General features: G+C 65.3%; 47 protein-coding genes (1 of these 47 running past the window's edge). 30 read left to right on the top strand and 17 right to left on the bottom strand.

The genetic code is table 11. The features are described from left to right. A partial coding sequence (locus DUGA2_RS29255) for an ATP-binding protein (protein ID WP_229214794.1) occupies positions 1 to 1,928 on the bottom strand: 1,928 nt, incomplete at its 3' end. A 1-nt stretch (position 1,929) separates the two neighbouring features. Then, the gene (locus DUGA2_RS29260) at positions 1,930 to 2,763 is read right to left on the bottom strand and encodes a phosphate/phosphite/phosphonate ABC transporter substrate-binding protein (protein ID WP_070272874.1); all 834 of its coding nucleotides are present in this window, start codon (positions 2,761 to 2,763) and stop codon (positions 1,930 to 1,932) included. Between the two features lie 231 nt (positions 2,764 to 2,994). On the opposite strand from DUGA2_RS29260, the gene DUGA2_RS29265 reads away from it, so the two are divergent. The 9 genes from DUGA2_RS29265 to DUGA2_RS29305 all read left to right on the top strand — a co-directional run bounded on the left by DUGA2_RS29265 (position 2,995) and on the right by DUGA2_RS29305 (position 14,803). Continuing rightward, on the top strand, positions 2,995 to 4,620 hold the full coding sequence (locus tag DUGA2_RS29265; RefSeq protein ID WP_286162329.1) for a methyl-accepting chemotaxis protein: 1,626 nt from the start codon (positions 2,995 to 2,997) through the stop codon (positions 4,618 to 4,620). 23 nt (positions 4,621 to 4,643) lie between these two features. Further along, complete coding sequence (locus tag DUGA2_RS29270; RefSeq protein WP_070272875.1) at positions 4,644 to 5,198, top strand: GNAT family N-acetyltransferase; 555 nt, start codon at positions 4,644 to 4,646, stop codon at positions 5,196 to 5,198. 76 nt (positions 5,199 to 5,274) lie between these two features. Beyond that, positions 5,275 to 7,467, top strand: a complete 2,193-nt coding sequence (locus DUGA2_RS29275; RefSeq protein WP_070272876.1) for a TonB-dependent siderophore receptor — start codon at positions 5,275 to 5,277, stop codon at positions 7,465 to 7,467. A 176-nt stretch (positions 7,468 to 7,643) separates the two neighbouring features. Then, positions 7,644 to 8,891, top strand: coding sequence for an efflux RND transporter periplasmic adaptor subunit (locus tag DUGA2_RS29280; protein ID WP_070272877.1), 1,248 nt, complete (start codon positions 7,644 to 7,646; stop codon positions 8,889 to 8,891). A gap of 20 nt (positions 8,892 to 8,911) precedes the next feature. Beyond that, the gene (locus DUGA2_RS29285) at positions 8,912 to 9,574 is read left to right on the top strand and encodes an ABC transporter ATP-binding protein (RefSeq protein ID WP_070272878.1); all 663 of its coding nucleotides are present in this window, start codon (positions 8,912 to 8,914) and stop codon (positions 9,572 to 9,574) included. Positions 9,575 to 9,583: 9 nt separating this feature from the next. Beyond that, complete coding sequence (locus DUGA2_RS29290) at positions 9,584 to 10,822, top strand: ABC transporter permease (RefSeq protein ID WP_070272879.1); 1,239 nt, start codon at positions 9,584 to 9,586, stop codon at positions 10,820 to 10,822. Next, a complete protein-coding gene (locus DUGA2_RS29295; protein ID WP_229212363.1) occupies positions 10,819 to 12,027 on the top strand; it encodes an ABC transporter permease in 1,209 nt (402 codons plus the stop codon). The genes DUGA2_RS29290 and DUGA2_RS29295 overlap by 4 nt, the downstream gene beginning before the upstream one ends. Before the next feature lie 14 nt (positions 12,028 to 12,041). Next, positions 12,042 to 13,448: a sigma-54 dependent transcriptional regulator gene (locus DUGA2_RS29300; RefSeq protein WP_070272880.1), complete on the top strand. Its 1,407-nt coding sequence runs from the start codon at positions 12,042 to 12,044 to the stop codon at positions 13,446 to 13,448. After that, complete coding sequence (locus DUGA2_RS29305; protein ID WP_070272881.1) at positions 13,445 to 14,803, top strand: PAS domain-containing sensor histidine kinase; 1,359 nt, start codon at positions 13,445 to 13,447, stop codon at positions 14,801 to 14,803. Before DUGA2_RS29300 ends, DUGA2_RS29305 begins: the two co-directional genes overlap by 4 nt. Here DUGA2_RS29305 and DUGA2_RS29310 read toward each other — a convergent pair. Further along, positions 14,796 to 15,266: a hypothetical protein gene (locus tag DUGA2_RS29310; protein ID WP_070272882.1), complete on the bottom strand. Its 471-nt coding sequence runs from the start codon at positions 15,264 to 15,266 to the stop codon at positions 14,796 to 14,798. The genes DUGA2_RS29305 and DUGA2_RS29310 overlap by 8 nt on opposite strands. A gap of 66 nt (positions 15,267 to 15,332) precedes the next feature. Then, positions 15,333 to 17,021, bottom strand: coding sequence for a methyl-accepting chemotaxis protein (locus DUGA2_RS29315; protein WP_070272883.1), 1,689 nt, complete (start codon positions 17,019 to 17,021; stop codon positions 15,333 to 15,335). 279 nt (positions 17,022 to 17,300) lie between these two features. Here DUGA2_RS29315 and DUGA2_RS29320 point away from each other — a divergent pair, with 279 nt between their 5' ends. Then, positions 17,301 to 18,701 carry an L-cystine transporter gene (locus DUGA2_RS29320; protein ID WP_070272884.1) on the top strand — a complete coding sequence of 467 codons (1,401 nt, stop codon included), beginning with the start codon at positions 17,301 to 17,303 and terminating at the stop codon, positions 18,699 to 18,701. A gap of 7 nt (positions 18,702 to 18,708) precedes the next feature. On the opposite strand, the gene DUGA2_RS29325 is transcribed toward DUGA2_RS29320, so the two are convergent. Then, complete coding sequence (locus tag DUGA2_RS29325; protein WP_070272885.1) at positions 18,709 to 19,458, bottom strand: hypothetical protein; 750 nt, start codon at positions 19,456 to 19,458, stop codon at positions 18,709 to 18,711. Positions 19,459 to 19,597: 139 nt separating this feature from the next. On the opposite strand from DUGA2_RS29325, the gene DUGA2_RS29330 reads away from it, so the two are divergent. Next, entirely contained in the window at positions 19,598 to 19,807 is a 210-nt protein-coding gene (locus tag DUGA2_RS29330) for a hypothetical protein (RefSeq protein WP_070272928.1), read from the top strand. Between the two features lie 46 nt (positions 19,808 to 19,853). On the opposite strand, the gene DUGA2_RS29335 is transcribed toward DUGA2_RS29330, so the two are convergent. Continuing rightward, on the bottom strand, positions 19,854 to 21,266 hold the full coding sequence (locus tag DUGA2_RS29335) for an OmpP1/FadL family transporter (RefSeq protein ID WP_070272886.1): 1,413 nt from the start codon (positions 21,264 to 21,266) through the stop codon (positions 19,854 to 19,856). 361 nt (positions 21,267 to 21,627) lie between these two features. Between DUGA2_RS29335 and DUGA2_RS29340 the strand changes: the two genes are divergently transcribed. Next, positions 21,628 to 22,716, top strand: a complete 1,089-nt coding sequence (locus tag DUGA2_RS29340) for an FxDxF family PEP-CTERM protein (RefSeq protein WP_070272887.1) — start codon at positions 21,628 to 21,630, stop codon at positions 22,714 to 22,716. A gap of 55 nt (positions 22,717 to 22,771) precedes the next feature. On the opposite strand, the gene DUGA2_RS29345 is transcribed toward DUGA2_RS29340, so the two are convergent. The 3 genes from DUGA2_RS29345 to DUGA2_RS29355 form a co-directional block, all read right to left on the bottom strand. Beyond that, positions 22,772 to 25,993 carry an efflux RND transporter permease subunit gene (locus DUGA2_RS29345; RefSeq protein WP_070272888.1) on the bottom strand — a complete coding sequence of 1,074 codons (3,222 nt, stop codon included), beginning with the start codon at positions 25,991 to 25,993 and terminating at the stop codon, positions 22,772 to 22,774. Between the two features lie 3 nt (positions 25,994 to 25,996). Continuing rightward, positions 25,997 to 27,208, bottom strand: a complete 1,212-nt coding sequence (locus DUGA2_RS29350) for an efflux RND transporter periplasmic adaptor subunit (protein WP_070272889.1) — start codon at positions 27,206 to 27,208, stop codon at positions 25,997 to 25,999. 256 nt (positions 27,209 to 27,464) lie between these two features. Beyond that, on the bottom strand, positions 27,465 to 27,899 hold the full coding sequence (locus DUGA2_RS29355) for a divergent PAP2 family protein (RefSeq protein ID WP_070272890.1): 435 nt from the start codon (positions 27,897 to 27,899) through the stop codon (positions 27,465 to 27,467). A 108-nt stretch (positions 27,900 to 28,007) separates the two neighbouring features. On the opposite strand from DUGA2_RS29355, the gene DUGA2_RS29360 reads away from it, so the two are divergent. From DUGA2_RS29360 to DUGA2_RS29370, 3 genes are all read left to right on the top strand, one after another. Beyond that, on the top strand, positions 28,008 to 29,066 hold the full coding sequence (locus tag DUGA2_RS29360; RefSeq protein ID WP_070272891.1) for a DUF475 domain-containing protein: 1,059 nt from the start codon (positions 28,008 to 28,010) through the stop codon (positions 29,064 to 29,066). A 36-nt stretch (positions 29,067 to 29,102) separates the two neighbouring features. After that, positions 29,103 to 29,474 (top strand): hypothetical protein, encoded by a 372-nt coding sequence (locus DUGA2_RS29365; RefSeq protein WP_008446623.1) that lies wholly within the window; start codon positions 29,103 to 29,105, stop codon positions 29,472 to 29,474. Between the two features lie 85 nt (positions 29,475 to 29,559). Continuing rightward, the gene (locus DUGA2_RS29370) at positions 29,560 to 30,522 is read left to right on the top strand and encodes a hypothetical protein (RefSeq protein WP_070272892.1); all 963 of its coding nucleotides are present in this window, start codon (positions 29,560 to 29,562) and stop codon (positions 30,520 to 30,522) included. A 90-nt stretch (positions 30,523 to 30,612) separates the two neighbouring features. On the opposite strand, the gene DUGA2_RS29375 is transcribed toward DUGA2_RS29370, so the two are convergent. Both DUGA2_RS29375 and DUGA2_RS29380 read right to left on the bottom strand, forming a co-directional pair. Further along, positions 30,613 to 32,925, bottom strand: a complete 2,313-nt coding sequence (locus DUGA2_RS29375) for a hypothetical protein (protein WP_070272893.1) — start codon at positions 32,923 to 32,925, stop codon at positions 30,613 to 30,615. A gap of 115 nt (positions 32,926 to 33,040) precedes the next feature. Further along, on the bottom strand, positions 33,041 to 34,129 hold the full coding sequence (locus DUGA2_RS29380) for a serine/threonine protein kinase (RefSeq protein WP_070272894.1): 1,089 nt from the start codon (positions 34,127 to 34,129) through the stop codon (positions 33,041 to 33,043). A gap of 63 nt (positions 34,130 to 34,192) precedes the next feature. Here DUGA2_RS29380 and DUGA2_RS29385 point away from each other — a divergent pair, with 63 nt between their 5' ends. Beyond that, positions 34,193 to 34,888, top strand: coding sequence for a UPF0149 family protein (locus DUGA2_RS29385; protein ID WP_070272895.1), 696 nt, complete (start codon positions 34,193 to 34,195; stop codon positions 34,886 to 34,888). A 4-nt stretch (positions 34,889 to 34,892) separates the two neighbouring features. Continuing rightward, positions 34,893 to 35,741 carry a dienelactone hydrolase family protein gene (locus DUGA2_RS29390; RefSeq protein WP_070272896.1) on the top strand — a complete coding sequence of 283 codons (849 nt, stop codon included), beginning with the start codon at positions 34,893 to 34,895 and terminating at the stop codon, positions 35,739 to 35,741. A 23-nt stretch (positions 35,742 to 35,764) separates the two neighbouring features. On the opposite strand, the gene DUGA2_RS32995 is transcribed toward DUGA2_RS29390, so the two are convergent. The 3 genes from DUGA2_RS32995 to DUGA2_RS29405 are packed head-to-tail and all read right to left on the bottom strand — an operon-like array spanning position 35,765 to position 37,695. Continuing rightward, positions 35,765 to 36,751, bottom strand: coding sequence for a dienelactone hydrolase family protein (locus DUGA2_RS32995; protein WP_071658997.1), 987 nt, complete (start codon positions 36,749 to 36,751; stop codon positions 35,765 to 35,767). Between the two features lie 58 nt (positions 36,752 to 36,809). After that, the gene (locus DUGA2_RS29400; RefSeq protein ID WP_070272898.1) at positions 36,810 to 37,136 is read right to left on the bottom strand and encodes a transcriptional regulator; all 327 of its coding nucleotides are present in this window, start codon (positions 37,134 to 37,136) and stop codon (positions 36,810 to 36,812) included. A gap of 1 nt (position 37,137) precedes the next feature. Beyond that, positions 37,138 to 37,695 (bottom strand): hypothetical protein, encoded by a 558-nt coding sequence (locus DUGA2_RS29405; RefSeq protein ID WP_141753419.1) that lies wholly within the window; start codon positions 37,693 to 37,695, stop codon positions 37,138 to 37,140. Positions 37,696 to 37,993: 298 nt separating this feature from the next. Here DUGA2_RS29405 and DUGA2_RS29410 point away from each other — a divergent pair, with 298 nt between their 5' ends. The 5 genes from DUGA2_RS29410 (at position 37,994) to DUGA2_RS29425 (ending at position 43,967) form a co-directional block, all read left to right on the top strand. Then, positions 37,994 to 39,901 (top strand): DUF1800 family protein, encoded by a 1,908-nt coding sequence (locus DUGA2_RS29410; protein ID WP_070272900.1) that lies wholly within the window; start codon positions 37,994 to 37,996, stop codon positions 39,899 to 39,901. A gap of 9 nt (positions 39,902 to 39,910) precedes the next feature. Continuing rightward, the gene (locus DUGA2_RS34660; RefSeq protein WP_071658998.1) at positions 39,911 to 40,582 is read left to right on the top strand and encodes a DUF1501 domain-containing protein; all 672 of its coding nucleotides are present in this window, start codon (positions 39,911 to 39,913) and stop codon (positions 40,580 to 40,582) included. Between the two features lie 113 nt (positions 40,583 to 40,695). Further along, on the top strand, positions 40,696 to 41,292 hold the full coding sequence (locus tag DUGA2_RS29415; RefSeq protein ID WP_229214797.1) for a DUF1501 domain-containing protein: 597 nt from the start codon (positions 40,696 to 40,698) through the stop codon (positions 41,290 to 41,292). A gap of 185 nt (positions 41,293 to 41,477) precedes the next feature. After that, positions 41,478 to 42,203 carry an ABC transporter substrate-binding protein gene (locus tag DUGA2_RS29420; RefSeq protein WP_070272902.1) on the top strand — a complete coding sequence of 242 codons (726 nt, stop codon included), beginning with the start codon at positions 41,478 to 41,480 and terminating at the stop codon, positions 42,201 to 42,203. A gap of 45 nt (positions 42,204 to 42,248) precedes the next feature. Next, positions 42,249 to 43,967 (top strand): sensor histidine kinase, encoded by a 1,719-nt coding sequence (locus tag DUGA2_RS29425; RefSeq protein ID WP_229214795.1) that lies wholly within the window; start codon positions 42,249 to 42,251, stop codon positions 43,965 to 43,967. Here the strand turns inward: DUGA2_RS29425 and DUGA2_RS29430 are convergent. The 3 genes from DUGA2_RS29430 to orn form a co-directional block, all read right to left on the bottom strand. Beyond that, complete coding sequence (locus DUGA2_RS29430) at positions 43,934 to 44,914, bottom strand: hypothetical protein (protein WP_229214796.1); 981 nt, start codon at positions 44,912 to 44,914, stop codon at positions 43,934 to 43,936. The genes DUGA2_RS29425 and DUGA2_RS29430 overlap by 34 nt on opposite strands. 89 nt (positions 44,915 to 45,003) lie before the next feature. After that, positions 45,004 to 46,005, bottom strand: coding sequence for a DUF1176 domain-containing protein (locus DUGA2_RS29435; RefSeq protein ID WP_070272904.1), 1,002 nt, complete (start codon positions 46,003 to 46,005; stop codon positions 45,004 to 45,006). A 63-nt stretch (positions 46,006 to 46,068) separates the two neighbouring features. Next, a complete protein-coding gene (gene orn / locus DUGA2_RS29440; RefSeq protein ID WP_210402606.1) occupies positions 46,069 to 46,665 on the bottom strand; it encodes an oligoribonuclease in 597 nt (198 codons plus the stop codon). Between the two features lie 53 nt (positions 46,666 to 46,718). Between orn and DUGA2_RS29445 the strand changes: the two genes are divergently transcribed. The 8 genes from DUGA2_RS29445 to DUGA2_RS29480 all read left to right on the top strand — a co-directional run. Further along, entirely contained in the window at positions 46,719 to 47,987 is a 1,269-nt protein-coding gene (locus tag DUGA2_RS29445) for a M48 family metallopeptidase (RefSeq protein WP_070272906.1), read from the top strand. After that, positions 47,984 to 48,346 carry a 4a-hydroxytetrahydrobiopterin dehydratase gene (locus DUGA2_RS29450; RefSeq protein WP_070272907.1) on the top strand — a complete coding sequence of 121 codons (363 nt, stop codon included), beginning with the start codon at positions 47,984 to 47,986 and terminating at the stop codon, positions 48,344 to 48,346. The genes DUGA2_RS29445 and DUGA2_RS29450 overlap by 4 nt, the downstream gene beginning before the upstream one ends. Next, positions 48,343 to 49,251 (top strand): ribosome small subunit-dependent GTPase A, encoded by a 909-nt coding sequence (rsgA, locus tag DUGA2_RS29455; protein ID WP_070272908.1) that lies wholly within the window; start codon positions 48,343 to 48,345, stop codon positions 49,249 to 49,251. The genes DUGA2_RS29450 and rsgA overlap by 4 nt, the downstream gene beginning before the upstream one ends. A gap of 83 nt (positions 49,252 to 49,334) precedes the next feature. Continuing rightward, positions 49,335 to 52,169, top strand: a complete 2,835-nt coding sequence (locus DUGA2_RS29460) for an ATP-binding protein (protein ID WP_070272909.1) — start codon at positions 49,335 to 49,337, stop codon at positions 52,167 to 52,169. A gap of 138 nt (positions 52,170 to 52,307) precedes the next feature. Continuing rightward, complete coding sequence (argF, locus tag DUGA2_RS29465) at positions 52,308 to 53,258, top strand: ornithine carbamoyltransferase (RefSeq protein WP_070272910.1); 951 nt, start codon at positions 52,308 to 52,310, stop codon at positions 53,256 to 53,258. Positions 53,259 to 53,282: 24 nt separating this feature from the next. Then, positions 53,283 to 54,515, top strand: a complete 1,233-nt coding sequence (locus tag DUGA2_RS29470; protein WP_070272911.1) for an argininosuccinate synthase — start codon at positions 53,283 to 53,285, stop codon at positions 54,513 to 54,515. A gap of 113 nt (positions 54,516 to 54,628) precedes the next feature. Continuing rightward, positions 54,629 to 56,443 (top strand): methyl-accepting chemotaxis protein, encoded by a 1,815-nt coding sequence (locus DUGA2_RS29475; RefSeq protein WP_070272912.1) that lies wholly within the window; start codon positions 54,629 to 54,631, stop codon positions 56,441 to 56,443. A gap of 42 nt (positions 56,444 to 56,485) precedes the next feature. Then, positions 56,486 to 57,671, top strand: partial view of a methyl-accepting chemotaxis protein gene (locus DUGA2_RS29480; protein ID WP_070272913.1) — the 5' portion only. The gene runs 629 nt beyond the window's last position; the window shows 1,186 of its 1,815 coding nt (coding positions 1–1,186); it begins with the start codon at positions 56,486 to 56,488; the stop codon falls past the right edge of the window.

The raw sequence follows: 57,671 nt of genomic DNA on the forward strand, positions 1-57,671 counted from the left end.
TGCTGCGCAACCTTGCGCTGATACTCGGCACCAGCGTGCAGGGCAAGCCGGTCGAGGTGCTGTTCGAGCACGATCCCGCGCAGCGCCTCGTACAACATGGCCGGCGTCAGCGGCTTCATCAGCACCAGATCCAGCACCCCGGCCTGCTCCCGCATGCGCTGGTGCAGCGCGTGCGAGCTCTCGACATTGGCCAGCGCGACCAAGGCCGCCCCCGTGCGCCCGCGCAGCCGCTGCATCGCATCCCAGTCGTCCACGCCGTCGAGCAGCACCAGCTCGTACGCCGTCCCGGGTCGCGCCAGCTGCTGCGCCGCGGCGGCCGTGTCGGCCGCGCCATCGGCCTGGCCGCCCATGCCCGCTATCATCGCCTGCAGCAGCTGGCGCGATTGCTCGCCCGCGCTGACCAGCAAGACCCGCACCGGCAAGTCCGCGCGCGCCTGGCCCTGCCCCTGCGCGGTGCGGCCGTAGGCGACCGCGAACGAGAACGTGCTGCCGACGCCGGGCGTGCTGTCGACCCGCAGCTCGCCGCCCATCAGGCGCACCAGCCGCTGGCTGATCGCCAGGCCGAGGCCGGTGCCGCCGAAGCGCCGCGTGGTCGAGCTTTCGGCCTGCGTGAACGAATCGAAGATGCTGCTCTGCTGCTCCGGGTCGATGCCGATGCCGGTGTCGCGCACCGAGAAGTGCAGCCGCACCTGCACCGCGTCGGCATACTGCAGCTTGACGCCCACCACCACCGAGCCGCGCTCGGTGAACTTGATGGCGTTGCCGGCCAGGTTGACCAGCACCTGGTTGAGCCGCAGCGCGTCGCCCACCACGTCCGGCGGCAGCGCGGGATCGAGATCGAACAGCACCTCGACCGGCTTGCCCTGCACGCTGGTGCCGAGTATCAGCGCCAGGTTGCGCAGCATCTGCTCCAGGTTGAACGGCACCTGCTCCAGCACCAGCTTGCCCGTTTCCACCTTGGAGAAATCCAGGATGTCGTTGAGGATGCCCAGCAGCGAATGGGCCGCCGCATAGGTCTTGTCGACATAGTCGCGCTGCTGCGCGCTCAGCGCCGTCAGCCGCAGCAAGTGCTGCATGCCGAGGATGCCGTTCATCGGCGTGCGGATCTCATGGCTCATGGTGGCCAGGAACTGGCTCTTCACGCGCGTGGCGGTCTCGGCCCGGTTGCGCTCGACCAGCACCGCGTCGCGCTCGCGCGACAGCTCCTCGGTGCGCTCGCGCACGCGCGCCTCCAGCGTCTCGCGGCCCTGCATGATCACCTGCGACATGTGGTTGAACGCGCGCGTGGCCTGGGCGATCTCGTCGTTGCCCGCCACCTCCAGCTGGCCGCCCAGCTGGCCGGCCGCGATCATCTGCGCGCCGTGCGTGAACTGGGCGATCTGGCGTATCAGATAGCGTCCCAGCAGCAGCGAGAACAGCGCCACCAGCACCATCTCCAGCGCCGCCAGCGACAGGCTCCAGCGCCGCGCCTCGGCCAAGGTCTGCTCCAGGCTGGCGACATCGAGCCCGATGCGCACGCTGCCGTAATGGACGCCGCCCACCGTCACCGGGCTGGCGACGGCGAACATGCCGTCGCTGGCCTCGTCCAGCGTGGCGTGCGGCACGAAGGGGCGGTCCAGCGCCGCCTGCTGCCCGGCCTCGGCCAGCACGCGCTGCTCGGCGTCGAGCACCTGCGCGTACAAAGTGCCTTCGGTGCCGCTGAGCTGGCGCGCGAACGATTGCAGGCTCTCCAGGTCGTGGCCGATGACGGCGTCGCGCGACATGGCGGCGAAGGTCTCGGCCGTCACGCGCGCATGGCGCAGCACCTGCTGTTCGTTGGATTCGCGCAGGAAATGCAGCACGCTGAACACCAGCACCCCGAGCAGCAGCGCCTCGATCAGCGCGATGCCGAGGATGGTCTTGGCGCGGAAACTCAATGCCACACGCATGCTATTCCTGTATCCGGGCGTCCGCCGGAGAAATGCCCAGGCGGCGCACATCGTCCCAATCCTGGTCCTGCGCCGGCTCGAAGCCGTCGAAGCCGATCTCGGCGAGCAGCTTGAGCTGCGCCGGTTCCAGGCTGATCTGCATCATCGCCGCCAGCACGCGGCTGCGCACCGCCGGATCCAGCTGCGGCCGGGTGGCGATGGCGTGCGAGGTGTAGGGCTGGCTGGTCCACACCACGCGCAGTTCGCGCGAGATGTCGGGGTCGAGCAAATCCAGCGTGCGCGGCACGCCGCCGCCGGCCGGATACAGGCCCTTGACCACGCCGCGGTACACCGAATTGTGCGACTTGACGAAGGCCGCCTTGAACGGCAGGTGCTGGCGCCGCAGCTCGGCCTGCACCAGCAGCGTCGCGCCGAACGCGGCGGGCGTCGGGAAGGCCAGCGTGGCGCCGGCCAGGTCTTTCATCTCGCGCACCGGACTATCCTTGCGCACCACCAGCACGCCCCGGATGCGCTCGCCCTTGGCGCGCGCCAGCGCGCGGTAGCCGGGCTTGGCGTGGTAGACCACGAAATGATAGGGGTTCATGTAGGCGAAATCGTATTCGCCGGCCGCCAGCCGGCGCTCGAAAGTGGGCACGTCGGGCGCCGTCGCAAAGCTGAGCTTGATGCCGGATTTGTCGGACAGGGCCGCCAGCACCGGGCTCCAGTTGGCCGCCAGCTGCGATGCCGATTCCTGCGGCACCACGCCGAAGGTATAGCTGGTCTGCTGCGCGCAGACCGCCCCGGCGGAAGCGAGCAGCAACAGGGCGGCGCACAGGCGGCGTAATGGATGAGCCATGAGTCACCTTGGTTCGCGAGAAGACAGGAGTTTCGATCATAGCATAACGCCAACTGTCCAAACGGCATTTGTTGCCCCAAGGTAAATATTCATGTATATTAACGAAAATTGAAATATTGCATGACGGGCCGCCCAATCCCTGCGTCCGCCATCTCCATCCATGCCGATTCCCGCCTGCGCATCCTTGCGCTCTGCGGCGGCACGCGCTTCTACCTTGAGCAACGACTAAACATGAACATGCGAAAAAATATCAAAGTCAGCACCCGGCTGGCCATCGGCTTTGGCGCCATCCTGCTGATGCTGGCGATCGGCAGCGTGAACAGCCTGGTCAGCCTTGGCCAGCTCAACGCCGGCACCGAGGTCATCGTCACCGAGAACTACACCAAGGTCCAGCAGGCCCAGGCCATCATGAACCACAGTAACAAGATCGCCCGCTCGCTGCGCAACGCGCTGCTGATCCACGATGAAGCCAAGTCCGCCAAGGAAATGGCGGTGGTCCTCGAAAAACGCAAGGAAGTCGAAGCCGCCATGCAAAAGCTGGACGGCATGGTCAGGTCGGAAGCCGGCCGCGCGCTGTACACGCGCATGAAGGAGACGCGCACGCCCTACGAGGCGGCGGTGGACGAGGTGATGCGCAAGCGCAGCGCCGGCGACATCGAAGGCGCCGTCGACTACATGCTGGGCGCCACGCGCGACCTGCAGCTGGCCTATATGAACAGCGTCGACGCGCTGGTCGCGCACCAGAGCGAGGCCATGGAAAAAGGCCGGCTGAAGGCGGACGCCACCTACGTCCAGTCGCGCAACACCGCCATCGTGCTGGGCCTGCTGTCGCTGGCCATCGGCGTGGCGGCGGCCGCGCTGATCTCGCGCCAGCTGCTGCGCCAGCTGGGCGGCGAGCCTGACTACGTGGCCGGCATCGCCGGGCAGATCGCCGCCGGCGACCTGGCGGTGGAGATCGACGTGCGCGAGGGCGACCAGCGCAGCCTGCTGTTCGGCATCCGCGCCATGCGCGACAGCCTGGCCGAGATCGTCGGCCAGGTGCGCGGCGGCGCCGATTCCATCGTCACGGCGGCCAGCGAAATCGCGGCCGGCAACCAGGACCTGTCCTCGCGCACCGAGCAGCAGGCCGGCTCGCTGGAAGAGACCGCGTCGTCGATGGAAGAGCTGACCGCCACCGTCAAGCAAAACACCGACAGCGCGCGCCAGGCCAATACGCTGGCCGCCAACGCCTCGCAGATCGCGGTCGAAGGCGGCGTGGTGGTGGCCAAGGTGGTGCACACCATGGGCGAGATCAACGACTCGGCGCGCAAGATCGTCGACATCATCTCGGTCATCGACGGCATCGCCTTCCAGACCAACATCCTGGCCTTGAACGCGGCGGTGGAAGCGGCGCGCGCCGGCGAACAGGGACGCGGCTTCGCCGTGGTCGCCACCGAGGTGCGCACGCTGGCGCAGCGCTCGGCGGCGGCGGCCAAGGAAATCAAGACGCTGATCGACGATTCGGTGAGCAAGGTTGCCGCCGGCACCGAGCTGGTCGGCGAAGCCGGCGCGACGATGGAAGACATCGTCTCCGCCGTCAAATCGGTGACGCAGATCATGGGCGAGATCAGCGTCGCCAGCCACGAGCAGGAAGCCGGCATCGAGCAGATCAACCAGGCCATCGCCGAGATGGACACGGTCACGCAGCAGAACGCCGCGCTGGTCGAACAGGCAGCGGCAGCGGCCGAGGCGCAGCAGGACCAGGCGCATCGGCTGGTGCAGCTGGTGGGCGTATTCAAGCTGGCGAGCGGACGCCGCGCCGCGCCGGCCGGCAGCCTGCTCAAGCGACAGCGGCCGAAGCTGGCATTAGCCGCCTAGCCAAACCGCGCTACAATTTATCGATGAGCCAACTACTTATCGAACAGCTGGAGCCTGCGGGCTTCAGCGATTTCCTCCGCTATCTCGACGATCATTTATCCGACAACGGCCGGGGCGACACCGCCTACTTCCAGCCGCTGCCGCGCGACGCATCGCGCTTCCCCGCCGACAAGGCCGAAGCCTTCCAGGCCGGCCTGCGCACCCCGCTCGGCACGCCCGGCTGGCGCCGCTTGTGGGTGGCGCGCGACGCCGATGGCCGCATCGCCGGCCACATCGACCTGCGCGCCCATCCCGAACGCCACGCCGCCCACCGCTGCCTGCTCGGCATGGGCGTCGACCGCGACTTCCGCAAGCATGGCCTGGGCAGCCGCCTGCTCGCCCACGCCGCGCAATGGGCGCGCGACGCCGCCGGCCTGGCCTGGATCGACCTGCAAGTGCTGTCCTTGAACACGCCCGCGATCAGCCTCTACCAGCGCAGCGGCTACGTGCGCACCGGCGAAATCCCCGACATGTTCCTGATCGACGGCCGGCACTTCGCCTACACCGGCATGAGCAAGCGCCTTGACAGCCAAGGATGAGAATGGTTATCATTCGCATATTTAACTGAGAAGCCCGCTGCCGCCAGCCATACTCTCTCGACTTTTTGGGATAGAGATGGAAAAGCACAAGTTGGAACGGCTGGCGATCGTCGTCGCACTGGGCCTGGCATGGCCGGCGGCGCAGGCGCAGATCGAGGCGGAAGCGCCCACGGCGGTGCTGCCGCAGATTGAAATCCGCGGCCAGGGCCTGGGCAGCACCACCGAGGGCACCGGCGCCTACACCACCGGCAAGGCCAGGACCGCCCTGCCCCTGAACATGGCGCTGCGCGACACGCCGCAATCGATCTCGGTCGTCACCCGGCAGCGCATCGAAGACCAGAACCTCGTCACCGTCACCGACGTCGTCAACAACGTCACCGGCGTCTCCGTCAATCAATACGAAACCAACCGCGCCGGCTTCACCGCGCGCGGCTTCGACATCGACAACCTGCAGATCGACGGCGTGCCGACCACCTGGGACCAGCCGTGGAGCTCGGGCGAAGTGCTGGGCAGCCTGGCCACCTACGACCGCGTCGAGGTGGTGCGCGGCGCCACCGGCCTGATGACCGGCGCCGGCAATCCTTCCGCCGCCATCAACCTGGTGCGCAAGCGCGCCGGCAGCAAGGAGCTGACCGGCTCGGCCGAAGCGGGCGTCGGCAGCTGGAGCGAGCGCCGCGCCATGGCCGACGTCGCCACGCCGCTGAACCAGGCCGGCAGCGTGCGCGCGCGCATGGTCGGCGAATACCAGGCCGGCGACAGCTGGGCCAGCCTGATGACGAAGAACAGCCATACGCTGTATGGCACGGTTGAAGCCGACCTCGGCGCGAAGACCTTGCTGTCGGCCGGCTACAGCCGCCAGAAGAACGATCCCAAGGGACCGATGTGGGGCGGCCTGCCCTACTGGTACACCGACGGCAGCAAGACCAACTGGGACGTCTCGAAAACCTCGGCCGCCAGCTGGACCCGCTGGGGCTCGGCGTACGACAATTTCTTCGCCAACCTCGATCATGAATTCGACAACGGCTGGAAGCTGCGCGCCACCTACAGCCACGGCGACCGCAAGGCCGATTCCGCGCTGCTGTATTTGTCCGGCATTCCCGACCGCACCACCGGCCTCGGCATGGGCGCGTTTGCCGGCGCCTACCACACGCAGACCAAGCAGGACGACTTCGGCCTGCACGCCAGCGGCCCGTTCACGCTGGGCGGCCGCAAGCATGAGGCGGCGTTCGGCTACATCCATTCGAAACAGCAATTCAACACCGACAGCTACGATGCCGATTTCGGCCCCGGCGGCACGCCGGCCGTGGGCAACTTCAACACCTGGGACGGCAGTTATCCGGAACCGAAATGGAGCGCCGCCCAGTTCTACGAAAGCAGCGTCACCAGGCAGCAAGCCTTGTACGGCGTGGCGCGCTTCGCGCTGGCCGATCCGCTCAAGCTGATCGTCGGCGCCCGCCTGACCAACTACGACAAGACCGGCTACGGCCGCTACACGCCCGCCTATGAACTCAAGCACGACCGCGAAGTCACGCCGTATGCCGGCCTGGTCTACGACATCGGCGACCACTACTCGGCCTACGCCAGCTACACCAGCATCTTCCAGCCGCAGAACCTGAAGGACTACGGCGGCAAGATGCTAGCCCCGGTCGAGGGTAAGAGCGCCGAGGCCGGCGTCAAGGGCGAGTTCTTCGACGGCCGCCTGAACGCCTCGCTGGCCGTGTTCCAGATCAGGCAGGACAAGCTGGGCCAGGAAGGCGGCATGGTCGACCGCGACGGCGACGGGCCGCTGGCGCCGGAAGCCTGGTACCGCGCCAGCACCGGCGCCACCAGCCGCGGCATCGAGTTCGACCTGGCCGGCCAGCTGGCCAGGGGCTGGAACGCCAACATCGGCTATACCCGCTTCCACGCCGAGGACGCGGCCGGCGTCGACGTCAACAGCGTCTATCCGCGCCAGCTGCTGCGCCTGTTCACCACTTGGCAGCTGCCGGGCGACTGGAAGGCGCTGACCGTCGGCGGCGGCGTCAGCTGGGAAGGCCGCAGCTACACGGCCGATCCCAAGGCGCCGGCCAACACCAATGGCCGCATCGAACAGCCGGCCTACAGCCTGGTCAACCTGATGGCGCGCTACGACATCGACCAGCAATGGTCGGCGCAGTTCAACCTCAACAACGCGCTCGACAAGCGCCACTTCGGCATGTTCGCCGCCTACGGCGCCATCACCTACGCCGCACCGCGCAGCGCGGCGCTGTCGCTGAAGTACCGCTTCTAGGCAAGCGGGGGTGTCCGTTTCCGGACGGTGCTGAGCGGAGACGGGCAGGCGCGCGCCACCGGCCCCACCGGCGGCCGCGCGCCCGGGCCTTGATTTGACTGGCTTTGCCGCCCTGCGCGGCATGTGGCACGGCAATTGCAATGGAGAGCAGAACTTCAGCTTTCTATTGCATCTCCATGGACCAGGCACTCAACCCTTCGATCATCTCTGGCCGCCGGCGCAAGACCGTCATGGCGCTGGCCGCCGCGCTGGCCACGCTGTGCGCCGCCGCCTGGGGCATCAACCGCGTGGTCAGCCCCAGCGTCGACGCCGACAGCCTGCTGATCGCGCAAGTCCGCACCGGCAACATCGCCAACACCATCAACGCCTCCGGCATCGTCATCCCGGTGCACGAGGAACTGGTGTCCAGCCCGATCCAGACCCACGTCGCCAAGGTCCACGCCAAGCTCGGCCAGCAGGTCCAGGCCGGCGAACTACTGCTGGAGCTGGACAACCGCACCATCGTGCTGGCCATCGACGGCCTGCGCGAGCAGCTGGCGCAGCAGGAAAACCGCATCCTGGCGCTGACGCTGGAGATGGACCAGAAACGCAAGCAGCTGCTCAGCGCCATCGAACTGCTGGAGCTGGACCTGCAAGCCACCCGCGTCAAGCTGGGCCGATACCAGACGCTGCGCAAGGCCGGCGGCGTCTCGGCCGAGGACTTGCTGACGGCCGAACTGAACGTCAAGCGCAACGAGATCCAGCTGCGCCAGCAGCACGAGCAGATCGAGGACAGCAAGCGCGTCACCTCCTCCGGCATCGAAGGCGCGCGGCTGCAAAAGAACATCCTGCAAAAACAACTGCAACAGCAACAGGAACTGCTGGCGCAAACCCAGGTGCGGGCGCCGTTCGCCGGCATGCTGAGCTGGCTGCTGGCCGACGAAGGCGCCAGCCTCGCCACCGGCCAGCTGGTGGCCAAGGTCTCCGAGCTGAGCAACTACAAGGTCGAAGCCTCGCTGTCCGACTTCCACGCCCGCTCGCTCAGCGCCGGCCAGCCGGTGCGCGTCGAGCAGGGCAATGTGCGCCTGGACGGCGTGGTGCAGACCATCCTGCCGGAAATCCAGAACGGCACCGTCAAGCTGCTGGTGACGCTGGACCAGCCCAACCACGCGATGCTGCGCAACAAGCTGCGGGTCGAGGTCAACATCGTCACCGAGCAAAAGAAAAACACCCTGCTGGCCGACTACGGCCCCGCCTTCAACGGCCGCGGCCCGCAGGACGTCTTCGTGGTGCGCGACGGCGTCGCCCGCAAGACCACGCTCAACCTCGGCGCCAGCGACGGCAAGGCCGTGGAAATCCTGGCCGGCGCGCGCGCCGGCGACCGCCTCATCATTTCAGACACCAGCCGCTACAAGGATCGCGACAGCATCCGCGTGGCGCAATAAACCGCACCGAAAGGACCATCATGATACGCCTGAGCAAAGTCAGCAAAACCTACCAGACCGACAAAGTCGAAACCCTGGCCCTGAAGGACATCGACCTGCACGTCGAGAAATCCGAATTCGTCTGCATCATGGGCCCCAGCGGTTGCGGCAAGAGCACGCTGCTGAACCTGATCGGCCTGCTGGACCGGCCAGGCAGCGGCGCCATCCACGTGGCCGGCGCGCCCGTGGCTTCGTACAAGGACAAGCACGTGGCCAAGCTGCGCAACAACACCTTCGGCTTCATCTTCCAGAGCTTCCACCTGATCAACGACCTGCGCGTGATCGACAATGTCGAGCTGCCGCTGCTGTACCGCGACCTGTCGGCCAAGAAGCGCCAGCGGCTGGCGCGCGAGGCGCTGGAAAAAGTCGGCCTCGGCGCGCGCATGGACCACTACCCCAACCAGCTGTCGGGCGGCCAGCAGCAGCGCGTGGCCATCGCCCGCGCCATCGTCGGCCAGCCGCAAGTGCTGCTGGCCGACGAGCCGACCGGCAACCTGGACAGCAAGATGGGCCAGGAAGTGATGGACATCCTGCTCAAGCTCAACAGCGAAGGCACGACCGTGGTGATGGTCACGCACGACGAGCAGGAAGCCAGGCTGGCCAGCCGCATCGTGCGCGTGTTCGACGGCCAGCTGGTCGCTTAGGGAGACGCCATGTTCAGGAATTATCTGCTGACCGCATGGAAGGTCTTCATGCGCCGCAAGCTGTTCACCGCCATCAACCTGCTGTGCATCGTGCTGACGCTGGTGGTGCTGCTGGTGGTCACGGCGCTGCTGCAAAACGCCTTCTATCCGACCGGGGTCGAAGGCAAGAGCGAGCGCTTCGTGCAAGCCGTGATGATCGAGGCGCGCCACAGCGAGAACAAGGGCATCCGCCGCAGCCCGCTCGGCTTCAAGCTGATCGACAAGTACATCAAGCCGCTGAAGGGCGTGGAGGCGGTATCGGCCGCCACCATGCCGGAAACCGTGTCGGTCTACCAGGAAGGCCGCGTCAGCGAACTGCTGATGCGCCGCACCGACGCCGAATACTGGAAAATCCTCGACTTCAAGGTGCTGCAGGGCCGCGTGCCGGACCAGGCCGACGTCGAGCAGGGCCGCTTCGTGGCCGTGGTCAACGCCAGCACCGCGCGCAAGCTGTTCCCCGGCCAGCAGGCGCTGGGCCAGAAGATCAGCATCGGCGGCCAGTACTTCAGCATCATCGGCGTGGTCGAGGATGCGATGCACGTCAACGCCCTGTCCGACATCTGGGCGCCGGTCACGACCTTCCCGTCCACCGACTACCGCGGCCAGATGTTCGGCAACTTCAGCATGCTGGTGCTGGCGCACACGGCCGCCGACCTGCCGCGCATCCAGCGCGACATCGAAGCGGCCGCCAAGACCGTGGTGTTCGACGACCCCAATCAATTCAACATCGCCCGCGTGTGGGGCGACAGCAAGCTGGACCTGTTCGCCCGCATGCTGACGCAGCCGGACGGCGCCGATTCCGGCGCCGGCAAGCTGCTGGCCGTGATCGGCGTGCTGATGCTGCTGTTCATGATGCTGCCGGCGCTGAACCTGATCAACCTGAACACCGGCCGCATCCTCGAACGCAGCAGCGAGATCGGCGTGCGCAAGGCCTTCGGCGCCACCAGCGCCCATCTGGTGCGCCAGCTGGTGCTGGAGAATGTGCTGCTGTGCCTGGTCGGCGGGCTGATCGGCCTGGCCTGCGCACGCGTGGTGCTGTGGTGGCTGGAGGGCTCGGGCCTGATCCCCTATCTGCATGTGGAATTGAACCTGGCCGTGTTCGGCATGGGTTTGCTGCTGGCGACCATCTTCGGCCTGCTGTCCGGCGTGCTGCCGGCCTGGAAGATGTCCCGCCTCGATCCCGTCCACGCCTTGAAAGGAGCCGCATGATGCTGCGCCACTTACTGAAATTGATCTGGAAGCGCAAGTCGCGCAATATGATGCTGTCGCTGGAAATCCTGCTGGCCTTCGTGGTGGTGTTCGCCATCAGCGCCTTCGCGCTGCGCAGCTGGCAGTTGTACCAGCTGCCGACCGGCTTCGGCTACCAGGATGTGTGGTCGGTCGGGATCAACGCCCGCACCGAGGGCGGCATCGAAGCCGATCCGCAGATCTACGACAAGCTGCGCCAGAGCCTGAAGGCCTTGCCGGAAGTGGAGGAAGTCAGCTTCACCAGCTTCCCGGTGTATCAATCGTCCAACTGGACCAGCGAATTCACGCTGCGCGATGGCAAGCGCAAATTCGTCTCCAACCTGTTTGAAATGAGCGACGAGTTTCCCGCCGTGGCCGGCATGGCGCTGGCCGAGGGCCGCTGGTTCTCCAGGGCCGACGACGGCGCCGCCGAGCATCCGGTGATCATCAACCGCCGCCTGGCGCAGACACTGTTTGACGGCAAGCCGGCGCTCGGCCAGGTGTTCAGCGAGAACGAGGACCGCCCCAAGAAGGCGCTCAAGCAATTCAAGGTGGTGGGCATCGTCGAGGAATTCCGCAGCCAGGGCGAGTTCATGTCGCCGACCGGCTTCACGCTGGTGCGCCACAAAACCGGCGCCGACGAAGGCTCGCTCGAAGCGATCCAGCTCAAGGTGCGCAAGGGCACGCCGCGCACCTTCGAGGCCGCGCTCAACCGCCAGCTCAAGCTGGTGCGCAACGACTGGAGCTACACCATTTCGCCGCTGGCCGACATGCGCACCTCGATGCTCAAGGCGCAGACCATTCCGCTGACGATACTGGCGGTGATCGCCGCCTTCCTGCTGGTGATGGTGGCCTTCGGCCTGTTCGGCGTGCTGTGGCAAAACACCACCCAGCGCATCCCGGAGATCGGCCTGCGCCGCGCCATCGGCGCCGATTCCGGCCACATCTACAGCCAGATCATCGTCGAGCAGATGCTGCTCAGTTCGGGCGCCATCTTCATCGCCCTGCTGCTGCTGGTGCAACTGCCGCTGACCGGCGTGCTGGGCGACAGCCTGAACTGGGCGGTGTTTTTGATGGCGACGGCGCTATCGGCCGGCGTGATCTATCTGCTATCCTTGCTCTGTTCGCTCTACCCGGGCTGGCGCGCCGCGCGCCTGAGTCCGACCCAGGCGCTGCACTATGAATAAGGCTGTTTGATTTGATGGAATCTCCGAAGCAACGCATCCTCATCGTCGACGACGACAGCGCGGTACAGGTGTCGCTGGCGCTGCTGCTCAAGCAGTCCGGCTTCGACACCCAGTGCTGCGACGATCCGCGGCAGGCGCTGGAACTGCTGGCCCGCCAGCCGGTCGACCTGGTGCTGCAGGACATGAACTTCTCGCTGCGCACCAGCGGCGAGGAAGGCTTGCAGCTGCTGGCAGACATCAAGCAGCGGCACCCGGCGCTGCCGGTGCTGCTGATGACGGCCTGGGGCTCGATCGCGCTGGCGGTCAAGGGGGTGCAGGCCGGCGCCGCCAACTTCTTCACCAAGCCCTGGGACAACGCCCAGCTGATGGAGCTGATCCGCACCACGCTCGACACCGCCGCGCCGGCGCCGGCCGCCTGCCCCACGCGCGCCGCGCTCGACGCCCAGTTCGATTTCAGCGCCATCGTCGGCGAGCATCCGCGCCTGCTCAAGGTGCTGGCCGCCATCGGCCAGGTGGCGGCCACCAAGGCGCCGGTGCTGATCCTCGGCGAGAGCGGCTGCGGCAAGGAGCTGATCGCCGACGCCCTGCACCGCAACAGCCCGCGCGCGGAGCAGGCCATCGTCAAGATCAACATGGGGGCGATCACGCCCTCGCTGTTCGAAAGCGAAATGTTCGGCCACGTGCGCGGCGCCTTCACCGACGCCAAGACCGACCGCAAGGGCCACGTCGCCAGCGCCCACGAAGGCACGCTGTTCCTCGACGAGATCGGCGAGTTGAACCGCTCCGACCAGGTCAAGCTGCTGCGCGTGCTGCAAGACCAGACCTACCAGGCGGTGGGCGCCAGCCGCATGGAGCGGGCCGACATCCGCGTGGTGTCGGCCACCAACCGCGAGCTGGCCGAGCTGGTGGCCGCCGGCGAATTCCGCGAAGACCTGTTCTACCGGCTCAACCTGATCACCATCCGCCTGCCGCCGCTGCGCGAGCGCCGCAGCGACATCCCGCTGCTGGCCCGCCACATCCTCGGCCAGGTGTCGGCCAGCTACGGCCTGGGCCCGGCCAGCATCGCGCCGGCCGCGCTGGAGTGGCTGAGCGCGCAGCCGTGGCCGGGCAATATCCGCCAGCTCAAGCAGACGCTGGAGCGCACGCTGCTGCTGGTCGGCAAGAGCGAATTGAAACAGGCCGACTTCATCGCCGCCGAGCAGCACGAGCATGGCGGCGCGGTGGGCGGCCTGCGCCTGGGCGTCGACGGCATGACGCTGGAACAGGTGGAGCGCCACATGATCGCCAAGGCGCTGGAGCAGCACCAGGGCAATATCTCGCGCGTGGCCAAGGCGCTGGGCCTGAGCCGCACCGCGCTGTACCGGCGGCTGGAGCGGCACGGCCTGGGCGGCGGCGACGCGGCGGACGGCGAGCGCGCATGAAACTGCGTCCCAGCCTGTACGCCTACCTCGGCTGCGCCCACCTGCTGTTCCTCGGCCTGACCATCACCCTGTTCCGCCAGGCGCCGCTGCTGATGCTGGGCCTGGAGCTGGCGGTGCTGTTGAGCTTTGTGCTGGGCGTGCGGCTGGTGCGGCGCGCGCTGGAGCCGCTGAGCTACACCCGCCACTTCCACGACCTGCTGCAAGACCAGCACTACGCGGCGCGGCTGCAGCACAGCGGCGATCCGCAGTTGAACGATCTGGTCCAGCTGTTCAACACCATGCTGGGCGCGCTGTACCAGGAACGTTTGCAACTGGGCGAACAACAGGGCTTCCTCGACCGCCTGCTGGAGGCCACGCCGAGCGCGGTCATCGTGTTCGACTTCGATGGACGCATCAGCCTGCTCAACGCCAGCGCGCAGGCGCTGCTCAAGCGCGACGACGCCAGGGGCAAGCCGCTGTCCGCCTGCCTGCCGGCGGACGCCGACCGCGACTACCCCGGCCTGCTGGCCCAGCTCGACGCGCTGCCGCTGGGCGACAGCCAGCTGCTGACCGACACCGACGGCCGCCGCTACCGTGGCCAGCGCGGCCACTTCCACGACCGCGGCTTCGCCCGCCACTTCCTGCTGGTGGAGGAGTTGACGCAGGAACTGGAAAGCTCGGAGAAAGCCACGTACGACAAGCTGATCCGCGTACTGGCGCACGAGGTCAACAACACCGTGGCGGCCACCGGCTCGGTGCTCGATTCGCTGCTGTACTACCGCAGCCAGCTGGCCGAGCGCGACGGCGAGGACTTCAGCACCGCCATCGTCGCCGTCAAGCGGCGCAACGTCAGCCTGGGCGAGTTCATCGAGCGCTTCACGCGGGTGGTCAAGATGCCGGCGCCGGAGCTGCGCCCCAACGCCGTGCGCGACATCATGGACGACATCCTCTACCTGTACCGCGAGCCCTGCCGCAGCCGCGGCATCCGCCTGGCCTGGCAGCGCTGCGACGAGGTGCCAGCCATCGCCATGGACCGCCACCTGATGGAGCAGGCGCTGCTCAACGTGGTCAAGAATGCGATGGAGGCGGTGGAAGCCGGCCATGCCGACGGCGCCGGCGAGAAGGCGATCGAGTTCGTGCTGGAGGCCGGGGCCGATGGCGTGCGGCTATCGGTGATCGACAGCGGCAACCTGCTGGGCGAAGTGCCGGCGCGGCAATTGTTCACGCCCTTCTTCACCACCAAGAAAGGCGGCCAGGGCATAGGCTTGCTGTTCGTGCGCGAAGTGCTGAACCGGCACGGCTACAGCTACCGCCTGGCCGCCACCGGCCAGGGTACGACCCGCTTCGATATCTGGCTGCCGGCCGGCCCTACTTGACGCGCTTGACGCGCGGGGCGGTGCGGGCGCCGTCGATGTCCATGAAGATCGCGCCCATCAGGCCGCGCTCGATCTTGACCTTGGGGTTGTTCAGGCTGAGGTTTTCCTGGCTGTCGTCGGCGATCATCCACACCTGGCCGTTAGCCAGGCGGATGCGCTGGTTGGGCACCCAGCCGTCGAACTCGCCGTTGATGCTGGTCTCGATGGAATCGATCTTGACCGGCGCCGCCAGCTGCTCCTTGCCGAAGTTGCGCTCCAGGTCGGCACGGGTGGGCGCCGCCGCCACCGCAGGCGCCGCGCCGGCAGCAGCAGCAGCAGCAGCAGCAACCGGTGCCCCCAGCTGTATCGCGTCGTAGCACGCCAGGCGGGCGGGCGCGTCGGTCAATTGGCGGCAGCGCAGCATGGCGCCGTCATCGGCCATCGCCGCGGTCGAAACTAACATCAGGGCCAACAAGGATTTCATCGCAGCGCTTCCATGGATATGAACGTGCTGCGATTATATAAGCGAAACGGGCGCGACAGGGAAAGCTCAGAATTCCTCCCAGCCGCCCTCGGCGCCGGCCGCCGCGACCTTGCCGCCCAACCGCTTCGGCGCCGGCCCGCGCGCCACCACGGCCGGACGCGGCGCCATCTTCAGCGGCCGCACCGCCGCCGCGCGCGGCTGCGCGCCGAGCTGGAAGATGCTGACCACGCGCTCCAGCTTGGCGGCCTGCTGCTGCATGGATTCAGCCGCCGCGGCCGCCTCCTCCACCAGGGCGGCGTTCTGCTGCGTCACCGTATCCATTTCGCTGACGGCCTGGTTGATCTGCTCGATGCCCGCGCTCTGCTCGTCGCCGGCGCTGCTGATGTCGGCCATGATGTCGGTCACGCGCTGCACGCTGGCCACCACCTCGCTCATAGTCTGCCCGGCCTGCTCGACCAGCCTGCTGCCGATCTCGACCTTCTCGACCGAATTGCCGATCAACGCCTTGATCTCCCTGGCCGCCGAGGCCGACCGCTGGGCCAGGTTGCGCACCTCGGTCGCCACCACCGCGAAGCCGCGCCCCTGCTCGCCGGCGCGCGCCGCCTCCACCGCCGCGTTCAGCGCCAGGATATTGGTCTGGAACGCGATGCCGTCGATGACGGCGATGATGTCGACGATCTTGCGCGAGGAATCGTTGATCGCGCCCATCGTGTCGACCACCTGCGACACTACCGCCCCGCCCTGCTGCGCCACCGCCGACGCCGATTGCGCCAGCTGGTTGGCCTGGCGCGCGTTGTCGTTGTTCTGGCGCACCGCGCTGGTCAGCTCCTCCATCGACGACGCCGTCTCTTCCAGCGAACTGGCCTGCTGCTCGGTGCGCGCCGACAAGTCCTGGTTGCCGCTGGCGATCTGGCTCGACGCCGAGGCGATGGTCTCGGTGCCGCTGCGCACCTCGCTGACGATGCCGGCCAGCGCGTCGCGCATCAGCTTCATCGCGTGCAGCATGCTGTGCTGGTCGCCGCTGCGGGTGTCGACGCTGACGGTCAGGTCGCCGGCGGCGATGCGGCTGGCGATGCCGGCCGCATAATCGGGTTCGCCGCCCAGCTGGCGCAGCAGCGTGCGGGCGATGACCACGGCGGCGCACGCGCCCACCGCGATGGCCAGCCCGCTCAGCGCCAGCATCAGCACGCGCGCGCTCTGGTAGGCGGTGGTGGCGGCGGCGGTGTCGGCCTGGTTGTTTTCCTTCTGCAGCGCCGCGTACTCGTCCATCACATCCTGCCAGCGCTGCGTGGCCGGACCGGCCTGCTTCATCAGCACCTCGGTGGCTTCGGCATCCTGGTTGGCCTTGGCCATCGCCACCACCTTGTCGGTCAGCGGCCGCGCCTCCTGGCCGGCGGCGGCGATGCGGGCACGGATCTCCAGGCCCTTGGCCGTCGCCGGCAGCCGGCCCAGCGCCTCGGCGGCCTTGTTGTAGTGGGCGCGCGCCGTGTGCAGCTTGGCCAGCTCGCTCTCGATGGCGGCCTGGTCGTTCAGCAGCACCACCGTGCGCGTGACCCGCGCCACGATGTGCACCGACTCCGACATTTCCTGCACCAGGTCGCCCCTGGCCACGTTCAGGCCGACGATGCTATCCAGCTTGGCGTTGATGGTGCTCATGTTGTACACACCCAGCGAGGCCACGCTGAGCAGCAGCGCCAGGACCAATCCGAACCCCAGGCTGAGCCGGGTACCGACTTTCATGTTTGCTATGGCCATACATCACTCCCCGGTGGACAACGGCATGTAACAAATTGTACGCCTTCGTTTCGGGCGGTTTGATGGAAATTTCCAGAGGCAAACATGCATCGTTGCAACGTCTGTTGATATACAAAAATCGCATACCAATATAGCCAAATATTCGTCTTTTAGTCGATGGAGGCGGCCTGTATATCGGTAATCGCATATAAAATGACCGATTCATTACCGGGCCCAGCTACCGGCTGTTACGGCCGGTGATGATGTGTGACTATTTAACCTGGCGGCAAGGGGCTATTCATGACGATCAACGTAATTCTGAACCTGCTGGCGGCGCTGGCACTGCTGGGCCTGCTCTATGCGCAGCAGCGCAAGCATGCGTCCTTTTCGGTGCGCGTGTTCACCGGCATGGGGCTGGGCGTGCTGCTGGGGGCGGCGCTGCAGGCGCGCTACGGCGCCGGCGCGGCCGAGCTCAAGACCACCGGCGACTACCTCGACATCGTCGGCTCCGGCTACGTCAAGCTGCTGCAGATGATCGTCATGCCGCTGATCATGGTGTCCATCGTGTCCGCCATCCTCAAGCTCAAGGGCATCAATTCGCTGGGCAAGATCAGCGCGCTGACCATCGGCATGCTGATGCTGACCACGCTGATCGCGGCCGGCCTCGGCATCCTGATGGCCAAGCTGTTCCAGCTGAGCGCGGTCGGCCTGACCGCCTCCGCCGCCGACATCGCGCGCGGCGTCTACCTGCAGGGCAAGGTCGAGGCGGCGCAGGCGATCTCGCTGCCGGGCATGCTGCTGAGCTTCATCCCGGCCAATCCCTTCCTCGACATGACGGGCGGGCGCAAGACCTCGACCATCGCGGTGGTGATCTTCTCGGTGTTCATCGGCATCGCCGCCACCGGCATCCACGACAAGAAGCCGGACCTGTACGCCTCCTTCGAGCACTTCATCCAGGTCGCCCACGCCATCGTCATGCGCATCGTCACGCTGGTGCTGCGGCTGACGCCCTACGGCGTGTTCGCGCTGATGGCGCAGGTGGTGTCGACCTCCAGCTACACCGACATCCTGCACCTGATCGACTTCGTGCTGGCCTCGTACAGCGCGCTGATCCTGATGTTCTGCGTGCACCTGGCCATCGTCGCCGGCACCGGCCTCAATCCGGCGCGCTACGTGAAGAAAATCCTGCCGGTGCTGACCTTCGCCTTCACCTCGCGCAGCAGCGCCGGCGCCATCCCGATGAGCGTGCAGACGCAGACGCTGCGCCTGGGCACCTCGGAAGGCATCGCCAACTTCGCCGCTTCGTTCGGCGCCACCATCGGCCAGAACGGCTGCGCCGGCATCTACCCGGCCATGCTGGCGGTGATGATCGCGCCCACCGTCGGCGTCGATCCGTTCACGCTGGGCTTTATCGCGCCGCTGCTGGCCATCATCACCATCGGCTCGGTGGGTGTGGCCGGCGTCGGCGGCGGCGCCACCTTTGCCGCGCTGATCGTGCTGTCGTCGATGAACTTGCCGGTGGCCCTGGCCGGCCTGCTGATCTCGATCGAACCGCTGATCGACATGGGCCGCACCGCGCTCAATGTCAGCGGCTCGATCACCGCCGGCACCGTCGCCAGCCGCGTGCTGGGCGAGACCGACGTGCGCGTCTTCAACGACGACGCCGACCTGCCCATCGACAGCGACCGCAAGGCCGCCTGAGCCGCGCTTATTTTGCGTCGATGGTGAAGCTGATGCCGCCGACGGTTTCCGTCAGCTGGATCCGGGTCAGCTTCGGTATGCCTGCCGCCGAGATGGTGTAGGTCGTGCCGGTAGAGCCCAGCGACTTATTCGTCGCATCGAAAACGTTGCTCAGCATTTGGAAATTGAGGCTGTTGCCATCGCTGCCCGCGGTCGTGACATAGGTGATCTTTTGCGTGCTGGTCAGCGTGCGCTTGGTGCTGTCCGTGTAGCAGCTGAACGACGCCAGGTCGCCGGTCTGCCCGGCGGTGGCGGTGGCCGGATAGGCTGCCGTGCTGCTCGCAACGCAATAAGCCCCGCTCTCATTCGAGCCGACCGGCGTGTACTGGGCGTTCACATACAGCTGGCTGGACGTGGTCAGCGGGCTCGTCGTGCCATTGCCGGAGATGGTTCCGCTGAGCGTTTCCGTGGCTTGCTGCACGGCGGCGCCGTTGAACGTCGCATTGACGACCGCGCCGAGCGTGTACGTCAGCGTGCCCGTCAGCGGATACGTGGTGGAGCCATTGGTGGTGCTGCCCGAGACCGTCAGCGTCGACTGCAGGCCGTGCGTGAAGGCGTAGGCCAGCCCTTGCTGGACCGGGAAGCTGGCGACGACCGGCGCCGGGGCCACCTCCACGTTCGATGCGCCGCCACCGCCGCCACCGCACGCGGTCAAGGTCAAGCCAAGCAGGCAAGCCGCCGCCATCGGTGCGGTTTTTTTCAGTAAAGTCATGGTCATCTGGTTTCTCTGAACAAAGAATGCCAGCTTAGCATTGTTGCTGCACGTCAAATCTATTCAATAATAACCGGCGCAGGCCAAGGGAACCGCCGGCCGCCAGCACGGTCTAATTTTTTCCCTGCATTGAAAGGAAAAAATGATGACTACCTTGACCTTCCGTCTTTTACTGGGCGCCGCCATGTCGCTGGCCTTGCTGGGCGGCTGCAACAAGCGCCCGGCCGACCAGCCGCCCACGCCCAGCGTGACCACGCCGGCCACGCCATCGGACACCACCACGCCAGCGCCGGCGCCGGCCACCACACCGCCGGCGCAGAACAGCAGCGCACCACCGCCGACCACGAATCAATAGGCGTAAAAAAAGGGCCCGAAGGCCCTTTGCGCTACGCAGTCCGGTATCAGAACTTGTAGTTGTAGGCGATGCCGATCAGCGACAGATGGGTCTGATAAGTACCGCGGGTGGTTTCGCCGTTACCCGTGCAAGTGGTGGCCAGCGGGTTGCACTTGTTGGTGTAGTTGATGTTCGCGTCCTTGAAGTCCAGGAAGCTGTACGCCAGGTCGATCGACGAACGCGGGCTCAGCTTCCAGTTGGCGCCGATCGAGTACTGCATGCGGTCGCTGTCCGGCAGGGCTGGGTGGGTCAGCTCGGCGTTCTGCACAGGCGACTGGTCGTAGGCCACGCCGGCGCGCAGCGTCAGGTTTTCGTTGTAGGCGTAGTTGCCGCCCAGAGAAACGCGCACGGTGTTCTTCCACTGCTGGCGTATGACTTCGGCGCCTTCGGAGGTGCCCGGGAACTGGATGTCCAGGTCGCCCAGACGGTTGTGGCGCACGAAGGTCACGTCCGCCATGCCGGCCCACTTGGAGTCGAACTGGTGGAAGGCGTTGACCGACAGGGTCTCAGGGGTGCGCAGCTCAACCAGCGCGGCCGAGTTGACCTTGTGCGACGCGGCCTGCAGCACGCCGTTGACGATAGGGTCGTCGGTCACTTTCGAGAAGTCCCACACGGTGCTGCCGCGCAGCTTGTGCACGATAGGCGAGCGGTACGACACGCCAAAGCGGGTGTTCTGGTCCAGCGTGAACAGATAGCCCAGGTTGAAGCCCCAGCCCCAGTCCTTGCCGTCGTTCGAACCGTGGGCGTCGCGCGTCGCGCGCAGCAGCGCAGGGTTGCCGCCCAGTGCAGCGATCTGCTTGGCCAGCGCGGCGGAATTCGGCGTACCGGCCAGCGCGGCGACCGAACCCGGCACGTCCACGGCCTGGCCCAGATTGGCTTTCATGAATTCGGCGTCGATGCCGAAGCCGAAGGCGTGGTGTTCGTTCAGCTTGAACGAAGCCGACGGGTTCAGCGTGACCGATTCCAGCTTGACGTCGGACAGCGCGTAGCGGCCGGTCCAGGTGTTGCCGTATTGGATCTTGGTACCGTATGGCACGAACATGCCCAGGCCGACGGCCCACTGGTCGTTCAGTTTTTTGCTTGCGTAGAACGATGGCGCCGTGACCGAGCTCGGTACATAGTCGCTGGCCGCGGTGCCGCCGGTCGGGGTGCCGGTGAAGCGGGTCGAGCCGCTGTCGGTGAAGGTCGAGTGCGGTACGACCACGGTGGCGCCGGCGGTGATCTGCAGGCCATCCAGGCGGGACATGCCGGCCGGGTTGGAGAAGATGGTGGTGGCATCGTTGGCTTCGGCGGCATTGGATTCAGCCGTGCCTTGGCCGGCCACGCTCTGCGAACCGAAACGATAACCGGATGCCTGGGCGCTCACGGACATGGCGCCGAGCGCGGCGGCAATGATCAGGGGGAGGTATTTGTGTTGCATCTGTGGTCTCACTTTTATAGGTTGGCGCGGAGCGCCAGGTTTTTTCTGGATTCTTGCGCCGAACCCGGTGCAGGAAGAGAGGCAGCATACTACATTTATAAAACGAATAAAAAGGCAAGCCGTTAGAGGAAAAATTCTAATTAAACACTTGTAACCGAGCACTTGCTCTGCATACCAGAAGTCAAAAAAGGGGTACGGAGTTTTTTATTTAGTGTCAAAAAACAACGACTTATCGATTTCCGGCGCGCCCAGGTCGAATTGCATCGAATGTTTTGCATAAAATGTAAAGCAATAATTACAATTACTAATTTCACAACGCCGCTGCAGCCATGGAGAAACTATGCACGCCAGAGTACCTGTAATGGCAACACTGACCGTGGCGATACTGGTGGCCTTTGCCAGTAGCGCCACCGCCGCAACGTCACAGTACAGCCTGAGCCAACTGACGCCATTCAATGGCGGCGCCGGTTCGAGCGCCACGTCGATCAACCGCGCTGGCCAGATCACCGGCAATATCGACGGTCAAGCCGTCATCTGGAGCGGTTCGACGCTTACCTACCTGAACTGGGGCGGCGCTCCGACCAACGGCAACGCCATCAACGATCTGGGCCAGGTCGCAGGCAATGCGCAGTTCGGTTCTGTGTCGAAGGCGGCCCGCTGGGCCGGCGGCCAGCCGTCCGACTTGCCCCCCACCGGCACCGACTCGATGGCCTTCGGCATCAACCACGCAGGAACGGTGGTCGGGTATGCGTCTGGATCGCTGCCCGGCCAGATCGCTACGCAGGCCATTGTGTGGAGCGGCGCCCAGGCTACCGTACTGGCTTCCCTCAGCGGGGGCAAGAACACCAGCGAAGCGATCGCCATTAACAACGCCGGGATGATCGTCGGCGGCTCTTTTGTCAACAGCAGCGGTAGTATGCGGCACGCCGTCAGCTGGAGCGCGGGCGCAGGCACGATCACCGACCTCGGCACTCTGGGCGGACCGAATAGCTGGGCAACCGCCATCAATGACGCGGGCGTCATCGCCGGATGGGCCAGCATCAGCGGCAATCTGGCCAATCATGCGGTACTGTGGAACGGCGCAGCGCTGCATGATCTCGGCACAGGCAGCATGGACAGCGCCGTCGCCACAGGCATCAACAACGTCGGCCAGACGGTGGGCTATACGCGTAATACCGCCTCGACGATCTACCACGCCACGTTGTGGAACGGCGACACCGCGGTCGACTTGAACAGCTACCTCAGCCCTGAACTGGCCAGCGAGGGCTGGGTGTTGCAAAGAGCGACCGGCATCAACGACCTGGGTCAGATCGTCGGGATCGCTTCCAACGGCAGGTTCGCCAGCCAGGCCTTCCTGCTGAGCCCTGTACCCGAGGCCGACGGCTACGCCATGCTGCTGGCCGGCCTGGGGCTGGTCGGATGGATGGCGCGCCGACGCAAGGCGGCGTAAGCCCCTCCTCCCCCCAAAAAAAACAGGCCCCGTCAGGGGCCTGTTTCAGTTCAGCTTAGTGCGGGTCCAACGCTCCCGACGGCACCGCGCGGCCTCCCTTGCCGGTCACTTTGTAGATCACCCACATCACCATGCGGAACACGAAACGCACGAAGATCAGCGTCAGCACGCCCTCGATCAGGGTCATGACCAGGGCCGGACCGGCCGTCCAGCGCGCGGCGCGGCGGTGGAACTTGGCGATGGCGCGGTCCTTGGCGATCTCGATGCTGTCGTAGAAGGTCGGCACCACCAGCAAGGTCAGGATGGTCGAGGTGATGGTGCCGCCGATGATGGCGATCGCCAGCGGACGGTAGAACTCGCCGCCCTCGCCCAGGCCCAGCGCGACCGGGAACATGCCGGCGATCAGCGCGAACGTGGTCATCAGGATAGGACGCAGACGCATGCGGCCCGCATACATCAGCGCGTCTTCGCGGCCGTAGCCCTCTTCCTCGCGCTTGCGCGCCGCGTCCAGCAGCAGGATGGCGTTCTTGGCGACCAGGCCCATCAGCATGATGACGCCGATAAAGCTCATCAGGTTGAGCGTGCCGCCGGTGATCAGCAGCGCCACCACCACGCCGATCAGCGACAGCGGCAGCGACAGCATCACCGCCACCGGCGCCGTGAACGAACCGAACTGCATGACCAGGATCAGGTACATCAGGCCGATGCCCATGACCAGCGCGATGCCCATTTCCGTGAACAGCTCGGTCTGGTTCTTGCCGTCGCCGCCCAGGTCCAGGCCATAGCCCGGCGGGAAGTCGATCGATTTGGCCAGCTTCATGGCGTCGGCGGTCACTTCACCCGGCGAACGGCCCTGCACGTTGGCCGACACGGTCACGGTGCGTTTGCCGTTCTTGTGCTCGATGGTGGACGGACCCTTGCCCATCGTGATCGTGGCGATCTGGTCCAGCGGCACCATCTGGTTGGTGCCCGTGACCGAGATCGGCAGGCGCTCGATGTTTTCCGAGTTGACGCGGTCTTCCGGCGCCAGGCGCACCGCGACGTCGCGCGATTCGCCGGTCGGGTCGACCCAGTCGCCCACTTCGACGCCGGCAAACGCCACCCGCAGCGATTGCGCCGCATCGTTGACCGAAATGCCCATGGAGTTGGCCAGGCCGCGATTGAGTTCGATCTGCAACTCGTTCTTCGGATCCTGCTGCGACAGGCCGACGTCCACCGCGCCCGGAATCTGGCGCAGCTTGTCCATATAGGCGTTGGTGATCTCCATCAGGCGGCGCGAATCCGGGCCGGTGAATTCGATCTGCACCGGCTTGCCCGAGTTGCCCAGGTCGTCGATGACCGAAATCTCGGCGCCGGCGATATGGCTCATCTTCTCGCGCAGTTCGGCGCCGATCTGGAAGGCGGTGCGCTTGCGGTACTGGCGCTTGCCGATATCGAGGTAGATGCGGCCGCCGCCGGCGCCGATGTTGGAGTTGGTGTCCTTGGTTTCAGGAATCGTGCGAGCGATGGCCGCGATGGTTTCCATCTTGCGGCGCGCGATCTCCACGCTGCCCGACGGCGGCATGCGCACGTCGATGGCGATGGTGCTGCGGTCGGCCGCCGGCAGGAAGCTCGAACCGCCCCACTTGGCATGCAGCACGATGGCGCCGACGAAGGTGCCGAAGGCGATCGCCGCCATCCAGCGACGATGGTGCAGCGCCCAGGCGATCACGCGGCCGTAGCGGTCGGACTGGTGGTCGAACCAGTCGTTGAATTTCTGCAGGAACTTGCCCAGGCCTTTTTTCGGCGCCGTGTGGTGGTCGACCGGGTCGCCCCAGTAGGCCGACAACATCGGATCGAGCGTGAACGAGATGCCCAGGCTGACCAGCACCGAGCACGTCACCGTCAGCGCGAACGGACGGAACCATTCACCGGAAATGCCGGGCATGAAGGCCACCGGTATGAACACGGCGATGATCGAGAAGGTGGTCGCGGCCACGGCCAGGCCGATCTCGGCCGTGCCATTGAGCGCCGCCGTGCGGCGGTCGAAGCCCATCTGCATGTGGCGCACGATGTTTTCGCGCACCACGATGGCGTCGTCGATCAGCACGCCGATCGCCAGCGACAGGCCCAGCAGCGTCATGAAGTTCAGCGTGAAGCCGCACAGCCACACCGCGATGAAGGCCGCCACCACCGAGGTCGGCAGGCTCAGCGCGGTGATCAGCGTCGAACGCCACGAGTTCAGGAAGGCGTACACCACGAAGATGGTCAGCACCGCGCCCAGCACCAGCGATTCGATCACGTTGTTCAGGCTGCGCTGCGAATCGTCGCCGCCGTCGCGGGTGATCTCCAGCTTGGTGCCTTGCGGCAGCGTGGCGTTGACCGCCTTGATTTCCTCGCGCAGCTTGGCCGCCACCGACACCGTGCTGGCGTCGCGCGAGCGGGAGATGGCGATACCGACGTTGGGCTTGCCGCTGCGGATGCTCAGGCCGTTGATTTCGGCGAAGCCATCCTCGATGGTCGCCAGCTGCGCCAGCCGCACCACTTCGTCGCCGCGGCGCTTGACCACCACGCCCTCGAATTCGCGCGGGGTGATGATGCGGCCCACCAGGCGGATGCTCTTCTCGTCCAGCACGCCGCGCACCTTGCCCACCGGCGCATTGGTGTTCTGGTTGCGCAGCGCGTTGACCACCTCGCTGACCGAGACGTTATATTCACGCAGCTTTTCCGCGTGCAGCAGCACCGACAGCTCGCGCTTGAGCGAACCGTTGACCTGCACCTGCGACACGCCATCCACCGCGCGGAAGCGGTCGGACAAGGTGTCCTCGGCCAGGCGCGAAATCTCGGCGTGGCTCTGGCTGGTCGACGACAGCGAGATCTGCATCACCGGATCGGAGGCCGGATCGATGCGCTGCAGGATGGGCTCGCGCATCTCGGTCGGCAGCTTGTAGCGCACCGAGGCGATCGCGTTGCGGATCTCGTCGGACGCCTCGATCAGGTTCTTCTTGAAGCTGAACTCGATGAAGATCTGCGCCGAACCCTCGTTGGCGGTGCTCTCGAGCTTGGTCGCGCCGGAAATGACCAGCAGCGGCTTTTCCAGGCGGTTGACGATCTCGCGCTCGACCGTGTCGGGCGAGGCGCCCGGATACGGCACGCTGACGATGATGAACGGCACCTCGACGTCCGGATTCTGGTTGACGCGCAGCTTCTTCAGCGCCAGCAAGCCCAGGCACATCATGGCGACGATCAGGACGATGGTCGCGATCGGCCGTTTGATACTGAAATCGGATAAGAACATGGATTAGTTCCCTTTCGGTGCGGTGCTCGGCGCCGGCGCGGCCGAGGCCTGGGCCGCGCCGTTGCCGGCCGGCGCCACTTTCGATGCCGCCAGTTCGACGCCCTGGCCCTCTTTGTAGCCGGAGTTCGGCACGCGCAGCACGCGGTCGCCGGCGGCCAGGCCGCTGCGCACTTCCCACTGGCCGGTGCGCGGATCGCGCACGCCGATGTTCAGCACCACCTTGTTGAGCGCCTTGCCGTTGACGCGCCAGGTGTAGTTCTGGTCGCCGTTGACCACCATCGCCGAATCGGGAATCATCAGCGCATTGGAGACGTCGGATTCGACGCGGCCTTCGGCGTACAGGCCGGCCACGCCCGGCATGTCCTTGCCGGCGAACTCGACCAGCACCTCGACCTGGCGCGTGACGGCGTTGGCCGACGGGTCGACCCGCTTCACGCGGCCGCTGAAATCGCGGTTCTGGTAGCCGTTGATGCGGAAGCGCACCGGCTGGCCGACCTTGACCACGCCGATCTTGTCGGCCGAGACCAGGCCTTCGAAGCGCATGCTGGACGGGTCGATCACCTTGATCAGTTCCTTGCCGATGGCGGCGGTGTCGCCGTTGGAGACCTTGCGCTCGCTGACGATGCCGTCGAACGGCGCGCGCACCAGCGTGCGGGTCAGCTGCTGGTGGGCCGCGACCGAGCGCGACTTGGCGCCGGCCAGCTCGCTCTGGGCGTTGTTGCGGCGGATCTCGGAATCCTCCAGCGCCTGGGTCGACACCATGCCCGACGAGCGCAAGGTCTTCTGGCGCTCGAACATGCGGGTGGCCTGCTCCAGCGACTGCTGGGCGGCGCGGGTGGCTTCGTCGGCCGAGTTCAGCGCATCGCGGATCGAGGTTTCATCCAGGCGCACCAGGATGTCGCCCTTCTTCACGGACTCGCCGTTTTCTTTCATTACTTGCAACACCACGGCGCTGACTTCGGCGCGCAGGTCGGCCTTGCGCTCGGGCTGGACCGAACCGGTGATGACCGGACCGGAGGCCAGCGCGTTCGATTCGATGGTCAACAGATCCTCGGGCGCCAGCGACAGCACGGCCGGGGTGGCGTTTTTGCCATCCTTGGACGCGGTGGCGGTGGCCGAGGCGCTGGCGCCCGCCTTTTCAGGCTCCTTGGAGGACTTGCCGCAGGCAACCAAGGCTGAAGCGACGGCGAGAGCTAGAAGGGTTTTGCGCAACATACAGTTCTCCGGGAAATTGGCACGTGGGTGCACGAATGCTTTAAATTGTTAGCCAGACTACAGGGCGCAGAGTATCTCCGAGTGTCCGGAAACGGTCAATGAACGTGCGACTGGACGGCAAAATATGTGGCTGAATTGCCAAATACTGGGATGAACGGTGAAATCTCAGGATAGCCGGGAGCGGCTAAAAGAACAGCAAAACCGGGAGCGCAGAAACCCGCACGGCGCGACAGGGGTCGGACCCCGCCTTATGGGGTTAGCCGCGGCCGAACACGGCGTGGATGAGGTGGGCGATGGCGATACCGGTGCACAGGCCGCCGGCGATCTCCACCAGCGTATGGCCCATGCGCTCGCGCAGCCAGGTGTGGCCCTTGGCCTTGATGCCCTCGTCCGCCGCCAGGCGGTTGATCGCCGCCGCCTGCTTGCCGACGTGCTGGCGCAGGCTGTTGGCGTCGATAATCACGATAAAGCACAGCGTCACGGCCACGCCGAAGGCCGGATGGCCGATGCCCTCGCGCAGCGCGATCAGGGTCGCCATGCTGGACACCACGGCGCTGTGGTTGCTGGGGAAGCCGCCGTTGCCGACCAGCTTGAAGGCCCATTTACGCGCCTTGGCGCTATTGATCAGAAACTTGATCGGTCCGACCGTGATCCAGGTAATCAGCGGGGTGACGAGATAAGCGATGTCCATCGGTGGTTCCTTTGCATTTTTGTGGCGCAATTATCGCAGATGGCCCCACAGCGGCGGAAGCAAGTAATATAAAATCCCCGCATTGTTCACATTTCTATAAAAACAACGATGCAACACTTCAGAGTCTCTTTCGCCGTTACCTTGGTCCTGATGGCGCTGGCCGCCTGGTGGGGTTACAACCATGGCGGCACCGCCGGCCTGCTGCAAGCGGTGTGGATCGCCGGCGTGCTGGGCGTGATGGAAGTATCGCTCTCCTTCGACAACGCGGTGGTCAACGCCTCGGTGCTGCGGCATTGGGACGCGTTCTGGCAAAAGCTGTTCCTGACGGTCGGCATCCTGGTGGCCGTGTTCGGCATGCGGCTGCTGTTCCCGCTGCTGATCGTCTCGCTGGCCACCGGCCTGGGCCTGATGGACGTGTGGCAGATGGCTACCGCCAACCCCGCCGAGTACGCGCGCCACCTGACCGGCGCCCACGCCCAGGTCGCGGCCTTCGGCGGCGCCTTCCTGCTGCTGGTCTTCCTGAACTTCCTGTTCGACGACGACAAGGAACTGCACTGGCTGGGCTGGCTGGAAAAGAAACTGGGCCAGCACGGCACCGAGATGCTGGGCGTGCTGCTGGCGCTGGCCGCGGTGTTCGGCTGCGTCGGCCTGGTGCCGGTGGAGGAAAAGTACACGGTCCTGGCGGCCGGCGTGATCGGCGTGGTGGTCTACCTGGCGGTCGGCTGGATCAGCACGCTGCTGGAAGAAGATCCGCCGGAAGACGACGACGACCTCACCGAAGCCGGCGTCGGCGCGGTGGTGGCGACGGTGGCGCGCGGCAGCTTCGGCGGCTTCCTGTACCTGGAAGTGCTGGACGCCTCGTTCAGCTTCGACGGCGTGATCGGCGCCTTCGCCATCACCAGCGACGTCGTCATCATCATGCTGGGCCTGGCCATCGGCGCCATGTTCGTGCGTTCGCTGACGGTGTTCCTGGTGCACAAGGGCACGCTGGACGAATACGTCTACCTGGAGCACGGCGCCCACTACGCCATCGGCATCCTGGCCTTGATCATGCTGGCCAGCGTCAAGTACCACATTCCGGAATGGTTCACGGGTTTGTCGGGCGTGGCCTTCATCGCGGTATCGCTGTGGTCATCGATACGCCACAAACGCCGGCTGGCCGCGTGATAAGATTAAAAACATTGCACTCAACCCAAGCGATCCATGACCACCTCCAAACGCGTAATCCTCTACCTCATCGGCCTGGTGATAGCCGCCCTGCTGATCTTTGCCGCCTACACCTGGGTCATGCTGCACGTCTCCTACTCGGACGGCGAGCGGGCCGGCTACCTGCAGAAGTTCTCCAGCCGTGGCTGGGTCTGCAAGACCTGGGAAGGCGAAATCCTGCTGACCTCGATGCCGGGCGCCATCCCTGAAAAGTTCGAATTCAGCGTGCGCGAGGAAGCCGTCGCCCAGCAGCTGATGGCGGCCACCGGCAAGCGCGTGGTCCTCAGCTACGCCCAGCACAAGGGCGTGCCGAGCCAGTGCTTCGGCGAGACCGAGTACTACATCACCAAGGTCCAGATCCAGCCTTGATCATTGCCGCAGCGTCAACATGGCGCTGCTTTTGCGGCGTTTCCGGTAAGTTAAGCAGTATTGCCTGCCGAAACCGGAACCGCCCATGTCCCTTCCCCGCTCCTACCTCCCGCTACTCGCAGCGCTGCTGACGGGTGCCGCCGCGCACGCGCAAGACCTGTCGATGCAGGGCGGCGCCCTGCGCGTCAGCGGCAAGAACCAGAATTCGTTCGCGGTCGGCGTCAACTACGCGCAGCCGGTCGGCGACTATCTGGCGCTGAGCCTGGGCTACCTGAACGAGGGCCATCCGCGCAACCACCACCGGGACGGCGTCTCCGGCCAGGTGTGGCTGCGTTCGCGCATCAACGAGCAAGGCTGGTCGTGGGGCGTGGGCGCCGGGCAGTACTATTTCTTCGACACGTCGCGGCCGCGCGGCGGCGGTGAGGCCTATATCAACGACCACGGCTGGGCGCCTATCTACAGCGTGCAAGCCACCTGGCACGACGACAGCCGCTGGTACGCGCAAGTGCAGCTGAACCGGGTGGTGCCGAGCGGCGCCAAGGATCCGACCACGTCGCTGCTGGTGGGCGGCGGCTACCGTTTCGACAGCGTGCGCGGCGACAAGCTGCACCTGGACGGCGGCGCCAGCACCGACGACACGCTGACGGTGCTGGCCGGGCAAAGCATCGTCAACAGCCTGGAGTCGGAGCGGTCGCGGGCGGGCAGCGTCGAGTACCGGCGGGCGGTGGGGCGATACGTGGACTGGACCGTCAGCGCACTCAGCGAGGGCACCTCGGCCGGCACGCACCGCACCGGCGTGGCGACGCAGCTGTGGCTGATCCGGTCATTGAACCGGGAGGTGGAACTGGGCATGGGCATCGGGCCCTACCTGGCGTTCGAAGTGCACGACGTGCCGGGCACGCGCTCGCACAAGGCGGGGCTGGTGTCGGCGGCGGGGCGCTACCACTTCAGCAAGCGGCTGGTGGGCACGCTGTCGCTGAACCGCGTCGTCACCGACTATCACCGCGACGCCGACCTGTTGCTGGTCGGCCTGGGCTACAGTTACTAACCCGGGGTCAAGTCTGACATTCGGACACGAGCTCTACCGTAGTGATCTTTACGGTAGAGCTCGTGTCCGAATGTCAGACTTGACCCCGGATTAGCGGGCGCGCCAGACGGCTTTGCCGGCTTCGGCCGGCGGGGCCAGACGGGCGGCTTCCTTGCGGGCGCGGGCGGCGTCCAGCGTGGCGACGACTGCGCCCTCTTCCGCCTGCTTGCATTCGCCAGCCGCCGCAACCACCTTGGCCTGCACCGCCGCCAGCGCTTTCTGCGCGGCTGCATGGCGACGGGTTTCCAGTTCCAGCAACTTCTGCTTGGCGGCCGTCATCGCGGCCGTGGTGTCGGCCACCTTGCGCTGCATCGCGGCGTGCGCCTGGGCGGCTTCCAGCAGGGCCAGCTGCGCGGCGGCCTTGTCGGCCACGGCCTGCGTCGCCGCTTGTTCGGCCTGCTCGCGCTGGTGCATGGTGTCGGCTTCTGCCTGCTCGGCGTCGGCGCGCTGACGTGCGCAGGTGGCCACATTCCGCTCCGCTTCCAGACGGCCGGCGATGGCTTTCGATGCGCGGATTTCCGAGGCGGTGGTCAAACGCTGCTGCGTCAGCTTCTGGTCGATCAGCGCCAGCGACTGGCGCTCGGTTTCGACGAATTCGCGTTCGGCCAGCAGCAGCGCTTCGGCAGCGGCGGCCTTCTCCTGCTCGACGCGCGCACGTTCCGCATGCACCACGCCCAGCTCGACGGCAAGACGGGCCTGCGCCGCCAGCGCCTGCGCGGCGATGGCTTTCTGCTCGGCTTCCCGCGAGACCTGCTCCGCCATCATGCGGGCGGCTTCGGCTTCCTTGTCGGCGGCGGCGGCCAGGCGCTGCTCGGCTTCCTGCTGCTGACGATAGGCTTCGGTCTGCGAGCGTTCGGCGGCGATGCGGTGCTGGGCGGCGTCGCTGGCGTCCTGCTCGGCTTCCAGTTTTTCCTTCAGCGCGGCGATGGCTTGCTGCTCGGCGGCGGCGCGAGCCTGCTCAGCCCGCAGCAACACCTCGGCCTGTTCAGCCTTCTGCTGCGCCAGCGCGTTGGCGGCGTTCTGCGCTTCGACATGCAGCGCCAGCGTGGCGATTTCCTGTTGCTCGGCGGCGTTCTGGCTGGCGCCCAGCTCGGCGGCGGCACGCGACAAGGCGGCGCGCTCCTCGGCCTGCTCGGCGGCGCGCTGCTGCTCCAGCAGATCGGCACGGGCGGCTTCGGCGGCGGCCTGGTCGGCGGCCTGGCGCAGCTTGGCCTGCTCCAGGGCCTGCGCTTCGGCTTCGACCTTGGCGTGGGTATGCAGCTCGGCCTCCTGCTCGGCCTGCACGCGGGCCAGCGCGACGGCGCGCAGCTGGCTGTCCACCTCGATACGCGCTTCGGTGGCGGCCAGGATGCTGGCGTCGGCGTCGCGGCGGGCCTGCGCGCTGGCGGCAGCCACCATTTCCAGACGTTCGCGATGGATAGCCGCGTCGCGGATTTCCTTTTCGGTTTGCAAACGCAGATGCAGCGATTGCGCGGCGCTGCGTTCGGATTCGGCCTTGGCCAGCGCGATCTGCTCACGCTCCTGCTCCAGGTGAGCCAGGGCGCGGGCCTCTTCCAGCGCGCGCACTTCGGCGGCGGCGCGATTGAAGGCCGATTCCAGCGCGATCTGGTCGGCGCGTTCGCGCTGCACGGTCAGGTCCAGCGCTTCGGCTTCGGCTTGCACCAGCATCTGCGCAGTCTGGCGGGCGGCGTAGGCGTGGCGCTCGCGTTCGCGCGCCAGCGTCGCCACGCGGGCATCGGCGGAGGCGATACCGACCACTTCTTCCTTGGCGGCCTGCACGGCGGCCACGCGCTCCACCGCTTGCAGGCGGGCTTGTTCGGTTTGTGCCGCCAGTTCTTCGGCGGCGCGGGCGGCCTGCTCGGCCAGTTCCGATTCGGCGGCGATCTGTTCATGCGCGCGCTTGCGGCTTTCGCTCTCGACCTTGGCGCGCTGTTCGGCGGCGACGCGGATTTGCGTGTCGGCCTCGACGCGGGCGCGCAGTTCGGCGGTTTCCTGTTTGACGGCGTCCAGGCGGGCGACGCTGGCCTGGGCGGCGGCGCGCAGCGATTCGAGGCGTTCGCGGTTGGCGGCGATCGCGTCTTCCGACGCCTGGGCATTTTGCAGCGCGACGGCGGCGGCGGCGGCGTCCATGGCGGCGCGGTCTTCGGCCAGTGCGCGGGCGCGGGCTTCGGCGTGGGCGCGGCTTTCGGCGGCGCAGGCGGCCTTGGCCTCGGCCTCAACCCGGGCGATGGCTTCCTGGATAGCCTTCATTTCCATCGCGGCGCGCGGGGTGTGGGTGGCTTCGTCCGGATCATGCAGCGACACCATGGGGAGCAGTGTGACGCTGTCTTGTGCGCTGTCTTGTTTGGCCAGTTGTGCTTGCATGAGGTTCTCGCTAGACGATATGTCCCGGCACCAACCGGGACTTCTGAGTTCTCATTATCAAGCAGGGGGCAGACAAGCCGAACCGCAAGAAGAGCGGGAAAAACCCGCCAATTCCCTAGATCGGCAGCGGCGGCTCGTCCATCAGCGAGATCTGCTCCTTCAGTTCCAGGATGCGGTCTTGCCAGTAGCGCTGGGTGTTAAACCAAGGGAAAGCCACCGGGAAGGCCGGATCGTCCCAACGCCGCGCCAGCCAGGCCGAGTAATGGATCAGCCGCAGCGTGCGCAGCGCCTCGACCAGGTGCAGCTGGCGCGGGTCGAATTCGCAGAAATCCTCGTAGCCGGCCAGGATGTCGCACATCTGTCGCACCTGGTCGGCGCGGTCGCCGGACAACATCATCCACAAGTCCTGGATCGCCGGCCCCATGCGGCTGTCGTCGAAGTCGACGAAATGCGGGCCGGCGTCGGTCCACAGCACGTTGCCGCCGTGGCAGTCGCCGTGCAGGCGCAGCTGCGGCAGCTCGCCGGCGCGCTCGTAGCTGCGGCGCACGCCGTCCAGCGCCTGCGCCGAGACGCTGGCGTAGGCTTCCCGCAAATCGGCCGGAATAAACTGATTGGCCTGCAAAAACTCGCAGGGCTCGGTGCCGAAGGTGGCGATGTCGATCGCCGGCCGTTCCTGGTAGGGCTGGATCGCGCCCACCGCGTGGATGCGGGCGATGAAGCGCCCGGTCCACTCCAGCACCGACGGATCGCTCAACTCCGGCGCGCGGCCGCCGTGGCGGGTGAACACGGCGAAGCGGAAGCCGTTGAAATGATGCAGCGTGGCCCGGTCCGGGCCCAGCGGCAGCGCCGGCACCACCGGGATCTCGCGCGCGGCCAGCTCCTCGGTGAAGGCGTGCTCTTCGAGGATGGCGGCGTCGCTCCAGCGGCCGGGGCGGTAAAACTTCACCACCAGCGGCTTGTCGTCCTCGATGCCGACCTGGTAGACCCGGTTTTCATAGCTGTTCAGCGCCAGCAGGCGGCCATCGCCGCGCAAGCCTATGCTGTCGAGGGCGTCGAGCACGCACTCGGGATTGAGCGCCGAATACGGATGCGGCGGCTGTTCCTGCGGGCTGTCGCCCGCCCCGGTCTGCGGCTCGGCCATGCTGGCGGCCAGGGCCGCAGCGCGGGCGTCTTCTGCTTCGTCGTCGAAATGATCTTGGTTCATCCCCGCATTGTAAGGGGCGCGGCGTGTATACTGTCGGCTTCAATCCAATAAAAAGAGCAAGCCATGCAACTCGACCAGCCACTGAGCGAAAAAGAATTCGACGAATTGGACAACTTCCTGTTGTCCGACCGCAGCCCTGAAGATGCAATGACGATGGATATGCTGCACGGCTATCTGACCGCCATCGCCATCGGCCCGGAACCCATCATGCCCGCGGAGTGGCTGAAGCGTGTCTGGGGCCAGGAAGACACCGACATCCCGAAATTCAAGAACGAAAAGGAAGAGGAACGCATCCTCAACCTGATCATGCGTTTCATGAACGAAGTGCTGGTGACGTTCGAAGTGGCGCCTAAGGAATTCGAGCCGCTGTTCGTCGAGCACGAGCACGAAGGCCAGACGCTGATCGACGCCGAAGCCTGGTGCTGGGGCTTCTGGGAAGGCATGGAGCTGCGTCCGGGTTCGTGGGACGAGATCTGGGAATCGGACGTGCAGGAGCTGATGAAGCCGATCTACCTGCTGGGCGCCGACGAGATCGAGGAAGAGGAACTGCCGCTGGTGGAAGATCCGGTCAAGGCGCACAAGCTGGCGCAGGAACTGGAAGCCAACCTGCCGACCATCTACAAGTTCTGGGTGCCGCGCCGCAAGCCGGCCGTCACCACCCTGGTGCGCGAAGAGCCTAAAGTCGGCCGCAACGACGACTGCCCTTGCGGCAGCGGCAAGAAGTACAAGAAGTGCCACGGCGCGGAATCGGCCGAGTAAGCCGATGACCTTGCGTGGTGCGGTCCTTGCGCTGGCGACGGCGCTGCTGGCGGCGACCTGCGCGTTCGCCGCGCAGCCGGAGCTGGTCCGCGACCGCACCACGCCAGCCAGCCAGGCCGCCGATGCGGCCCTGCTGCAATCGCTGGACCACGACGTTTTCCTCGAAGGTAGCTACGCCGGCCCGACCGGCAAGCTGGTGTATCGGCTGATGCCACCCGCCACTGTGCAGCAAGGCCGGCGCTATCCGCTGGTCATCGTGCTGCACGGCTCCGGCGCGATAGGCAATGACAACATCCGCCAACTGGGCGCGTTGGCGATGTCCTGGTCCGCACCGGCGCTCCGCAAGCGCTTTCCCACCTACGTGCTGGCGCCGCAATTTGCCGAGCGCAGCGCCAACTACAAGCCGTCCGCCGTGGATGGCCTGCTGGCAGCCCAGCCCGGCCCCAACCTGCCCAGCCTGCTCGCGCTGGTGGAACAATTGAAACCACAGTTCGCCATCGACAGCGACCGCATCTACGTGACCGGCTTTTCGATGGGCGCATCCGCCGCCACCCAGGCGGTGCTGCAAAACAGCGGCATGTTCGCCGCCGCTGCGGCCTTCTCCGGCATCGCCCCGGAACGCGCCGCCGCCGCGCAGCTGAAGGACTTGCCGCTGCTGCTGGTCCACGGCAATGCCGATACCGAAAACTCCATCGTAGCCGACCGCGCAATGTTCGCTGCCTTGCAGCGCCAGCCGGGCGGCGCCAGGGCGCGTTTCATCGAGTATCAGGGCATGGAGCACATGGTGCCGCCCGACATGCTGTTCTCGCCGGACTGGCGCGACTGGCTGTTCGCCCAGCGCAAGGCGCATTGAGGGCTCGGCATATGCACGCGCTTTCAGTGCGTACTTCTTAATGCCTTGTTAAAAAACCCTAACACCGACGCGTTGAATGTGGAATGGAACGCCATGCGATCGAATCCCGGGATGCTTTGACAAATAGCGGGCGCACGCTCAGTTAGCGCAGCATTGCACGGCGCAAGAAAATCAAAATGCCCGGCGTTCGGGACAACATGATATTCAGGTGCTCGCGGCAACGCTGCGCGCACTATTTCAGCATACCAAGGATGAGGCAAAAGAGTATCGTCCTCGGCGCGCCAAAGTTGAACCGGGACTGTCACTCTTTGAAGGCCTTGGCCCGCAAAGGTAAAGCCTAGGGCTGGTGCGGCCACAACGGCAGCTCTGATACGCGCATCCGAGACAGAAGTCTGCTGCGCAGCCAGCAAATTCAGCGGCGCCGTTGTCTGGCGCCTTAGCATCTGGCAGGCAAAATCGCCGATATGCTCCCGGCAGAACGGAACTATTTGCTTGAGATCCGGTACGCCGCCAATGCTGACCAAAGCCGTGAATCCACCAGCAGAGAATCCGAACATCCCAATACGCGCAGGGTCGATCTGAGCATGGTCTTTCCAACTGCCGACCATGTAATCGATCACAAGACTGATCTGTTTTGGCCTGTCCATGATAAAAGCGCTGCGGCTCTGATCTGCATAGTTATCGCCCGCATGGGTCACGGCGGCGACAACGTACCCTGCTTCGGCCAAGGCTATGGCGGTATCATAATGTCCAAGGAAAGAACTGCCGGTTCCATGCGAGATAACAATCAATGGCAGGTGGTCCCCTTCCAATGGTCCATTGGCGGCAACATTTTGAGCAACAAGCCCTATTGACGCCTGCGTCGGCTTCCCTGTGCTGGGATACCAGATACCGACTTCCAGACCTGAGCCTTCCAGCGTGCGATGCTGGAACCCGACGGCATAGACACTATGAGTACACAACGTAACTAAAAGACTGAATACGACATGAAGGATTCTGATATTTTTCATTATTTTCATTTTTTAAAATTCGATTAGGTGCCGATGGCTGCAGTGCGTGCATTGCAGATCAACTTTCAAAGCCACTCTCTGGAGCCGTTGCGGCCGCCCCGCTCAAAATGGCCTGCAATTCCGTGAGATAGAAATCAAAGGCGATATGTCCCGCTGGAGAAAGCGAAATTCGCGTGCGTGGCCGCTTGGCGACGTAACCTTTATCCACGATTAGCAGCCCGGCATTTTCCAGCGTATTAATATGAGCGCCGAAATTTCCATCTGTCATATTCACGATATCGCGCAGCCTGACAAAATCTATCCACTCACCGTTCGGCAACGCCTTCATCGCTGCCATGATCTTCAGGCGCGTGGGCTGATGAATAAGTTCACTGGCCTTGTTCATATTAAATCCGTTTGAGCCAAAGGCCTGTTCCAATTAATAATCCACCGCCGGCCAGCGACATCCAGAGAAAGAAGTAATCTTTGAAAATAACATAACCGACGAGCATCACGGCAGCCAGCAGTGCGCCCGCCATGACGATGCGCCACCGGCCTGAAGCGAGTCCCCCGACAACATAGATCATTGCCAAAGTCAGTGCGATGAATGCGGCAATTTGCTCCGGGTGAGCGGGCCTTAAAATAAAAAAAGCCGCCCAGAAAAATAGGCCGAAGGCTACTGAAATGGCGATATAGCGGAGCCCAGCGGAATTCGACTGCGCATGCCGGTAGCGCCGCAACACGATCGCAAGCCCGAGTGCTACTCCAATTATGTCGAGAACTGTCCATATCAAGCCTGACCGGTGAGGGTTCCACTGGTTAAGACCGAAACCCAACAACCAGATGGTTCCCCATAAAATCAGGTAAGGGGCCGCCAAAGCATAGCTATGTAAATTTGCACTGCGACGCTTGGTTGCTTCGACTGCTTTTAGAGCGGTTTGCGCTTGCTCAACACTGATTTTCATAATTATCCAATCCAAGAACTGAGTTTACTCTATGTCATAGAGCACTCTGCGTCAACGAAAAAATCATTTGATGAACGTGCCAGATTCCAAACGATGCCGACACGGGAATAGCGGCTACGGAGGCGCACCCGCTGTCACAACCATAGTTTGTCCAGCTGACGCAAATTGTCAGCATCCGGCTGACAATTTTTGTCCACCACTGGCAAATTTTGTCGCCGATCCAGCCAAATCAAGCATTTCGCCACTGGCACAGATGTTGCCAGATGATATGCATCGTCTAAAAAACAGGGAGATGTCGATGTCATTTTTACCCGCACGCGTCTGGCCCGTCGCCTGCCTGCTGAGCCTGAGCGGCTCGGTGTGGGCCGCCACCGCCACCGTCGAAAGCACCGCCAAAGGCCCCGTCGCGCTGGGCAGCAAAGTCTGGTTCCTCGGAAAAGTCGATGGCCAGGGCGTCTACATGAACTTCGCCGTCAACGGCATCCCCGGCGGCAACGCCACCTACGGCAGGCTCAATTCGCAGAATGGCGAATACGTCGCGCCGTCGGTGCTGCCGTCCAACGTGGTCATCACGATCACCGGCACTACCACCAAGGACGCCAAGGTCGGCCCCAACCTGTCCGCCAGCACCACGCTGACGCTGAAGAAGGCCGCCACGCCGACGCCAACGCCCACCCCGACGCCGTCGCCCGAGCCAAGCCCGAGCCCGAGCCCGAGCCCGACACCAACGCCTGCGCCCACGCCCTCGCCCGTCCCGCCACCGATTGGCCAACAGCCCGCGCCGGACGCCGCCAGGATCAGCGCCGTGCGCCTGCTGGAGCAAGCGACCTTCGGCGCCACGCCGGCCGACGTCGCCGCGATCAAGGCCAACGGCCAGGCCGCCTGGCTCAAGCAGCAGTTCGCCCTGCCGGCCAGCGCCATCCCGGTGACGACCGACATGACCCTGCTGCAAAACACCTGGTACAAGAACATGGCCACCGGCCCCGATCAGCTGCGCCAGCGCATGATCTTCGCCCTGTCGCAACTGTTCGTCGTCTCCGCCGACAAGAACCCCTACGCCAACGAAATCCAACCCTGGCTGACCACCATCTCCAACAACGCCTTCGGCAACTTCAACACGCTGCTGCGCGAGATGACGCTCAATCCGGCGATGGGCAAATACCTCGACCTCGGCAACAGCATCACGCCATCGCCGAACGAAAACTACGCCCGCGAAGTGATGCAGCTGTTCACGCTGGGCCCGGTCCTGCTGAACCAGGACGGCAGCGTGCAAACCGACCGCAACGGCGATCCCATCCCCACCTACGACCAGGCCCGCATCAGCGACTTCGCGCGCGCGCTGAGCGGCTGGACCTATGCGGGCAACAGCGCCACCGGCATCAACTGGGAAAACTTCAGCGGCCCGCTGCAACCGCGCGACAAATTCCACTACAAGGGCGCCAAGACCCTGCTGCTGGGCGCGGTGCTGCCCGCAGGCCAGACCGCCATGCAGGATCTGGACGGCGTGATGCAGAACCTGTTCCAGCATCCCAACCTGCCGCCCTTCATCGCCACGCGCCTGATACGCGCCTTCGTCACCAGCAACCCCAGCCCGGCCTACATCGCCCGCGTGGCCGACGTGTTCGCCTACGGCGCGGCCGGACGCGGCGACCTGCAAGCGACGCTGACCGCCGTGCTCACGGATCCCGAAGCGCGCCAGGACCAGCCCGCCGCCACGCAAGGCCATCTGAAAGACCCGATGCTGCAATCGCTCGGCCTGTTCCGCACCCTGGGCGCGAGCATCGCCGATCCGCGCAACCTGTTCTGGGATTACTTCCTGCTGGGCCAGAAGATCACGGCCGCGCCGAGCGTGTTCAACTTCTACTCGCCGATGACGCGCCTGCCCGGCTCGCCGCAATACTACGGTCCCGAGTTCCAGCTGTATGCGCCCAGCCTGGCCGTGGCGCGCGCCAACTTCCTGTACAAGTTCATCTCCGGCGAATACAAGGGCATGGTCAACGTCGACCTCGCCCCCTTCGTCAGCGTGGCCGGCGACGCCACCGCATTGATTAACCTGGTCGACGCCACCTTGCTGGCAGGCCGCATGTCGGCCACGGCGCGGCAAGCGATAGGCGGCGCCATCAACGCCTCCGCCGACCCGCGCCAGCGCGCCATCACCGCGCTCTACCTCGCCGCCATCAGCGCCGAATTCGCCGTCGCACAATAAGGACCGACCATGAGCAAACATTCCACCACACGCCGCCGCTTCCTCGGCGCCAGCGCACAGACCGGCCTGATGGGCGCACTCTCCGCCCTCGGCCTGGCCGGCGTGGCCGCACCGGCCCGCGCCGCCGTCACCGACTACAAGGCACTGGTCTGCCTGTACATGTTTGGCGGTAACGACGGCAACAATATGATCGTGCCGCTCGACAGCACCCGCTACGCGCAATACAACGCCATCCGCGGCAGCCACGGCCTGGCGCTATCGAATGCGGCCAAGACGCTGCTGGCCGCGCGCAGCGCCACCGTGCAGGCCACGGACCATCCCGTGACGCAGCCGTTCGGCTTCCACTACGGCATGCCGGAGCTGGACGCGCTGTACGGCCAGGGCCAGGTGGCGGCCATCCTCAACGTCGGCAGCCTGCGCCAGCCGCTGAGCAAGGCGCAATACCTGGCCGGGTCTGGCGTGCCGGCGCAACTGTTTTCCCATCCCGACCAGACCATCCAGAACCAGGCCGGCACGCCCTCCTCCGCCGCCACCGGCTGGGGCGACGGCTGGTCGATGTGCTCGGTACCGGCGGCCACCTGGACGCGATCGCGGTCGGCGCCGGCGGCCTGTTTGTCGAAGGCGCCAGCACCCACGGCAATCTGCTGCCGGGCAACGGCCAGCTCGACCTGGCCGGCATGAACTTCTGGCCGCAGAAGGAGGCGGATGCGCGGCGCGCGGCGCTGGTGCAGATCCTGTCGGCGCAGAACCCCAACCTGATCGCCAGCGCCGCCAACAAGGCGCTGCTGAACGGCATGGACCTGGTCACGGACCTGAAGCAGGCCAACTCCGGCACGCCGCTGTCCACCGTATTCCCCGGCACCTCGCTGGGCCAGCAGTTGAAGACGGTCGCGCAGCTGATACGCATCCGCTCGCAGCAAGGGCCGGGGCGACAGGTGTACTTCGTCTCGCAGGGCGGCTTCGACACGCACGGCGGCCAGGCCTACCAACAGTTCGACATGCTGCGCCAGGTATCGCAAGCGCTGGCCGCCTTCCAGCTGGCGCTGTCGGAAATCCACGCGCAACAGCAAGTGACCAGTTTCACGATGTCCGAATTCGGCCGCACCTTGCAGCCCAACAGCGGCGGCACCGACCACGCGTGGGGCAGTCACCACCTGGTGGTGGGCGCGGCGGTCAAGGGCGGCCTGTACGGCCAGTTCCCCGATTTCACACTCGGCGGCAAGGACGACGCCACCGGACGCGGCGCCTGGATACCGCAATTCTCCAACCAGCAGTACGGCGCCACGCTGGGCCGCTGGTTCGGCGCCGATACGGACATGCTGCAAAACCAGGTATTCAAGAACGAACTGGTCAATTTCCCGCAGGCCGACCTGGGCTTCATGCTGGGCTGAGCCGTCACGGCGGGGAATGGTACCGTTGCCACTTCCCGCCACTTCCCGCCGCATTTGTCGCGATTTTTTAACATTCCTGCCCGGGGCAAAAACTACATTCCCTTCAGCAAAACAACCCTGCTATAGTGAAATGACGCTATCAATTGAGGACCTGCATGGGGTCGGTGCGCATGCCGGAGGGACGGATGAAATACCTGCTTTGCTGCCTGCTCCTGGCTTGCCGCCTGAGTTCGGCGGAAACCATCACGCTCGGCGCGGAAGACGACTGGGCGCCCTATTCGTCTGCGGTGGAACGCAGCGCGCGCGGCTTCGCGGTTGACGTCATCCGCGAATCTTTTGCGGCCGTCGGCGTCACCGTCAACTTCGAAGTGCTGCCCTACGCCCGCTGCCTGGACGATACCCGTCGCGGCCGCCTGGTCGGCTGCTTCGACGCCGTGCCCAACGCCATGATAGGCGGCAGCTTCCTGTGGCACGACCATCCGCTGTTCACCACCCACATGAATGTGTACGCGCTGAGCGGTTCGCGCGAAAGCGGCCTGGGCGCGCGTCAGCTGGAAGGCAAGACCGTCGGCGTCGAGCGCGGCTACGAGTATGGCGACGAATTCGACCTCAACACGAAAATCGTACGCCGCATCGTCGACAAGAACGTGCAGGGTTTCAGGATGCTGCTGGCCGGCCGCATCCAGTACATGGCGGCCGAAGAGCGCATCGCCAAGGCCCTGTTCGCCAAGGAGGCGGCCGAATTCGGCGGCAAGTTCAAACTGGTGGGCACGGTCGCCACGCCCGGCCTGTTCATCGCCTTCAGCAAGACGGGGCCGGACGGCGCCAAATATCTGCAGAAATTCAATCGCGGCTACGCCATCCTCCGCGACAGTGGCCGCTACAAAGCAATTGAAGCCGTCTGGTTCTGAGATGCCAACGGAGGCCACGTGCAAGCACTGCCAGCCAAGATCGGAATGAGATCGCCCAACGGTGAAGCCCCGCCCGCAGCGCCGCTGCTGTCCGGCGATTCGATCGCCGCGCGCCTGCTGCGGATTATCTTCTGCTGCTACTTCCTCGTCACGGTGGTGGTGACGCTGGTGCAGCTGGCGGCCGAGTACAAGCACACCAAGGAGCGCGTGGTGCTGGAGATCCGCGCCATGCAGCAAACCTTCGGCCCCGGCATCGCCGACGCCATGTGGCGCTTCAACGAGGACATCCTGCGCGGCATCCTGTCGGGCATGAGCGAACTGCCGGTGGTGGCCGGCATCAAGGTGGCCGACGACCATGGCAAGCTGGTGCGCGCCGTCGGCACCGTGCTCGACGGCGGCGTCAAGCTGCACGCCGGCGCCGACGGCCAGCTGCAACGGGAGCCCGACAGCGACGCCCTGTTCGCCGAAGTGTTCAGCCAGGACTTCCCCATCGTCTTCAACGACGAGAACGGCCAGTCGCGCGTGATCGGCACGTGGACCGTGTATTCGAACCAGCGCATCATCGTCAAGCAGGTCGAGTACGGCTTCTTCCTGATCCTGGTGAACTCGGTCATCAAGACTTGCGCGCTGTGGTTCATCTTCCTGTTCGTGGTGCGGCGCTACCTGGGCCAGCCCTTGCGCCAGCTGAGCCAGTTCGTCGGCCAGCTGAATATCGACAACCTGGGCGACCGCGTCTTCGTGCTGAACGACCGCGGCCAGCACGAGCTGCATCAGCTGACCAACAAGCTCAACGAAATGGTGGCCAACATCAAGGCCTCGGTGGCGGAGAACGAGCAGCTGTACCGGCAACTGCAGGTGGAGCAGACGGCCACCCGCCAGCTCAACGAAACGCTGGAGCGGCGCGTGGCCGAGCGCACGGCCGATCTGGTGACGGCCAACAAGGACCTGGCGCAGGCGCTCGACACGCTGCGCATCGCGCAGGGCGAGCTGGTCAACAGTGAAAAGCTGGCGGCGCTGGGTTCATTGGTGGCGGGGGTCGCCCACGAATTGAATACGCCGATCGGCAACGGGCTGCTGGCGGCCACCGTATTGGCGGACAAGACCCGCCAGTTCTCCAGCGACTACAGCAGCGGCCTGACACGCCGCACCACCGAAGCCTACATCAGCGACATGACCCAGATAACGGAACTGGTGGTGCGCAATATCGCGCGCTCGGCCGAGCTTGTCACCAGTTTCAAACAGGTGGCGGTCGACCAGACCAGCTCGCAGCGACGCCGCTTCCTGCTGGCGTCCGTGGTGTCGGAGAACATCAAGGCGCTGCTACCGACGATCAACAAGACCGCCTTCACCGTCGAGCAGGCCGTGCCTGGCGACATCGACATGGACAGCTATCCCGGCCCCATCGGCCAGGTGTTGATCAACCTGGTCAACAACGCCATCGTGCACGGTTTCGAGGGGCGCAGCCAAGGCACCATCACGATCGACGCCGCGCTGGCCGAGCCGGGCTGGCTGGAGCTGCGCATCAGCGACGACGGCGTCGGCATCGTGGCCGAGCACATCGGGCGCATCTACGATCCCTTCTTCACGACCAAGCTGGGCGCGGGCAGTTCCGGCCTCGGCCTGAACATCAGCCACAACATCGTCACCGGCCTGCTGGGCGGAAAAATCCGCGTCAACAGCCAGGCAGGCAATGGCACCACCTTCATCTTGCACTTGCCGCTGATAGCGCCTTACTCGACAGCCAGCTCGTCCGGAACGTTGTAGGCGAAGGCTTTGCTGTCGAACATCAGCTTCCAGGTCTTCGCTTCCATCGCGGCGCCGTACTGGCTGCCTTTGACGCTGACCGTCAACGGGCCCGGCAGCGGGCCGATGACGTCGGCGGTGCGATAGGTCCAGCGGCTGCGCTCGCAACGCAGAGGTTCGGTGTCGTCCATCGTTTCCGCTTCGTGCAACTCCTGCTCGCTGGTGTGCTCCTGGGCACCCATCGCTTCCACCGCCTTGCGCCAGGTCTCGTGCTCGGCGTTGGCCTGCGCGCAGTCGGCCGGCTCGGCATCCACCGAAGCCTTGAAGCGCGCCAGCAAGGCGATCTCATCCCCATGCGGCGCCAGCATCACATTGCTCACCATGACTTGCTCCGCCGTCGGCCGCGTGCCGTTCTGTACCTTCAGCACCCAGCCCCAGGTGCGCTCGGACAAGGCTTCAAAGCGCACCTTCTCCGGCGTCACCGCAACGTCGCTCTCGTAGCGGTACGGCGAGCTGACCTCGACCAGGCCGCCGCCAGGCTTGCTGTCGGCGCGGATCTGGAACACGCCGTAGAAGTTGCGGCCATCGCCCTTGAGCGAGACGCCGCTGACAGCGAAATACAGCTCGTCGCTGGCGCCCACCGCCTCGATCTTGGCCTGCTGGATCACCCGCACCACGAAGGGATCGTTGGACTCGTCCACATACACCCAGCCCTTTTTCTCCGGCGAGTATTTGCCGTAGGTACGCGTCATCGCCTCGTCGATGGAGGCGGTCTCGTCGATCTTGATCAGCTGCGGCTCGCTGTTGGCCTTGATGAACGCCGCCGCGATCAGACCGATCAACAGCACGCCCAGCACCGCCAGCGTGTACAGCACGTAACGCCCCCACTTGCGGCGCTTGGGCGGCGGCGGTGGCGGGCTCTGGATGGTAGGATTTTCGGCAAGGCCGGGTTCAAGAAGGTCGGACATGGAGATTCCCGCAAAAGAATGACAATTTAATATTTGCAGAATAATAATACCAAAAGGAAAAATTACGGCGCACGGCTGATCGCGCCCTATCACTTCACGACCGTGGCCGTCCATTCGCGCAACATGAAGCCGCCCGGCATGCCGCGGCACAGATGGGACTCCGCCGCGTCGACCAGCTGGAAGCCTTGCGCCGTCCACACCCAGTCCCAGGCCGCGCCGCAATCGAACACCCCGCGCCCTTTGGCGTAGCTATTGAGCTTGCCGTCGTCGAACGATGCGTTCATCACATCGCCGCCGTCCAGGCCAGGCAAGGTCACACGCCTGGCGGCGTACGGCGGCTTGTCGGCGGCGATCCACACATTGAACCACGACTGATAGGCGGCGCGCCCGCACTCCAGCAACAGCAGCACTTTCCCGCCGGGCAGGCGGTAGGCGCTGGTGTCGGCCGATGCGCCCACGGTCTTGAAATCGACATCGCAGTCACCGACAGGAATGGTCTTGACGATCGCGGCCAGCAGCCGCTCATCGCCCTTCTGCGCCGGCGGCATCGGCAACGCACGCACGGTCGGCGACGCCAGCGGCGGCAGCACCGTACCGGCCGCACGCGTGCCGGGCTTGACCAGCGCCGTGGTCGTGCCCACCCGCCCCTGCAGCTCGTCCATCTTCAGCAGCGCCGCCTTCAGGCCGGCCAGCGACAGCAGCCAATGCCTTTTGCCGTCCGACACCCTGGCCGTCTCCGCGTCCAGCAACTGCGGCATCAGGCGCGCGATCTGCTCCGTCGTCAGCGCGGTGTCGGCCTTCAGGCCGGCCAGCGTCAGCTTGCCTACCACGATGGCCAGCGGGCCTGCGTCCTGGTCGTCTTCGGTGACGACGCTCAGCTTGGCCTCCAGCGCCGCGCCGGCGCCGGCATCGCGCCCCAGCCACAGCGCCACCGGCGCGCTGCCGGATTCGTCGGTCTGGTAGCCGACCGCCTCGCAGCGGCGCGTATTGTCGCAGGCGGCTTCCCAATCCTTGACGCCGAAACGCATCGCCTCGGCCGTGGACGCGCCGGCCAGCGCCAGCATCACCAGAACAAGTTTCAATTTTTTCATGACTTTTCCCGCAGGCGAAAAAAAACAGGTTCGAAGGGAACCTGTTTTGGCGTTGCGCGCAGCTTACAGCTTGATGAAGTGCTCGCGGTAGTATTTCAGCTCGTCGATGGACTCGATGATATCGGCCATGGCGGTGTGCTTCTGGTGCTTCTTGAAGCCGCCGACGATTTCCGGCTTCCAGCGCTTGCACAGCTCTTTCAGCGTGGAGACGTCGATGTTCCGGTAGTGGAAGTACGCTTCCAGCTTGGGCATGTAGCGCACCATGAAGCGGCGGTCCTGGCCGATGGTGTTGCCGCACATCGGCGCCTTGCCCTTCGGTACCCACTGCTTCATGAACTTGATCAGCTCCTCTTCCGCCTCGGCTTCGCTCACGGTCGACGCCTTGACGCGGTCGATCAGGCCCGAACGGCCGTGCGTGCCCTTGTTCCAGGCGTCCATCTTGTCCAGCGTTTCGTCGCTCTGGTGGATCGCGAACACCGGGCCTTCGGCCAGCACGTTCAGGTGCATGTCGGTGATCACCACGGCAACTTCGATGATGCGGTCAGTGTCCGGCTCCAGGCCGGTCATTTCCATGTCGACCCAGACCAGGTTGTATTCATTCTGGCGCGGGGTGACGGCCTCGGGTGCGGAACCTTCTGGCAATTCATTAGCTTGTGACATAATTCTCTCTTGGCTCAATTTATCCGAATCCGCCATTTTCTCACAGGCATAGAATGTATTCACTCGCGTTTTCGATTTTGTTTGTATCTTTCATCGTTTTGACGCTGATCGTGCGCTTCTGGCTGGCCTCGCGCCATATCCGCCATGTGCTGGCGCACCGCAGCGCCGTGCCGGCCGAATTCGCCGAGAAAATCCCCCTCGCCGCCCACCAGAAGGCCGCCGACTACACCGTCGCCCGCACCAAATTCGGCCTGCTGACGCTGCTGGTCAACACCGTCGTGCTGGTTGGCTTCACGCTGCTGGGCGGCCTGCAATGGCTGTCGGTCGAGCTGTTCAAGCTGACCGGCCCCGGCATGGTCTACCAGCTGGCGCTGCTGGCGGCCTTCGCCGCCGTGTCCGGCGTGATCGACCTGCCGTTCGACTATTACAAGCAATTCGGCCTGGAGCAGCGCTTCGGCTTCAACAAGATGACACCCGGCCTGTTCTTCGCCGACATGGTCAAGGGCACGCTGCTGGGCGCGGCCATCGGCCTGCCGCTGGTGTGGGTCATGCTGACGCTGATGGAAAAATCCGGCAACCTGTGGTGGCTGTACGCCTGGCTGGTGTGGAGCGGCTTCCAGCTGCTGATGATGGTGCTGTTCCCGACCGTGATCGCGCCGCTGTTCAACAAGTTCACGCCGCTGGAAGACCAGTCGCTCAAGGCCCGCATCGAAGGCCTGATGAGCCGCGTCGGCTTCGCCTCCAAGGGCCTGTTCGTCATGGACGGCTCCAAGCGCAGCGCCCACGGCAACGCCTACTTCTCCGGCTTCGGCGCCAACAAGCGCATCGTGTTCTTCGACACCCTGCTGTCGCGCCTGCAACCGCAGGAGATCGAGGCGGTGCTGGCGCACGAGCTGGGCCACTTCAAGCTCAAGCACATCATCAAGCGCATCACGATGATGTTCGCGATCTCGCTGGCCTTCCTGGCGCTGCTGGGCTACCTGAAGAACCAGCTGTGGTTCTACACCGGCCTCGGCGTCGATCCGCTGCTGCTGCCCGGCCAGGGCAACGACGCCATGGTGCTGCTGCTGTTCATGCTGGTGCTGCCGGTGTTCACCTTCCTGTTCGGCCCGCTGACCTCGATCAGCTCGCGCAAGCACGAGTTCGAAGCGGACGCCTTCGCCGCCAAGCACACCGACGCCCGCGACCTGGTGTCGGCCCTCGTCAAAATGTACGAGGACAACGCCTCGACGCTGACGCCGGACCCGCTGCACTCGGCCTTCTACGACTCGCACCCGCCGGCCAGCGTGCGCATCCGCCACCTGCACGCGGCGGCCGCATGATCATCTCCACCCACGCCGACCTGCTGGGCCGCAACTGCCACCCGGCCAAGGACGCGCTCGGCGCCGACGAGGCCGCGCGCCTGGCGGCGCTGCTGCCCGGCTGGTCGCTGGAAGACGGCAAGCTGGTCCGCACCTTCAGCTTCAACAACTACTATCGCACCATGGCCTTCGTCAACGCGCTGGCCTACCTGAGCCACGCGGAAGACCATCACCCGGAAATGACCGTGACTTACAAAAACTGCATCGTCCGCTACGACACCCACTCGGTCAACAACGGCCAGGGCGGCCTGTCGATCAACGACTTCATCTGCGCGGCCAAGGCCGGCCTGCTGTTCCATTCGGCGGCGGTGAAGCAATGAGCAAAGCCGCCCAACTGAGCGCCACCATCATCGCCGCCCACGGCCGCCACTACCTGGCCGAGGCCGACGGCGTCAAGCTGCAATGCGTCACGCGCGGCAAGAAGACCAACGTCGCCGTCGGCGACATCGTGCAAATCACGCTGACCTCGCCCGACCAGGGCGTGATCGACAAGATCGCCGAACGCCAGACCCTGCTCTACCGCTCGGACCAGTACAAGTCCAAGCTGCTGGCGGCCAACCTGACGCAGCTGTTCATCGTCGTCGCCACCGAACCCGGCTTCGCCGACGACCTGGTGTCGCGCTCGCTGGTGGCGGCCGAGGCGGCCGGCATCACGGCCCGCCTCATCCTCAACAAGACCGACGTCGCCGAATCGCTGGAGCGCACCCGCGAGCGCCTGCAACCGTACGCCTCGCTGGGCTACCCGGTGCACGAGGTATCGGCCAAGTCGCGGCCGGACGAAGCCATGGAAGTACTCAAGCCGCTGCTGGCCGGCCAGTCGTCGATCCTGATCGGCCAGTCCGGCATGGGCAAGTCCTCGCTGATCAACCTGCTGGTGCCGGACGCCGACATCGCCGTGCGCGAGATCTCCGCCGCGCTCGACACCGGCAAGCACACCACCACCTTCACCCGCCTGTACCAGCTGCCCGAGCTGGGCGCCGGTTCGTCCATCATCGACTCGCCCGGCTTCCAGGAGTTCGGCCTGTACCACCTGAGCGAAGGCATGCTGGAGCGCGCCTTCGTCGACTTCGAGCCCTACCTGGGCCAGTGCAAGTTCTACAACTGCCGCCACCTGATCGAGCCGCAATGCGCGATCCTGAGCGCTGTCGCCGAAGGCAAGATTGCCAAAATGCGCCACACTTTGTACGGCCAGCTGTTGCACGAATCCTCACAAACCCTCTATTAAAAAAAACAATTCTTGTAGCACACGCACAACGTGCATTTGCGGACTATAATTCCTCAAGGCAATTGTGCGGCCCGGGGACACTGATGGACATGTTTGCGGTCGATGACGAAGTAGCGCAATGGGAAACGGCCCTGCTGCCGTTGCGCGGACCTGCGCGCCTGCCGGTGCTGGTGCCGCTGGCCTGGCACCTGCGCCAGCGCGACACCGTGCGCGCCGTCGCCCTCGCCACCGAAGGCCGCCAGCTGCTGCCGGCCACCGCGCTTTCGCAGGACGACATGCGGCTGGTGTCGGCCCGCCTGCTGCTGGTGCAGGCCGAATCCACCTGGCTGTCCGGCCAGCTCGACGACGCCGCCGTGCTGGCGGAACAAGCCTACGACCAGCTGTGCCAACTGGGCGACCACCAGGGCTGCGCCGACGCCCACTGGCTGCGCGCCTGGATCGCCATCGACCGCGGCGACCACGGCACCGGCGACAGCGAACTGGAACTGATGGCCGCCGCCGCCCGCCGCGCCGGCGACGAGCAGCGCGCCGACATCGCCGAAGCGGCCATCGCCCGCTGGGCCGTGCTGCAGGACCTGCCCACCGCCGAGCGCCGCTGGGGCCAGCGCTTCGCCGCCGGCCACGCGCCGCAGCATCCCGGCGTCGCGGCCTGGGTCTACGACTTCTTCGGCCTGGCGGCCAGCCAGCACAGCGACCATGGCACCGCCGCGCGCCACTACATCCATTGCTACGAAACGGCGCTGGAGACCGGCCAGGTGCGCGTGGCCGTCACCGCCGCCATCAACATCGGCCTCAATTTCACCATCCTCAACGACCACCATTCGGCGCTGGAGTGGATGCAAAGCGCGCTCGATCTGGCGCGGCCCACCGGCTGGCCGCGCAGCATCGGCGCCTGCCTGATGCACACCGCCGAGACCATGCGCCGCCTGGGCCGCCTCGACGCCACCGAAGAGCTGCTGCATGAAGCGCTGCTGATCATGGCGCCGCTGCCGGGCGCGCGCAGCTACGCGCACGCGCTGTCCTACCTGGGCGACCTGGCGCTCGACCAGGCCGACTACAGCGCCGCGCTCAACGCCTTCCACCGCATGCAGGTGCGCGCCGACGCGCTGCGCCAGGCCGACTTCCAGTCGATCGCGCGGCGCGGCCAGGCCCACGCGCTGTGCTTCCTCGACCGTCCGCAGGAGGCGCTGGAGGCGGCCATGCGCGCGGTCGACCTGGCGGCCGAACAGGCCAACCGCTACAACCACGTGGCGGGGCTGCGCGTGCTTGCGGTGATCCACGAACGCCACGCGCTGCCGCCGCCGCCCGGCATGACCCAGCAGAACGCCACGCTGCACTACCTGCACCAGGCGCTGGAAGTGGCCTCCGCCATCGACGGCTACACCCTGCCCGGCGACCTGCACGACGCGCTGGGCCGCGAGCACGCGCGCATGGGCGACTACGCCGCGGCCTACGCGGCGGCGCAAGCCGCCGCCGCCGCGCGCCAGAAGACCCACAGCCAGGAAGCCACCAACCGCGCCATCGCCATGCAGGTGCACCACCAGACCGAGCACGCGCGCGCCGAAGGCTTCCACCACCGCGAGCTGGCGGCCTCCGAAGCGCGCCGCGCCGAAGTGCTGCAGCAGACCAGCGCCACGCTGGAGCGCCTGTCGGCCATCGGCCAGGAGATCACCACCCACCTCGACGCCGCCGCCGTGTTCCGGGTGCTGAACCGCCACGTCCAGGGCCTGCTGCCGGCCAACACCTTCGCCATCTACCTGTGCGACCCGGGCGGCCAAACGGTCAGCCGCGCCTTCGGCATCGAGAACGGCCACGCGCTGCCGACCAACACCATCGCCATCGACAACCCGCGCGCCAACTCGGCGCGCTGCGTGCGCGAGCGGCGCGAGATCTATGTCGAAGAGGCCGGGCCGGACGACATCTTCCTGTCGCCCGGCACGCAGCTGATGGTCAGCGCGCTGTACGTGCCGCTGGCGGTGGGCGAGCGCGCGCTGGGCGTGATGACGGTGCAGGCCATGCACGCCCGCGCCTACGGCGAACGCGAACGGCTGATCTTCCGCACGCTGTGCGCGTACGGCGCCATCGCGCTGGACAACGCCGAAGCCTATCGCCAGCTGAAGGATGCGCAAACCCAGCTGGTATCGCAGGAGAAGCTGGCGGCACTGGGCTCGCTGATGGCCGGCGTGGCGCACGAACTGAATACGCCGATCGGCAACAGCCTGCTGATCGCCAGCACGCTGATGCAAAAAACCGAGGAGCTGGAAACCCAGATCAACGGTCCCGGCCTGCGCCGCTCCGAGCTGGCGAACTACATGTCCGACGCCCGCAAGGCGCACGAGCTGGTGATGCGCGGCCTGACCAGCGCCGCCGACCTGGTGAACAGCTTCAAGCAGGTGGCGGTCGACCGCACCACCGAACAGCGCCGCGAATTCAATCTGCAGCAGGTGTCGCACGAGGTGATCGCGACCATGATGAACCGCATCCGCGCCGCCAACCACCGCATCGAAATCGACGTGCCGGAGCTGATCTCGATGGACAGCTACCCCGGCCCCTTCGGCCAGGTGATCGCCAACTTCATCAACAACGCCCTGCTGCACGCCTTCGCCCGCGACCGCAGCGGCAGCATGTGGCTGCACGCGTCCACGCCGGCCGAGGGCCGGGTGCTGGTCAGCTTCCGAGACAACGGCGGCGGCATCGCGCCCGAGCACATGTCGCGCATCTTCGATCCCTTCTTCACCACCAAGCTCGGTCAGGGCGGCAGCGGGCTGGGACTGTCGATCAGCTACAACATTGTCACTTCGCTACTCGGTGGCCAGATCAGCGTCCACAGCACGCGCGACGGCACCACTTTCACCCTCGATCTCCCTCTGACGGCGCCGCAGCACCAGACCGCGGCGGCGACGCAAATCTACACTTAGCCACTGCGGCGCAGGATTACCTGTATAGACAGGAGATTCTGCGGCAATCCGACACATCGGCCGAATTGCCTTTATAATTGTTCGGCTAAGCCGGCCAGGCACCTCGCCCCACGCCCCGCTCTCCTGTCAGTTGTTAATATGTCTATCCAAAAACCGATCAAGCACTACCTGCAGTTTTCCGACTTTACGTTAGACGAATACGAATACGTCATCGAACGCGCGCACCTGATCAAACGGAAATTCAAGAACTACGAGATCTACCACCCGCTGATCGACCGCACGCTGGTCATGGTGTTCGAGAAGAACTCGACCCGTACCCGCCTGTCCTTCGAAGCCGGCATGCACCAGCTGGGCGGCGCGGCGATTTACCTGAACACGCGCGACTCGCAGCTGGGCCGCGGCGAACCGGTGGAAGACGCCGGCCAGGTCATGAGCCGCATGTGCGACATCATCATGGTCCGCACCTTCGGCCAGGACATCATCGAGCGTTTCGCCGCCAATTCGCGCGTGCCGGTGATTAACGGCCTGACCAACGAACACCATCCATGCCAGGTGTTCGCCGACATCTTCACCTACTACGAGCACCGCGGCCCGATCACCGGCAAGACCGTGGCGTGGGTGGGCGACGCCAACAACATGCTGTACTCCTGGCTGCAGGCGGCCGAGGTATTCGGCTTCCACGTCAACGTGTCGACCCCGAAGGGCTACGACATGGACATGTCGCTGGTCTCGACCGACCGCTACACCTTCTTCGAGAACCCGTCCGACGCCTGCCAGGGCGCGCACCTGGTCAACACCGACGTCTGGACCAGCATGGGCTACGAAGAAGAAAACGCCGCCCGCCTGAAGGCCTTCGACGGCTGGATCGTCGACAGCGCCAAGATGTCGCGCGCCGCGCCGGACGCGCTGTTCATGCACTGCCTGCCCGCCCACCGTGGCGAGGAAGTCTCGGCGGAAGTCATCGACGGCCCGCAGTCGGTGGTCTGGGACGAGGCGGAAAACCGCCTGCACATCCAGAAGGCGCTGATCGAGTACCTGCTGATCGGCCGCGTCGACGCGGGCAATGGCGCCCAGGCAGCCAACACCTAACACTTCACACCAATTGGAACTAGCATGAGCGATATTAAAAAAGTAGTCCTCGCCTACTCGGGCGGCCTCGATACCTCCGTCATCCTCAAGTGGCTGCAAGATAACTACCAGTGCGAAATCGTCACCTTCACCGCCGACCTGGGCCAGGGCGAAGAGCTGGAGCCTGCGCGCGCCAAGGCGATCAAGTTCGGCATCAAGCCTGAGAACATCTACATCGACGACGTGCGTGAAGAATTCGTGCGCGACTTCGTGTTCCCTATGTTCCGCGCCAACACCGTGTACGAAGGCGAATACCTGCTGGGCACTTCGATCGCCCGCCCGCTGATCGCCAAGCGCCTGATCGAGATCGCCAACGAGACCGGCGCCGACGCCATCTCGCACGGCGCCACCGGCAAGGGCAACGACCAGGTGCGTTTCGAACTGGGCGCCTACGCGCTGAAGCCAGGCGTGAAGATCATCGCTCCATGGCGCGAATGGGATCTGCTGTCGCGTGAAAAACTGCTGAAGTACGCGGAAGACGCGGGAATCGACATCGACATGAAGCACAAGAACGGCGGCGCGCCGTACTCGATGGACGCCAACCTGCTGCACATCTCCTTCGAAGGCCGCCACCTGGAAAACCCGAGCGCCGAAGCCGAGGAATCGATGTGGCGCTGGAGCGTCAGCCCCGAGGCGGCGCCGGACCAGGCGGAATACCTGGACATCGAATACGAAAAAGGCGACATCGTCTCCCTGAACGGCGTACGCATGTCGCCGGCCACCGTGCTGACCGAACTCAATCGCCTGGGCGGCAAGCATGGCATCGGCCGCCTGGACCTGGTGGAAAACCGCTACGTCGGCATGAAGTCGCGCGGCTGCTATGAAACCCCTGGCGGCGCCATCATGCTCAAGGCCCACCGCGCCATCGAATCGATCACCTTGGACCGCGAAGTGGCCCACCTGAAGGATGACCTGATGCCGCGCTACGCGTCGATGATCTACAACGGCTACTGGTGGGCGCCTGAGCGCGTCGCGCTGCAAACCCTGATCGACCACACCCAGGCCACCGTGAACGGCTGGGTGCGCGTAAAGCTCTACAAGGGCAATGTGATCGTGGTGTCGCGCGATTCGAAGACCGACTCCCTGTTTGATATGAACATCGCCACCTTCGACGAAGACGGCGGCGCCTACAACCAGGCCGACGCCGGCGGCTTCATCAAACTGAACGCGCTGCGCATGCGCATCGCCGCCAACGCACGCTTGAAGCGCGGCCAATAAGCCACATACCTGCCGCGCCAAGGGCCGCTCTCTGAGCGGCCTTTTTTTTTGTCCTCCATAAAACGCGGCAAGGTGATACATTGCTCCCACGACCAGCGCCCCATAGGTGAATCATGTTGAATAATCTGAGTATCAAGAAAAAACTCACGTTCGGATTTAGCGCCATCGTCGCCATCATCCTGGTGCTGCTGACCATGTCGTACAATAATTTCAGCCAGCTGTCGGCCGCCAGCGGGTGGGACCGGCACACGCTGGAGGTGCTGCTGGAGGCGAACCGGATCGAGACCGCGCTGCTGCAGATCCAGACCTCGACCCGCGGCTTCATGCTGACCGGCGAGGAGAGCACCACCAAGGCGATTCCCGCCGAAGAGGAAGCCGTGCACCGCCACCTGGCCGCCATCAAAAAACTCACATCGGACAACCCCGCGCAGCAGGAGCGCCTGGCGCGCCTTGGCCCGATGATGGACAACTGGATCGTCAACGTCATCCATCCGCTGCTGGACAAGCGCCGCGAGTTGAACAAGCATGTCGGCGTAACGCAGCAGGTGGCCACGGCGGCCGATGTGCTCAACGGCGCCAAGACCATCGCCGACGTGCGCGCGCTGATACGCGAAATCAGCGACGAGGAAAACCGCCTGCTGGTATTGCGTTCGACGCTGGCCGGCGAACTGCAGCAGAACATGTCGTTGATACTGATCGGCGGCGGCATCCTGTGCGTGCTGCTCGCCATCGCCATCGGCTACCTGCTGATCAAGGCGCTGCTGGCGCCCCTGAACAACCTGACGCACGCGGTGGGCCGCATCGCCGCCGGCGAGCAGTCGGCGCGGGCGGCGGTGCTGTCGGGCGATGAGCTGGGCCAGGTGACATCGGAATTCAACCGCATGGCGCAATCGATCCAGGACAGCCAGGCCAACGAGCTGGCCGCCACCAACCTGCTCAAGTCCAAGGTCGACTCCTTGCTGGGCGTGGTCTCCAAGGCCGCCGCCGGCGACCTGACCGGCAAGATCGAGGTGGCCGGCAGCGACGCCATCGGCCAGCTGGCGCATGGCCTGGACCGCATGTTCGAAAACCTGCGCGCCCTGCTCAACAACGTGCAGAAGGCCGGCATCCAGGTGACGACATCGGCCACCGAGATCGCCGCCTCGGCCAAACAGCAGGAGGCCACCGGCATCGAGCAGGCGCAGACCAGCGTCGAGATCCTCAGCACCACCAAGGAAATCTCCGCCAACACCGCGCAGCTGCTCAAGACCATGGAGGACGCCACCGCCGTCGCCGACTACACCACCAACGCCACCGCCGATGCCCAGAACAACCTGCGCCGCATGGACAGCACCATGCAGCACATGGTCTCGGCCACCGATTCGATCAACGCCAAGCTGGCGGCGTTGTCGGAAAAGGCCTCCAACATCAACAGCGTCCTGATCACCATCACCAAGGTGGCCGACCAGACCAACATCCTCTCGCTCAACGCCGCCATCGAGGCCGAGAAGGCCGGCGAGGCGGGACGCGGCTTCTCGGTGGTCGCCACCGAGATCCGCCGCCTGGCCGACCAGACTTCCGTCTCCACCTGGGACATCGAGCAGATGCTCAAGGAAATGCAGTCGGCGGTGTCGGCCAGCGTGATGGGCATGGACAAATTCTCCGAGGAGATACGCCGCAGCGTCGGCGAGGTGCGCCAGGTGACGGACCAGCTGTCCGGCGTGATGGACCAGGTGCAGAAGCTGGCGCCGCAGTTCGACGCCGTCTTGCAGGGCATGCAGTCGCAGGCGGTGGGCGCGCAGCAGATTTCGGAAACCATGATGCAGCTGAACGACGCCACCCAGCAGACCGTGGAATCGCTCAAGGCCACCAGCGAGGCGGTGCACCAGCTGCAGTACGCGGCGGGCGACCTGCAATCGAGCGTCGCCAACTTTGCCGTCGCGGCTTAAGCATGGGACAATGCCGCGTCTATTGCGGCGCGTGGAGAAAGCATGTTTAAAGACTTGAGCATCAAGAAGAAGCTGTACATGAGTTTTGGCGCCATCCTCGCCATCATCCTGTTGCTGCTGTCGATCGCCTACAGCAAATTCACCAGTCTTGCCGAAGCCAATGGGTGGGACCGGCACACGATGGAGGTGATACAGTCCATCGACAAGCTGCGCAACGACCTGCTGCAAGTGCAGGTGGAGGCACGCGGCTACTACCTGACCGGCGACTCCGTCCGTCTCGACAACGCCCGCAAGGAACTGGCCGACCTGCCGGTCTCCCTGCATGCGCTGCAAAAGCTGACCGGCGATAACCCGGTCCAGGTCGAGCGCTTCAAAAAACTGGAAAGCATGATCGAGGTATGGACCCGCGACGTCATTGAATCGCAGCTGGTGATGCGCAAGGAGCTGGGCGACAAGCCGGGAGCGGCCGACGCGATGGGCCACAGCCCGCAGCAGGTCGGCGGCAACGCGGCCGCCCGCTCGATCTACAAATCGATGGACGATGCCACCGCCGAGGAACAGAAGCTGCTGGCCGAACGCTCCTCAGCCTCCAACAACCTGCAGGAGACCATGCGCCTGGTGCTGGCCGGCGGCGGCCTGGCCTGCGTGGTGCTGTCGGCGGTGATCGCGTGGCTGCTGGTGCGCGCGCTGGCGGCGCCCCTGAACAACCTGACGCACGCGGTGGGCCGTATCGCCGCCGGCGAGCAGTCGGCGCGGGCGGCGGTGCTGTCGGCCGATGAACTGGGCCAGGTGTCGACGGAATTCAACCGCATGGCGCAATCGATCCAGGACAGCCAGGCCAACGAGCTGGCCGCCACCAACCTGCTCAAGTCCAAGGTCGACTCCTTGCTGGGCGTGGTCTCCAAGGCCGCCGCCGGCGACCTGACCGGCAAGATCGAGGTGGCCGGCAGCGACGCCATCGGCCAGCTGGCGCATGGCCTGGACCGCATGTTCGAAAACCTGCGCGCCCTGCTCAACAACGTGCAGAAGGCCGGCATCCAGGTGACGACATCGGCCACCGAGATCGCCGCCTCGGCCAAGCAGCAGGAGGCCACCGGCATCGAGCAGGCGCAGACCAGCGTCGAGATCCTCAGCACCACCAAGGAAATCTCCGCCAACACCGCGCAGCTGCTCAAGACCATGGAGGACGCCACCGCCGTCGCCGACTACACCACCAACGCCACCGCCG

It is taken from the genome of Duganella sp. HH101 (genome assembly GCF_001758795.1).
GTDB lineage: Bacteria > Pseudomonadota > Gammaproteobacteria > Burkholderiales > Burkholderiaceae_D > Rugamonas > Rugamonas rivuli.

Coding starts and splice junctions, on each gene's coding strand:
- DUGA2_RS29385 (WP_070272895.1), top strand. CDS start 34,193: ATGCAACTCGACCAGCCACTGAGCGAAAAAGAATTCGACGAATTGGAC.
- DUGA2_RS29445 (WP_070272906.1), top strand. CDS start 46,719: ATGTATTCACTCGCGTTTTCGATTTTGTTTGTATCTTTCATCGTTTTG.
- DUGA2_RS29300 (WP_070272880.1), top strand. CDS start 12,042: ATGGAATCTCCGAAGCAACGCATCCTCATCGTCGACGACGACAGCGCG.
- DUGA2_RS29360 (WP_070272891.1), top strand. CDS start 28,008: ATGCAACACTTCAGAGTCTCTTTCGCCGTTACCTTGGTCCTGATGGCG.
- DUGA2_RS29305 (WP_070272881.1), top strand. CDS start 13,445: ATGAAACTGCGTCCCAGCCTGTACGCCTACCTCGGCTGCGCCCACCTG.
- DUGA2_RS29380 (WP_070272894.1), bottom strand. CDS start 34,129: ATGAACCAAGATCATTTCGACGACGAAGCAGAAGACGCCCGCGCTGCG.
- DUGA2_RS29420 (WP_070272902.1), top strand. CDS start 41,478: ATGAAATACCTGCTTTGCTGCCTGCTCCTGGCTTGCCGCCTGAGTTCG.
- DUGA2_RS29290 (WP_070272879.1), top strand. CDS start 9,584: ATGTTCAGGAATTATCTGCTGACCGCATGGAAGGTCTTCATGCGCCGC.
- DUGA2_RS29335 (WP_070272886.1), bottom strand. CDS start 21,266: ATGCAACACAAATACCTCCCCCTGATCATTGCCGCCGCGCTCGGCGCC.
- DUGA2_RS29430 (WP_229214796.1), bottom strand. CDS start 44,914: ATGTCCGACCTTCTTGAACCCGGCCTTGCCGAAAATCCTACCATCCAG.
- DUGA2_RS29285 (WP_070272878.1), top strand. CDS start 8,912: ATGATACGCCTGAGCAAAGTCAGCAAAACCTACCAGACCGACAAAGTC.
- DUGA2_RS29265 (WP_286162329.1), top strand. CDS start 2,995: ATGAACATGCGAAAAAATATCAAAGTCAGCACCCGGCTGGCCATCGGC.
- DUGA2_RS29315 (WP_070272883.1), bottom strand. CDS start 17,021: ATGGCCATAGCAAACATGAAAGTCGGTACCCGGCTCAGCCTGGGGTTC.
- DUGA2_RS29375 (WP_070272893.1), bottom strand. CDS start 32,925: ATGCAAGCACAACTGGCCAAACAAGACAGCGCACAAGACAGCGTCACA.
- DUGA2_RS29330 (WP_070272928.1), top strand. CDS start 19,598: ATGACTACCTTGACCTTCCGTCTTTTACTGGGCGCCGCCATGTCGCTG.
- DUGA2_RS29325 (WP_070272885.1), bottom strand. CDS start 19,458: ATGACCATGACTTTACTGAAAAAAACCGCACCGATGGCGGCGGCTTGC.
- DUGA2_RS29310 (WP_070272882.1), bottom strand. CDS start 15,266: ATGAAATCCTTGTTGGCCCTGATGTTAGTTTCGACCGCGGCGATGGCC.
- DUGA2_RS29280 (WP_070272877.1), top strand. CDS start 7,644: ATGGACCAGGCACTCAACCCTTCGATCATCTCTGGCCGCCGGCGCAAG.
- DUGA2_RS32995 (WP_071658997.1), bottom strand. CDS start 36,751: ATGAAAAATATCAGAATCCTTCATGTCGTATTCAGTCTTTTAGTTACG.
- DUGA2_RS29355 (WP_070272890.1), bottom strand. CDS start 27,899: ATGGACATCGCTTATCTCGTCACCCCGCTGATTACCTGGATCACGGTC.
- DUGA2_RS29370 (WP_070272892.1), top strand. CDS start 29,560: ATGTCCCTTCCCCGCTCCTACCTCCCGCTACTCGCAGCGCTGCTGACG.
- DUGA2_RS29390 (WP_070272896.1), top strand. CDS start 34,893: ATGACCTTGCGTGGTGCGGTCCTTGCGCTGGCGACGGCGCTGCTGGCG.
- DUGA2_RS34660 (WP_071658998.1), top strand. CDS start 39,911: ATGAGCAAACATTCCACCACACGCCGCCGCTTCCTCGGCGCCAGCGCA.
- DUGA2_RS29295 (WP_229212363.1), top strand. CDS start 10,819: ATGATGCTGCGCCACTTACTGAAATTGATCTGGAAGCGCAAGTCGCGC.
- DUGA2_RS29425 (WP_229214795.1), top strand. CDS start 42,249: ATGAGATCGCCCAACGGTGAAGCCCCGCCCGCAGCGCCGCTGCTGTCC.
- DUGA2_RS29345 (WP_070272888.1), bottom strand. CDS start 25,993: ATGTTCTTATCCGATTTCAGTATCAAACGGCCGATCGCGACCATCGTC.
- rsgA (WP_070272908.1), top strand. CDS start 48,343: ATGAGCAAAGCCGCCCAACTGAGCGCCACCATCATCGCCGCCCACGGC.
- DUGA2_RS29260 (WP_070272874.1), bottom strand. CDS start 2,763: ATGGCTCATCCATTACGCCGCCTGTGCGCCGCCCTGTTGCTGCTCGCT.
- DUGA2_RS29275 (WP_070272876.1), top strand. CDS start 5,275: ATGGAAAAGCACAAGTTGGAACGGCTGGCGATCGTCGTCGCACTGGGC.
- argF (WP_070272910.1), top strand. CDS start 52,308: ATGTCTATCCAAAAACCGATCAAGCACTACCTGCAGTTTTCCGACTTT.
- DUGA2_RS29410 (WP_070272900.1), top strand. CDS start 37,994: ATGTCATTTTTACCCGCACGCGTCTGGCCCGTCGCCTGCCTGCTGAGC.
- orn (WP_210402606.1), bottom strand. CDS start 46,665: ATGTCACAAGCTAATGAATTGCCAGAAGGTTCCGCACCCGAGGCCGTC.
- DUGA2_RS29460 (WP_070272909.1), top strand. CDS start 49,335: ATGGACATGTTTGCGGTCGATGACGAAGTAGCGCAATGGGAAACGGCC.
- DUGA2_RS29450 (WP_070272907.1), top strand. CDS start 47,984: ATGATCATCTCCACCCACGCCGACCTGCTGGGCCGCAACTGCCACCCG.
- DUGA2_RS29270 (WP_070272875.1), top strand. CDS start 4,644: ATGAGCCAACTACTTATCGAACAGCTGGAGCCTGCGGGCTTCAGCGAT.
- DUGA2_RS29400 (WP_070272898.1), bottom strand. CDS start 37,136: ATGAACAAGGCCAGTGAACTTATTCATCAGCCCACGCGCCTGAAGATC.
- DUGA2_RS29470 (WP_070272911.1), top strand. CDS start 53,283: ATGAGCGATATTAAAAAAGTAGTCCTCGCCTACTCGGGCGGCCTCGAT.
- DUGA2_RS29415 (WP_229214797.1), top strand. CDS start 40,696: ATGGACCTGGTCACGGACCTGAAGCAGGCCAACTCCGGCACGCCGCTG.
- DUGA2_RS29320 (WP_070272884.1), top strand. CDS start 17,301: ATGACGATCAACGTAATTCTGAACCTGCTGGCGGCGCTGGCACTGCTG.
- DUGA2_RS29350 (WP_070272889.1), bottom strand. CDS start 27,208: ATGTTGCGCAAAACCCTTCTAGCTCTCGCCGTCGCTTCAGCCTTGGTT.
- DUGA2_RS29340 (WP_070272887.1), top strand. CDS start 21,628: ATGGCAACACTGACCGTGGCGATACTGGTGGCCTTTGCCAGTAGCGCC.
- DUGA2_RS29475 (WP_070272912.1), top strand. CDS start 54,629: ATGTTGAATAATCTGAGTATCAAGAAAAAACTCACGTTCGGATTTAGC.
- DUGA2_RS29365 (WP_008446623.1), top strand. CDS start 29,103: ATGACCACCTCCAAACGCGTAATCCTCTACCTCATCGGCCTGGTGATA.
- DUGA2_RS29435 (WP_070272904.1), bottom strand. CDS start 46,005: ATGAAAAAATTGAAACTTGTTCTGGTGATGCTGGCGCTGGCCGGCGCG.
- DUGA2_RS29405 (WP_141753419.1), bottom strand. CDS start 37,695: ATGAAAATCAGTGTTGAGCAAGCGCAAACCGCTCTAAAAGCAGTCGAA.